General features: G+C 42.9%; 39 protein-coding genes. 15 read left to right on the top strand and 24 right to left on the bottom strand.

Going from position 1 to position 44772, the window contains the following annotated elements; genetic code table 11:
* Positions 1–235: 235 nt before the first annotated feature.
* Positions 236–661 carry a hypothetical protein gene (locus NH399_RS24775; protein ID WP_253044145.1) on the bottom strand — a complete coding sequence of 142 codons (426 nt, stop codon included), beginning with the start codon at positions 659–661 and terminating at the stop codon, positions 236–238.
* A 208-nt stretch (positions 662–869) separates the two neighbouring features.
* On the opposite strand from NH399_RS24775, the gene NH399_RS24770 reads away from it, so the two are divergent.
* On the top strand, positions 870–1307 hold the full coding sequence (locus tag NH399_RS24770; RefSeq protein ID WP_253044143.1) for a TonB-dependent receptor: 438 nt from the start codon (positions 870–872) through the stop codon (positions 1305–1307).
* Positions 1308–1393: 86 nt separating this feature from the next.
* Here the strand turns inward: NH399_RS24770 and NH399_RS24765 are convergent, their stop codons facing one another.
* From NH399_RS24765 to NH399_RS24735, 7 genes are all read right to left on the bottom strand, one after another.
* Complete coding sequence (locus NH399_RS24765; protein ID WP_253044139.1) at positions 1394–1753, bottom strand: hypothetical protein; 360 nt, start codon at positions 1751–1753, stop codon at positions 1394–1396.
* A gap of 428 nt (positions 1754–2181) precedes the next feature.
* Complete coding sequence (locus NH399_RS24760) at positions 2182–2508, bottom strand: hypothetical protein (protein ID WP_253044137.1); 327 nt, start codon at positions 2506–2508, stop codon at positions 2182–2184.
* Positions 2509–2624: 116 nt separating this feature from the next.
* Positions 2625–3137, bottom strand: coding sequence for a hypothetical protein (locus tag NH399_RS24755; protein ID WP_253044135.1), 513 nt, complete (start codon positions 3135–3137; stop codon positions 2625–2627).
* Between the two features lie 252 nt (positions 3138–3389).
* Entirely contained in the window at positions 3390–3830 is a 441-nt protein-coding gene (locus NH399_RS24750) for a hypothetical protein (RefSeq protein ID WP_253044133.1), read from the bottom strand.
* On the bottom strand, positions 3817–4683 hold the full coding sequence (locus NH399_RS24745) for a polymorphic toxin-type HINT domain-containing protein (RefSeq protein ID WP_253044131.1): 867 nt from the start codon (positions 4681–4683) through the stop codon (positions 3817–3819). Before NH399_RS24745 ends, NH399_RS24750 begins: the two co-directional genes overlap by 14 nt.
* 458 nt (positions 4684–5141) lie before the next feature.
* Entirely contained in the window at positions 5142–5927 is a 786-nt protein-coding gene (locus NH399_RS24740) for a hypothetical protein (RefSeq protein ID WP_253044130.1), read from the bottom strand.
* Between the two features lie 175 nt (positions 5928–6102).
* A complete protein-coding gene (locus NH399_RS24735) occupies positions 6103–7413 on the bottom strand; it encodes a S41 family peptidase (RefSeq protein ID WP_253044128.1) in 1311 nt (436 codons plus the stop codon).
* Positions 7414–7917: 504 nt separating this feature from the next.
* Between NH399_RS24735 and NH399_RS24730 the strand changes: the two genes are divergently transcribed.
* Complete coding sequence (locus NH399_RS24730; protein WP_253044127.1) at positions 7918–9540, top strand: CocE/NonD family hydrolase; 1623 nt, start codon at positions 7918–7920, stop codon at positions 9538–9540.
* Between the two features lie 51 nt (positions 9541–9591).
* Here the strand turns inward: NH399_RS24730 and NH399_RS24725 are convergent, their stop codons facing one another.
* The 4 genes from NH399_RS24725 to NH399_RS24710 all read right to left on the bottom strand — a co-directional run bounded on the left by NH399_RS24725 (position 9592) and on the right by NH399_RS24710 (position 13301).
* On the bottom strand, positions 9592–9981 hold the full coding sequence (locus NH399_RS24725) for a hypothetical protein (RefSeq protein WP_253044126.1): 390 nt from the start codon (positions 9979–9981) through the stop codon (positions 9592–9594).
* Positions 9982–10257: 276 nt separating this feature from the next.
* Positions 10258–11532 carry a DSD1 family PLP-dependent enzyme gene (locus NH399_RS24720; RefSeq protein WP_253044124.1) on the bottom strand — a complete coding sequence of 425 codons (1275 nt, stop codon included), beginning with the start codon at positions 11530–11532 and terminating at the stop codon, positions 10258–10260.
* A gap of 18 nt (positions 11533–11550) precedes the next feature.
* Positions 11551–12966 carry a D-arabinono-1,4-lactone oxidase gene (locus NH399_RS24715; RefSeq protein ID WP_253044123.1) on the bottom strand — a complete coding sequence of 472 codons (1416 nt, stop codon included), beginning with the start codon at positions 12964–12966 and terminating at the stop codon, positions 11551–11553.
* 26 nt (positions 12967–12992) lie between these two features.
* A complete protein-coding gene (locus NH399_RS24710; RefSeq protein WP_253044121.1) occupies positions 12993–13301 on the bottom strand; it encodes a cytochrome c5 family protein in 309 nt (102 codons plus the stop codon).
* Positions 13302–13597: 296 nt separating this feature from the next.
* Between NH399_RS24710 and NH399_RS24705 the strand changes: the two genes are divergently transcribed.
* The gene (locus NH399_RS24705; protein ID WP_253044117.1) at positions 13598–13945 is read left to right on the top strand and encodes a YciI family protein; all 348 of its coding nucleotides are present in this window, start codon (positions 13598–13600) and stop codon (positions 13943–13945) included.
* A gap of 26 nt (positions 13946–13971) precedes the next feature.
* Entirely contained in the window at positions 13972–15231 is a 1260-nt protein-coding gene (locus NH399_RS24700) for an RNA polymerase sigma factor (protein WP_253044116.1), read from the top strand.
* A gap of 22 nt (positions 15232–15253) precedes the next feature.
* On the opposite strand, the gene NH399_RS24695 is transcribed toward NH399_RS24700, so the two are convergent.
* From NH399_RS24695 to NH399_RS24680, 4 genes are read right to left on the bottom strand one after another with little or no spacing between them, the layout of a single operon-like run.
* The gene (locus tag NH399_RS24695; protein ID WP_253044115.1) at positions 15254–15904 is read right to left on the bottom strand and encodes a TorF family putative porin; all 651 of its coding nucleotides are present in this window, start codon (positions 15902–15904) and stop codon (positions 15254–15256) included.
* A gap of 38 nt (positions 15905–15942) precedes the next feature.
* Positions 15943–16707: an enoyl-CoA hydratase-related protein gene (locus NH399_RS24690; protein ID WP_253044113.1), complete on the bottom strand. Its 765-nt coding sequence runs from the start codon at positions 16705–16707 to the stop codon at positions 15943–15945.
* A gap of 60 nt (positions 16708–16767) precedes the next feature.
* Entirely contained in the window at positions 16768–18186 is a 1419-nt protein-coding gene (locus NH399_RS24685) for a hypothetical protein (RefSeq protein WP_253044111.1), read from the bottom strand.
* Positions 18186–19925 carry an amino acid adenylation domain-containing protein gene (locus tag NH399_RS24680; protein WP_253044110.1) on the bottom strand — a complete coding sequence of 580 codons (1740 nt, stop codon included), beginning with the start codon at positions 19923–19925 and terminating at the stop codon, positions 18186–18188. Before NH399_RS24680 ends, NH399_RS24685 begins: the two co-directional genes overlap by 1 nt.
* A 646-nt stretch (positions 19926–20571) precedes the next feature.
* On the opposite strand from NH399_RS24680, the gene NH399_RS24675 reads away from it, so the two are divergent.
* Positions 20572–21765 carry a lipopolysaccharide assembly protein LapB gene (locus NH399_RS24675; protein WP_253044109.1) on the top strand — a complete coding sequence of 398 codons (1194 nt, stop codon included), beginning with the start codon at positions 20572–20574 and terminating at the stop codon, positions 21763–21765.
* 56 nt (positions 21766–21821) lie between these two features.
* On the opposite strand, the gene NH399_RS24670 is transcribed toward NH399_RS24675, so the two are convergent.
* Together NH399_RS24670 and NH399_RS24665 are read right to left on the bottom strand one after the other, a co-directional pair.
* The gene (locus NH399_RS24670; protein WP_253044107.1) at positions 21822–23966 is read right to left on the bottom strand and encodes a choice-of-anchor X domain-containing protein; all 2145 of its coding nucleotides are present in this window, start codon (positions 23964–23966) and stop codon (positions 21822–21824) included.
* A 460-nt stretch (positions 23967–24426) separates the two neighbouring features.
* Positions 24427–25146: a DJ-1/PfpI family protein gene (locus tag NH399_RS24665; RefSeq protein ID WP_253044106.1), complete on the bottom strand. Its 720-nt coding sequence runs from the start codon at positions 25144–25146 to the stop codon at positions 24427–24429.
* Positions 25147–25297: 151 nt separating this feature from the next.
* On the opposite strand from NH399_RS24665, the gene NH399_RS24660 reads away from it, so the two are divergent.
* On the top strand, positions 25298–26281 hold the full coding sequence (locus NH399_RS24660; RefSeq protein ID WP_253044104.1) for a GlxA family transcriptional regulator: 984 nt from the start codon (positions 25298–25300) through the stop codon (positions 26279–26281).
* Positions 26282–26313: 32 nt separating this feature from the next.
* Here the strand turns inward: NH399_RS24660 and NH399_RS24655 are convergent, their stop codons facing one another.
* Both NH399_RS24655 and NH399_RS24650 read right to left on the bottom strand, forming a co-directional pair.
* The gene (locus tag NH399_RS24655; RefSeq protein ID WP_253044103.1) at positions 26314–27843 is read right to left on the bottom strand and encodes a M56 family metallopeptidase; all 1530 of its coding nucleotides are present in this window, start codon (positions 27841–27843) and stop codon (positions 26314–26316) included.
* A 1-nt stretch (position 27844) separates the two neighbouring features.
* Complete coding sequence (locus NH399_RS24650) at positions 27845–28237, bottom strand: BlaI/MecI/CopY family transcriptional regulator (RefSeq protein WP_253044101.1); 393 nt, start codon at positions 28235–28237, stop codon at positions 27845–27847.
* 146 nt (positions 28238–28383) lie between these two features.
* Here NH399_RS24650 and NH399_RS24645 point away from each other — a divergent pair, with 146 nt between their 5' ends.
* The 7 genes from NH399_RS24645 (at position 28384) to NH399_RS24615 (ending at position 37909) form a co-directional block, all read left to right on the top strand.
* Positions 28384–29421: a proline racemase family protein gene (locus NH399_RS24645; RefSeq protein ID WP_253044096.1), complete on the top strand. Its 1038-nt coding sequence runs from the start codon at positions 28384–28386 to the stop codon at positions 29419–29421.
* A 10-nt stretch (positions 29422–29431) separates the two neighbouring features.
* On the top strand, positions 29432–30367 hold the full coding sequence (locus NH399_RS24640; protein WP_253044094.1) for an ornithine cyclodeaminase family protein: 936 nt from the start codon (positions 29432–29434) through the stop codon (positions 30365–30367).
* 138 nt (positions 30368–30505) lie between these two features.
* Positions 30506–31057, top strand: a complete 552-nt coding sequence (locus NH399_RS24635; protein WP_253044092.1) for a sigma-70 family RNA polymerase sigma factor — start codon at positions 30506–30508, stop codon at positions 31055–31057.
* 17 nt (positions 31058–31074) lie between these two features.
* A complete protein-coding gene (locus NH399_RS24630) occupies positions 31075–32103 on the top strand; it encodes a FecR family protein (RefSeq protein ID WP_253044091.1) in 1029 nt (342 codons plus the stop codon).
* An 11-nt stretch (positions 32104–32114) separates the two neighbouring features.
* A complete protein-coding gene (locus tag NH399_RS24625) occupies positions 32115–34601 on the top strand; it encodes a TonB-dependent receptor (protein ID WP_253044089.1) in 2487 nt (828 codons plus the stop codon).
* A gap of 11 nt (positions 34602–34612) precedes the next feature.
* A complete protein-coding gene (gene bla / locus NH399_RS24620) occupies positions 34613–35356 on the top strand; it encodes a subclass B1 metallo-beta-lactamase (protein ID WP_253044088.1) in 744 nt (247 codons plus the stop codon).
* 255 nt (positions 35357–35611) lie between these two features.
* A complete protein-coding gene (locus NH399_RS24615; protein WP_253044086.1) occupies positions 35612–37909 on the top strand; it encodes a DUF5916 domain-containing protein in 2298 nt (765 codons plus the stop codon).
* A gap of 25 nt (positions 37910–37934) precedes the next feature.
* Here NH399_RS24615 and NH399_RS24610 read toward each other — a convergent pair whose 3' ends face one another.
* Complete coding sequence (locus NH399_RS24610) at positions 37935–39965, bottom strand: winged helix-turn-helix domain-containing protein (RefSeq protein ID WP_253044084.1); 2031 nt, start codon at positions 39963–39965, stop codon at positions 37935–37937.
* Positions 39966–40397: 432 nt separating this feature from the next.
* Here NH399_RS24610 and NH399_RS24605 point away from each other — a divergent pair, with 432 nt between their 5' ends.
* On the top strand, positions 40398–42701 hold the full coding sequence (locus tag NH399_RS24605) for a hypothetical protein (protein WP_253044083.1): 2304 nt from the start codon (positions 40398–40400) through the stop codon (positions 42699–42701).
* Positions 42702–42982: 281 nt separating this feature from the next.
* Positions 42983–43639 (top strand): hypothetical protein, encoded by a 657-nt coding sequence (locus tag NH399_RS24600; RefSeq protein WP_253044082.1) that lies wholly within the window; start codon positions 42983–42985, stop codon positions 43637–43639.
* Between the two features lie 201 nt (positions 43640–43840).
* Here NH399_RS24600 and NH399_RS24595 read toward each other — a convergent pair whose 3' ends face one another.
* The 3 genes from NH399_RS24595 to NH399_RS26050 form a co-directional block, all read right to left on the bottom strand.
* Positions 43841–44308, bottom strand: coding sequence for a hypothetical protein (locus NH399_RS24595; protein ID WP_253044080.1), 468 nt, complete (start codon positions 44306–44308; stop codon positions 43841–43843).
* Positions 44309–44414: 106 nt separating this feature from the next.
* Positions 44415–44657: a hypothetical protein gene (locus tag NH399_RS24590; protein ID WP_253044079.1), complete on the bottom strand. Its 243-nt coding sequence runs from the start codon at positions 44655–44657 to the stop codon at positions 44415–44417.
* Positions 44658–44684: 27 nt separating this feature from the next.
* Positions 44685–44771 carry a hypothetical protein gene (locus NH399_RS26050; protein WP_371876119.1) on the bottom strand — a complete coding sequence of 29 codons (87 nt, stop codon included), beginning with the start codon at positions 44769–44771 and terminating at the stop codon, positions 44685–44687.
* Position 44772 lies beyond the last annotated feature (1 nt).

Genomic DNA, 44772 nt, shown 5'->3' with positions numbered 1-44772 from the left:
CTTCAAAAAAGTGGACTATGCCGATTAGAAATTGGAAAGCGGCCTTAAATCATTTTATGATTGTTTTTGATGGCCGCTTAGATGAATATATGTGAACTGGCAGATACACAGAATAATTTACAGGGTCTATATCCACGATACTCTCAAAAACCGCCTTCCTAGCGAGGCGGTAAAGATACGTTACTGGTTATAATTTGTCAACTCAAATAGTAGCAAAGAGCAATTAAGTATTAGCTTACTCTTTATGAGTTTCTTCCAACTTGTCCCCAGGTCCTTCTCCCATTAGCTTTTCACAGCTTTTGATTGGTTCCTCTCTCAATACAACAACTTTCCATTGCTTGTTATCATAATTGATGTTGCTGTCATGCTGGGCAGACACGATATAGCGGACACAAGGTTTAGCCTGCATTGCAAATGGATTATAAGTGTAACGCCCTTTTCTATCAGGTTTAGTACTCGTAAGTCTTAGATACCTAAAACCAGGTTCCATTGTTCTCATTTTCATGTTGTCATAGTATAGCTTCCCATCAATACCGGATATAAAAACATCATAGTTTTTGGGATCAGCTCCTTTGCTTCTACTTCCGTCAACTTCTGACCAAGGTTTGTTAGCACATGCCGAAAGTAAAAGCACAGCAGAAGCGGCTGTTAATAATTTCATAAAATTTTTCCTTTCTTAGATAAGATCTACTCATAGCCACTGGCTCATTTAAGAAAAGTAAATCAGTAACTTGCCAGCATATTATAACAGTATATCTTTTATACTTATAATTTTGCTAAATGGTATGGGATTTTACTGTGTAAGAGACTTATAATTCGCTTATTCTTTTCAAGATTATCAAATATACAAAAAATAGGATTATCCAACTATGCTCAACTCGCGACTTAAGCGCACTTTACTAGCAGTATCGTTTTTTAGTGCGATTTCATCAGCACATGCTTCGGGCCCCCATTCTTTGGGTGTAAACTTCGGAAAGATAAAGCTCAGTGAATCCGAAAGCTTCACAGGCTTTGCTTATGAGTACAGAAAGTCCCGACAATGGGGCTATGGCTTAAGCTATGATTCTTATGAATATAGAAATCGTGATGACAGAACAAACACTATTTTTAGCGCAAACTATTACACAAGCCACGGCTTTCAACTCAGCTTCGGTTTAGGCATTGAAAACAGCGATGACGGTAATGATGTATTTCCTCATGTAGGTCTAGGTTATGAGTTTAGAGCAGATAGACTGAGAATCATACCAGCATTTAGAAAAGCCCAAGATGCAGATATTATGGGCATATCTTTGCTTTATTCATTCTAAGAAATTCTCATTAGCTCGTCTCTTTGGCGGGCCTCCATATTTACTTTATCACTGTCAATAAACTTCTCTCGTAAATAGGATTCGCTCTAATGCTTGCTTTCGCTCTTAATAAGAACGCTCGTGGAGAAATACTCCTGAGCCCAATCAACATAACTTAACACATCGTCAAACAACTCTAGATTTTCTTTTCCTTGTAACCATTTCCTTACACTAGAAAAGTTACCGCTCTCGGCTTCATATTCAAAGCACTCATCCTGAGTCACCAACAAGCCTCTCTCTAATCCCCTACCATTTTCTACAAAAGCTACTAGTAATACACTGTCTAAATCTATCCTTTTACTTTTCAAAAGCTTTCGAAGAGAACTCCATGAAGCATTCTCCAAGTCTCTCAACTCAGCTGTAAGCTCCAGCATATCAGCGATACAAGCGTCTCTTTCTCCCATCATATATCTCTCCATCCCTCTTCTTCAAAAGAGGGGGATTCACTACAAACAAACCTTCAGACACTTCGAGTATAACACTTTACTCAATCCGTAAAAAAGTAAGCCGTCAGATACTCGGACTGTAGCACTCTAACTTCATGGATCCGACGATTAACTACACTCAAAGAAAACCTAATTTCTTTTCATAAACAGTGTGTCTGCTATTGCCATCTCGATACTTAGGAGCAATGCAAACGGAAAATCTAAAGTATCAACAAAGTTACAGCTCTGAATATCTTCTACTACAGTCTCCTTTACCCAACGCCATGAAAGGATGTTGACGCAGACTCAGATGGTCTCCACGCCCATCGCTACTCCAATGCACTTCACTTAGAGGAACACTTTTCCCATTTGTAGCAGGCAAAGCCCCCAGACTGACTTGTGCTCTTAGACTAAGCTAGCTCATGTTCTAGCAATTTAAATAGACTATCTTTTTCAAGTAGCGCTTTGACTTTTTCTGACCTCTCGGCTTCATTTACATACAATAAAACAGGGTATTGAGAAAATGACTCTTCAGTCCATTCATTTTCAAAATCATCGTGATTTTTCTGCAAAATGAAGTGCTCTTCACCCACATCTTTGAAACGAAAATATTCTCCGCAATGATATCGGCTTTCATGTGCTTGTAGCTCGATATTAAGTTCTTTATTCAAAAGCTCTTTTGCTACATCCAAATCGGCAGAGTTAAAACCATAAAGGTCATATGCTTTTAGAGTCATTGTTAAAACCCTATAACCTTATGGTCTTACCGCTGCGGCACTAGCGTCGCCATAAATTATAAAGTTCACTGGGCGGCCAGCAAGAGGCTTAAACTCACCTATCATAAACAGGGTGTCTATTGATGCTTCCTTTTTGAAGCCCAATTAAATACTAATTTCGAAAGCGATTGACCTTTGATAAAACAGCGCTCCCACCTGCTTATCAACCGTTCAATATTCTTTACTCGTCCCAAAACACCAATATTGGTCAAGAGCCGGCCTCCTACCATTCGGCTAACAAAGGCCTCTTCTCTGATATTCAATTGTCTTAATATGGGCGGTACGCTCTCTTTAATAACCCCACGCTTTCCTTCTACTTTTACTCTTCCAGCCCAATCAACCAGCTCCGGATAGTCACTCAAAGTAAAAGAGAAAGAATGTCGATGCTTTTGTTCTGCTCGAGTAATAAGTATCAATGGCGGTTCTGTCTTTGCATTTGACTGAACTTTCAGTCGCTGTTGAATAGAAGTATAGTCTGATTCCTCGGGTGTATGGGCAATATTCGCTCTGATAGGGTTTAAGTCAACATAGGCCATACAAGTTAATACAGCGGCTTCATCCAGCAATGCAATTGTTTTAAAACGGCCCACCCAGAAACGACCAGTACACTCATCCGTGCACGGGTCATTTATAATATCCTTTTAATCAATAAGTTTAAGAAGTTCGTCTGGTTAGACTTGTCAATTTGAAAAATGGATGTCCTTTATCTGTTTTATCTGTTATCTGTCCGACAAACTTTTGGTAGCTAAGCTAAATAATTAACAATCTTAACTAATCTAGACTGTTTATGAGAGGTTTAAGCTCACCTCTCATAAACAGGGTGTCTTCAATGCAGTTTAAATTTATTGAGCACTGTATTTACTCTTTATATCCAATTCAGAAATGATAGATGCCTCGTTGAAAAGAACACTTTCCAATTTAACTCTCTCTATTACACTTGCAATATTTTTAGGCAACTCATGTAATAACAAAGGTTCTTGTGGAATACTAGCTACATGATATATTCCGGTATTCACATCTGCATCAAAACTATAAAGCCCTCTCTCAGACACTCTCTTCCAAGTATTATCATGCTCTATGTCAATTTTAGGGTAGACTTTTGAAGCAGTACTAACAGACAAACATAATATTGCTTCAATTGTATCATCATACAAATCGGTATCTTCTAAAAATGGTAGAGGTGCATACCCCAATCCAGCCGTACTAAAAAGCGCGACATACCCCAGTCTATCGGTCGCTAGCCAATCGTACTCATACCCTAGAATATCTTCAAATGTCTTCATAGTTCTCAGGCTTCGCCCCCTCACTTTTGTACCGTGTTTTTGGATCAGGAAAAGCATCTCGTCCATACGAGCCTTCACATGTATTACAAACAGGAACATCTTGTCTAGTTCGAGGCCTAACGGCTCTTGTAAACTGAATATCAGACGGGTGACCTAAAGCTTCGGAACAGCTTAACTCAGCACATCCTCGTCCTCCACCCTTGCTCGCACCAGCAACAACTTTTCCACTTGAAGGAGAGTAAGCTCCAACAACTGCTGCTGGTGGGTGTTTTGACTTCTTTAACTCTGCCGCTAAATTATCTCTAGCTAACTCAGCCTGCTCATGCAATTCCTTGTTACAATTATGCACCAACACATTACGTTTTGTCACATAGTAAGTATGGAAGTCTGCCACTGTGAAGTTATAAGTCACATCTGAACGTTTTTCATCTAGAACGTGAAGCACTCGCATCTCACCATAACCATCGGTTTCAATACGATCACCGATATCAAGTTCAAGAGTTTGCTTCCACCCTTTGCCGACTACATAGAATGGATGATCATCAGTTGCTTCTATCTTTTGGATAAACCCATCTTGGCCAATCAATTTAATTTCATAAATTCCACGACCAGGTTCAACAAATAGTCTTGTAACAGGCTTCCAGTCTTGCTCTCCTGTATCAGTGTTTTTTGCCCATAACTTCTCCCCTAACTCTATATCTTCGATATTCTTATAACCACTTTCGGTCAAAACTTGAGTTCCAGCAACAAAGCAACAAGAGTCAGTTGTATTCTTCTTAATCTGTTTCTCACTAATATTCTCAGAAAGCTCCTTAACTCCTTTTTTGGCGAGCTTAGCTGCACTAGGAATCAAATAGACCTTCAGACACTCCGACTATAGCACTTTACTCTGGTCACATTAAGAGACCCCTTACATCCATTGTCGATATTCTCTTCTGGCTTCAGAGGGTTTAGTTCGACACTATGTAACTGACTTTTATAAGAACAAGGGAGAGCATGAATAACCATTGCCAGAAAAGGACTGGTGGATATCCATTCGCCTAGATTTTATCACTGTGCAACTCGTTGTATCTGTAGAACTTTTCTATGTGGGGAGAATCAAGAATCCAGCAAAAACTATTCCCACCGTAGAGATAGGACTGTATCTAGAACCACAGCCAAAACACTAATGGAGTGACAAAAATATCACCGGGCATTGGCACGCTTTGCTATTAAGAAATGCTACATATTGAGAACAAACTACAGCGAGAAAGGATAAAAAAATGCCGCTGAATCAGCGGCATTTCAAAAGACAAACTGCGTCAGCAATTATTAATCCCAACGATTGAAGATTAAGTGAACGCTTTTGTCTGCATCCGTTACATAAATAAAGTAACCGCCGCCTGTGGTAGTGATGCCACAAATAGAAGGCTTGTTGCGACGATACAAACATTGGGTCTTACCCGCTTCGTGGGCAGACGTCTCATAACGACATTCGTTAGTATCTGTCTCAATGCTCTTTACCAAATCACGAGTGGTGCGTGCTAACACATAACGGAAGTCACCAAAGTTTGTGTAGCTGCTTGCATCCAACATATACGATTGGCTATCAAAAATGTTAGCTAGCAAATCGCTGTAGCATAACTCTGGCTTTGGCAACCACAATGAAGCTTGATCATTAGCGGCTTTAATTCTCGGAAAACGACGATAATCATTATCGTACTCTGTTAAAACAATATTTGTTGAGTCCACATAATCTTTTACTACAACAAACTCACCTGCATCACTTGGAATGATACAAACGTCGCTACCACCAATTTTTTCACAGGTAACCGTTTCGCGGTTCATCGGTTGTGAAAACTGACGACACTCAGAGTTTTCTGGCGCAAATAATTTAGCCATTTGATTAACCGCTTCAACGGCGTAATCACGCTTGTCTTCCATCTCATAGTAGAAGTCAGTGTATAAGTTATAGACTTTCGCATCTTGAGTATTGCTGGCTTTCATATCGTCCAGGCAACGAGAAAGAGAAGGTACAGAGAAGTCGGCTGCAAAAACTGCATTTGATAATCCAAAAACCAATAATGCAACAGCGCTACGTAAAGTTCTTAAGTTCATAGAGTCGATTTCCTTAGAGACTACTTAAAGGGCGGCGGATAATAAACGAACCATAATTGAAAATCTATTGATTACTGCGATTTGGTAAAAATAGACACAAAATAATGCCTTTATATCTCAATAAAGAAATATTTAGAACTTTTTAAACTTTTACAAATCTCATTTAATGATTTCTCTAATGCAGATCTTTCCCTATAAAAGCCTCTCCAGAAAAACGACTTTTCTCTGTCGGTACATATTTATTAACCGCAGTAGAACAAGCACCATTTTCGGCATACTGTAACGCTTCATCAAACACAGGATCACCAGATTGCGCCCAATCCACTCTTATTTGATCGTTGATAGTACAACTTGCATTAATCCCGTTAAAATAATCGCCATTGCCTTGATGATTCACTACCTGAAAATTAATCGCAGACATTACCTGCTCACAATAAGATTGCGGTGACATACCTACTGGTTTTCCGCATGTAGTTTCACCCACTGTCACAACATCAATAAAAGGCGATAATCCATTAATGACTGCTTCACTCGCCGAACAGGTGGCATCCGTTGTTAATACAATTAAACGATCGAGATTTAATTTGTTAGTCTCGTTTAAAAACGCAAAAGTGAAATTAGCGTCAGTGTGTTTATTATTGTACTGCAAGGTTGCATAGTTATTACCAAGGCTATTATCACCACCCGCTAGAGAACTTAATAATTGCGATACACTCAAACGCCCACCACCGTTATAACGCAAATCTAAAATCATCTGTCGAGGATTCGCTGCAGCAAACTGACCAAAAGCCGTTTGTAATTCGGCAGATGAGGGTTCAATGAATCCATGTTGAAAAGATAAATAAGCAACCTGTCCAGCATTGGTATTAAGCAAGCGGCTGTCAAAAACAGTGTTGGTATTGACGGTACCTTTTACCATCTGGCGATCAAGAGTTTCATCGTTGGGCGTAATATAACGAACATCAATTGTGAAGCCATCTTGATCCGGTCCAAACACAGCTTCATTCGACATTTGTTGTGCATTAATATCAGTAACCGAAAAACCATTAATGTGTGTGACTCTATCTCCTCGTTGCAACCCTGCACTTTCAGCTCCACTTCCAGAGAAAACATATCGAACACGAAAATAATCCGTTGACTCATCGCGATCAAAACTCGCTCCATAACCGAAAAAAGTTCCGCTGTTAAAAAAGGCATCATAGTCAGCTTGCGACATCATAAAACTAAAACGATCAGCGGCCACTTTTACGTCCGCTAACATAGCGGCAGGTGACGCATATTGTTGAGCATCAATCCCAGTTGGTAAATCTTGATACCAGTAATACCAATCTTGCAAATAACTAAACCAGACAGCATTTTGATCGGCGACAGAACATTGAGCAAACCCAGAAGCGGGAGGATTAAACCCGCTATTCCCACCGTCATCACTACCACCACAAGCAGCCAGACCGAGTAATAGACCTATTGATGTTATTCTTAACTTCATCGCCAATCCTCAAAAAATCACAACTCAAATATTCATATCATAGAATGAAAACGGAATCATTGTTTTCATGATTAAGGGCCGCAAACTCAACGACAGAACGGTTCTTTAATTTAATGAACGCAAAGTGAATTCTTGCTTAATAAACAAAGAGGGTATAAGGAATAAGTTACCACAGAAGATCGAACATTTGTTTAAAACAATCGATTTAATTTTTCCACCTATTTTATTGCAGCGCATTAAAGCAAACGCCTAAAGACAATATCTCACAACAAAAAACTTAGCCCATCCGTGTTTAAAATCTCAGCCCAACCGGGCGAAATATAAGGCTTTAACTTGTCGCTTTCATTACAATTTTATTTTTGTGCAGTGCACTTTACTAAAAAGTAAATAGTCTCTCTTTTCTTTTTTTAATTTCACTTTACATTTAGCCCAACTGGTTGAAGGTCGTACCAGAAACACAACAAGATTAACAAAGCAGTTCAAGACCTAATAAGGAATGAGCTCATGAAAAACATTGTTCTTTTTAGCTTCACTATTTTATTTTCTATCCTGTGTCAATCAACCGCCAATGCAAATATTTGCTTTGAGATCCCACTGCCCCCCTCAGAGCATTACACCTTTGACGATTCCATCGAAGTGATGTCCTACGATGGCACCAAAATCGCGGCCAACTTATTTGTTCCTAAAGGCGAGGTGCCGCGCGCTGGATTCCCAACCATTATTTTTGCCAACAGCTGGGTACTCGACGAGCACGAATATCTGATTCAAGCCGCTCAGTTTGCCAAGAAAGGCTATCAGGTACTTAGTTATAGTTCCCGTGGCTGGGGTTGTTCTGGCGGTGAAGTGAATGTCGTTGGCGACAAAGACATGGCCGATCTTAGCTCCTTAGTTGACTGGTTAGATGCCTATACCGATGCCGATATGAACAACATAGGTATTAGTGGTATCTCTTATGGCTCAGGTATCAGTTTAATGGGATTGGCGCGCGAGCCACGCATTAAAACAGCTGTCGCTATGAGCACCTGGGGTTCTTTAATTGACTCTTTGTATCAACATGAAACGCCGCGCTTATTCTGGGGATTCTTTTTGGTTTCTTCAGGCTTAATTACAGCAAACATGGACCCCACCATCGCCCAAAACTACAGCAACCTAATTTTTAACAGAAACATAGCATCGACCATTCAGTGGGGAGAAGAACGCTCAGTTAAAAACTATGTGCATTTAATTAACGAAAGAAACGCTCCAGTCTATTTGGCAAATAATTTTGGCGATAACCTCTTCCAGCCAAATAACCTATTGAAGTTTTACTCTCAGTTAACGGGTCCTAAGCGATTAGATTTACGTCAAGGCACTCACGCCAGTGGCGAAGGCTTTGGTCTGGTAGGTCTAGATAACTACACCTGGAACAAAACTCATAAGTGGTTTGATCATTGGTTGAAAGGCGAAGAGAATGGCATCACTCAGGAAGCTCCGGTCAATATGTTGACCGATCTCACTCACCAAACAGACAGCTTCTCTGACTGGCCAATCCCCCAGGCAACCACAAAAACTTACTACATGGAGTCGAGAAGCTGGTTTTCTCACGGTGGTCTTTCACAATCAAAATATAAGCCTTGGTGGACAAAGACCGACACCATTTATAGCGGCCTGGATACTTTTGCAACAACAGGCATTCCTGTCTTATCAGCCCTGTTAGATGCCCATCTAAAAATCCCAGTAAAAACGAAACTGTCTTTAATCAGTCCTGTGAATGGTATCGTTTTTAAGTCATCTGAAGTATCCAGCAAGATGAAATTGCGAGGCATTCCAAAGATAAAAGTGCACGTAAAACCTTCTTCTTCAAAAATGCAGCTTAACGCTTACTTATACGATGTAGCACCCAATGGCACAGGCACCTTGATTACTCATGGTCCTGTTACTTTGCATAACGCCAATGCGGGTAGTACTCAAACCGTAGAGTGGGAACTAGTAGCAACAGCCTATGACATCCCAGCAGGCCACCGCGTTGCTGTAGCCATTGACACTTTTGATATTCTGTACGGTGTCCCCACCATACTTCCTTACAAAGTGGCGTTTAAATTTAACCGCAACGCTCAATCAGAATTACAACTTCCTATCGTTCACTGATCAAAAAAGGGCTCATAATTGAGCCCTTTTTCTCTATCCTTTCTTTACTTTCTAATGATGGATATAAAAATCATCAATCCACGCCATCGCTTCTGCTCGGGTCGAAAAGATTTGATAAACCTCTTCAGGTATACGCATAGTGTACTGATACCATAAGCTGGCAATACCTTTGTCAATTTCATTATCCACGACCACCGCCGAACAATACTTAACACGCTGCGGATTGGCTTTTTTGGCAAAGGCCAGCATGTGCTCATAATCATCCAGATCTAATACCGGGTGAGCTCCTGTATAATCCACTAATAACGACATGCCAAGCTTAAAACGAGAATCAGACATACCTTCAGCAAGACAGCGCAATATATCACTGCCATGCACCTCGCCCGAAAAGCGAACTTCCATAAACTTCTGCTTTTGAAAAAATAGAATCGAATAGTTCATTAAGTACTCATACAGCAACGGCTCGCAGCATTGCACTAAGCCTTAATAAAAAACAATGCTGTCATTCGCAGTCTAGTTAAAATTCAGCCAGCTTTCAATGAAGCTAACCAACTCAATCTAGACCCCAAGGAAAATCCATATCCAAAAGAGCTTGTTATCCTTCTGGCTTCTTCATAAAAAGAATAAGAAAAACCGATACATATACCCGTCGCCTTTCAAGGTGCAGCGGTGTTGGCTACGCCTCGAAATACTTTGGGTATCGATGTGCTGATGGAATTAAGCCTCTTTAAGAATCGACCAATGGCCTTCAATTTTCTCGCCTCGCATTGCGATAAGCTCACCAAACTGCAAAAAAACCGCTTCACTTTGAGTCGGCCGCAAAAATACATGGTCGTCAGCCTTCAGCTCAACGCGATGAGAGCCGTTGATCATTTGTTGATTCGTACTTTTACCAAACAACGCATTCCCCTGGAGCCCCTGTGGTGACTCATAGTGTGCCATCCATTCGCCGCCATAAATAAAAAACGTTTGCTGCTGGTTTGGATCCCACCACTCAAACACATTCGACAAAGCTTCGACAGCGGGTATCTGTGTCGATTTAAGCTTCTTAAGAACCGGGGTAGCAATGTAGGCTGCCGGAGTAAAAGCGCTAAGAGAAGGGATATCGAAGTCACTCGGCTTAACTAAACAAGAACCTGCAGCAATATCGTTAATCACCGACCCTTGCTGATGCATGGCAAGAGTCGGGCTTCCTGCGCCATTTAAACACAATGATTCGATCTTAATATGTGGGAGTTTCTCACGAACATAATCAATAAAACTAGAATAAATTGTTTGCGATTCTTGATACGCCTGCTCTTTAGATTTAATAATCGAAGGAAGTTTAACAACGTGGGGATCATAGCCCATCAAGCCAGCAAAAGATAAATGCTCAGGATGACTCTCTATAATCGCCAGCATTTGCTCAAAAACATCCAGAGAATCAACACCACCTCGATGCAGCCCGACATCAATTTCAATGTTAATACGCATAGAGGTATTTATTGCTTTTGCCAGTTCCAAGTACTGATGCAAACGCTCTGGAGAATCAATCAACCACTGCAATTGAGCAGTAGGATCAAACGCAGCGACTTCAGGCAACTGCTGATAGAAGCGTTCAGCGGCTTTGACAGGCATGGGTTTTCCCATCAACACATCCGCATCAGGAAAAGCAACGGCTACATGAGAGAGAAAAGGCTGATGAAACACCATCAAACGTCGAGTATTCGCTTTCTCCATCACATAAGAAAGCAACTCAGGACTGGGCAGTGATTTAGCAACAATACGATAAGAAACGTCAGGATTAATTGTCTTTTTCAACTGTTCAATGTTCTTATCCAATCGGTCCAAATCAACCAACACAGAAGGCTTATAGGGTCCATTGCTTTTTAACTCATCGTTTAGGCGCGCAAAGTAATCATCGTAACCAGAGCCACTGTCTTTAGGCTTTACCATAAACGCCGCTAAAGATCCGACAGCCAAAGTACCCGCAATAAAATGTCTACGCTTCATACCTGTCTCTCTTCTACGCTAAACTAGACCAAATGCCTGCTTTAAGGATTGATTCAAAAACTTTCCATCTGGATCAAGGTGCTCTCGAACTTTTAAAAAGTCGCCCATACGAGGAAAACGCGCCATGAGCTCCGCATGATTCAATGTATGAATTTTGCCCCAATGAGGACGCCCTTCGTACTTCCAAAAGATGGGCTCGATGATCGCAAAGTATTGCTTGTAATCGCGGTCATGAAAGTTATGGCAGCTGATAGCACAAGAATCCCGTTGAAAGAATGGACTTAACCAAATGTCGTCGGCCTTCACATAACGATATTCAAGAGGAAATATCACATCGATATCATTCTTTTTTATCGCATCCAGAATTTCTCGTAAACATGCAGGACCATGCTCCGCAGGAATCGAATATTCCATCTCATTAAAACGAATATCCCTCAGATTACTGAAGACATCAAAACTACGACCACCACGAACTTCTTTCTCTACAGTTTGTGCGGCTGTATTAATAATAAAGCTGCGCATAAAGGGCAACCAATCGATCACGTTAGAAATCGTCTTAAACGTTTCGTAGGCATCGCCCGTTTCACTGGTGCGTTCTTCGACGGCATCGGCTTCAATTTCATCCAAGGTGATGCCAAGAATATAGTCGGCATGAGGCAAGGCGTACATTTCGAAGTGCCGATGTGAATCTCGTAGCGACTCGGCCTGTTCTAACCCTTCTTCGAGCGGCATCATCCATGAAGTTTCTTGTATATGATAAGACTTGCGCAACTGCATTCGAGCTTGCGTCACGACACCGAGCACCCCAAGGTTGCTGCGCGCCGCATTAAATAATTCACTGTCTTTATCACATTCAATCACCTCACCGGAAGCAGTCACCAAACGCATTCCATTAACCAGGCTCGATAAAGAACCCAGGGTCGCGCCAGTACCATGAGTAGAGGTCGCTAGCGCCCCAGCCAGTGCCTGCGTATCTATATCAGGCATATTCACCATGGCCAGGCCCTGCTCCCATAAGGGCTCACCGATGGTGGATAGACGCGAGCCGCCACCAATATCTGCCTCCATGGTCTCAGGATAAATTTTGTTAACACCGCGCAAACGAGCCGTCGACATTAAAGTTTCATCAGTAGGAACCAGAGCACTAAAGCTATGACCAGATCCAACACATCGAATTCGCTGTTGTGTCTGCTTAACAATATCGATGATCTGTTCTTCGTTTTTGGGCACCAATCGGCTAGCAGGCTGGCATGACTGATTGCCGGACCAATTACTCCACGGCAACACACGTTTCCCATCTTTGCCAACAATGCCCTGTGGTGCTGCAGCGACTTCTTGCTCTCCAGAGCATCCGGCAAGCAAGGCACCTCCAGCACTTAAGCCAGCTAAACGAACCAGTTCCCGTCGATTTATTTTTATTTTATTTAAGTCCACAATTCGGTCTCCCTGTCTGGGTTCACTTACGGTTTCTTTGCCATGTATCGAATCAGATGTTGAAAATCTTCTTCACCACACTCCATGCACATACCTAATGGCGGCATGTTTCCGATCCCTTTGATTGAGTTTTCTACCAGCGTCTTAATGCCCTTTTCTTTAATACGCTGCTGCCATATCTCATGATCAAAAGCTTGCGGTGCACCAGATGCCTTAGTGCTATGACAGGATTGGCAATAGAGCTCGAACAGTTCTTTGGTGTAGTCATCCGCACTATTTGCTGCAATAGAAGAAAGAATAAAAGCAATAGTAATCAATAGGTTATGTTTTTTCATGGTCGATTATCACTTATTATTAGTGGCCTCAAAGCCGCCCCTTATTGGTACGATAGTACCACATAAAAATCAAATTGAAACAGTAGATAATTATGAAGCTGGAATCATAAGACTTGCCGCGCAGATTTCGCCATACTGTTTTTTACTACGGCAAAAAAAACTTTGGGTGTATGTCGAAAAACAGCAAAGCCAAGCGTCTCTACTATGAACATCACTATTTATCATGTTCAATACGGGAGTCAGACAAACATCGGCTCTAACATTGATTCAAAATACAACAAGATGGAGAACATCCTATGCAATATATGTTTTTGATTTATTCTGAAGAAGCAAAAGATCCCATGCCAGGCACTGACGCTTTTAACAAAATGATGGCTGGCTTTGAGCAACTGGGTGCCGAATTAGCTGAAAGCAAACGTTTAATCGCGGGCGAAGCTTTAAATCCAGTAAGTACGGCCAGTACATTACGTATTCGAGATGGCAAAACCGAAGTCACAGATGGTCCCTTTGCCGAAACCAAAGAAGTACTGGGTGGTCTTTATATTCTAGAATGTGAAAACCTTGATGAAGCTCTTGAGATAGCCGCCAAAATTCCCGTTGCGGGCTGGGGTTCTATCGAAGTTCGCCCCGTTATGAAATATTAATTACCGAAGCAGAAGCGCGAGTTGCAATGCAGTCTATTGCCGAATACATTAAACAGCATCGTTCACAAATATTATCGGTACTCGTTAACCACCTTAATAATTGGGAACTTGCAGAAGATGCATTGCAAGAAGCCTGCATCAAAGCTTTGCAAAAATGGCCAACCGATGGTTGGCCTGACTCGCCAAAATCCTGGTTGCTGACCGTCGCTACAAGAAAAGCAATTGATAATCTACGCCACCATAAAACAGGTCAACAAGTCATCCATCAGCTCGAGCCCCTGTTGAGCTATAGTACCGACGAATCCGGCGATGATGAATTTCCTGACGAACGACTCAAGTTGCTTTTCACTTGCTGTCACCCCGCTCTGTCTCAATCTGCACAAGTAGCCCTAACACTTAAAACCATCTGTAGTCTGTCAACCGCCGAGATCGCCAGTGCATATCTAACGCCAGAAGCCACCATGGCACAACGGTTGGTTCGAGCCAAAAAGAAAATTCGCCAGGCAAAGATCCCCTACCAAATCCCAACTCGAGCTCAATGGCTAGAGCGCCTGTCATCAGTGTTAACTGTTATTTACCTTATTTTTAACGAAGGTTATTCTGCCAGTCATGGGGACGAATGGATTAGAGAGAACTTATGCAACGAGGCACTGGATATTGGTTATTTACTATGTCAGCTACTGCCAGAAGAAGCGGAAGCAGAAGGTTTATTAGCCTTAATGCTCTGTCATGATGCGAGAAAAAACGCACGCTCGGATGCCGATCATCCACTCATACCTCTGGAACATCAAAACAGAAGTTTATGGGATAAAGAAAAAATTCATAAAGCAGATGTTTTGTTAAAAAAAGCGCTTAGCAAAAATCGACCCGGTTCCTTTCAAATCCAGGCCGCCATCAGTGCATTGCACTGCCAGGCGAGCAGCTACCAAAAAACCGATTGGCAACAAATCTATTATCTTTATCAAACCTTGCAACAATGGCAGTCCAATCCCGTTATCGAGCTGAACTCACTGGTTGCTTACTCTATGCATCATAATGAAGAACATCATCAACAGTTATGTTTAGAACGGTTAGAGCAGCTCAAACATCAGCATCCTAAGCTTATCGACTACACGCCCTTTCATCTAACTCATGCGCATCTTCTTGAAAAGATAAAAAACTATCCCGCTGCCATTCAAGCGCTAACAAAAGCCCATGGCCTCACCTCCAACACCGCAGAACAGTTTTTTATAGTTCAACAACAAGAGCGTATTAAAAAGGAACTAGAGCATACAGCCAATGACTAACTGCATGCTCACGATATCAAGGTTACCAAACAGTACTGATATTAAACACAACGTGGCTACCCGCGACGTCTCTTAGTGCCTCTTCGTTATCGTTATAAGCAAAGGTTAATCCGATTTGAAAATCATTAAGCTGACTAACGACGCCTACACTGTAATCAGAAAAGTTCATCGCAGAGTTCACATCAGAAGTTAAACGACCAGCATGAAGTAACAGCTGATAGCCATCTGCAATTGGGTAACCGTAATTAAAATCTAAATAATGCTCTTCTAGCTTATTATTTCGGTAGTAGTGTAGCTTATAGTTATCGACAATGGTTCCCACAAACCACTCACCAGACTCTGCCTCGTTGGTTTCAGAAAAATAATGGTGAATATAGCCAGCATCTAAAGCAAATTGATCAAATGCAAAGGTTCTTCCAATAACCGCATCGGTTAACACTTCACCATCATCGCCAGTAATTTGAATATTGGTAAAGTTTACGGCTTTAGCGTAAAAGCCAGAGCCATGATCATAATGCAACCCGGCAATGTTTGATGGATTTTCATCGGTTAATGAAAAGCCTCGCAACAGTCGGTCCGAAACCAGATTCAAACTCAACGAGAAATTATGGTTATCGGCAAAAGTATTCATACAAGGTAAAGCCAACAGTGATGCTAATAATAATTTTTTCATGATATTCTCCAAGTTATTTTATCGTCATTTTTAATGGTTTATTGCCCGGTAAAGTTAGGGGGCCTTTTTTCTGTAAATGCCTGCATGCCCTCTTTTTGATCTTGAGTAGCAAACAGAGAGTGGAAAGTTCTTCGTTCATACAACAAGCCTTCTCGCAAACTTACTTCTAATGCGCGATCCACTTGTTCTCTTGCCATCATCAACGCAGGTTTGCTGAAAGTTGCTATATGATTAGCGACCTCCAGAACCTGCGGGATAAAGTTATTAAGAGCGAAGACTCGCGCAGCCAAACCGATACGCTCAGCTTCTATAGCTTCGATATGTCTTCCCGTTAAAATAATGTCCATGGCTTTAGCCTTTCCTACCAGGCGAGTAAGACGTTGTGTCCCTCCCATCCCAGGCACAACACCTAACTTAATTTCTGGTTGGCCAAACACGGCGTTGTCTGCAGCCAAAATGAAGTCACACATCATTGCCAGCTCGCACCCACCACCAAAAGCATAACCAGAAACGGCGGCAATTTTGGGTGTTCTCAGTGCAGTAAAACTCTCCCAGCCAGCAAAGTAATCGTCATAAAACATGCTCTGAAAGGTTTGGTCCTTCATCTCTTTGATGTCGGCACCCGCTGCAAATACTTTGTCACTTCCAGTAATGACCATGCAGCCGATATCTGGATCACGATCAAAGATGGATAAGGAACTCACCAGCTCATCCATAACATCTGCGTTTAATGCGTTGAGTGCCTCAGGTCGATTTATTCGGGCAATAACAACCCGCCCCAATCGTTCTAATTGGATATTCATAAAAACTCCTGTGGTTTTTCTTAATAGAAAATAAAGTTGAACGTTTTGTTAGATTGTTATTTAAGAATCCCAGATGGCTCCGTAAGCAGGAATGTCTCGACTCTCCATTCCATACACCACTTGCCAGGTGAGCTTTTGATTAGAGATGCAAATAACAGCCTCGGCATCAAATTCCTTCCAGGCTTGATAAGCCAACTTAACCATATCGGGCTTACCTAACGCATCAGTGTCCCAAATCAAGGCATGAGGTTGCACAGATAAGATTTCATCAACCAGTTCATCGCCATAAGTCTTACGTGGATTACGTGTAGCCCACACCAATTTTGACGGCGTATCTTGTGATAACAAATGAGGTAAACAAGGCCCAATACCACTGCCAGTCGCCACCCATACCACTCGTTTAAACAATTTATCGACGTTACCAACACCTGCAGTAGGGATGCCTTTTACCCATAGATGAGAAGGCAGATCATCGATCAGTGATCCGGTCCAGTCTCCGGCTCGAGAAATCGTCAATCGAAATCCATCAACACCCGGCGCAGGTACATTCGCGAATGAATGCCACTCTAATAAAGGACTGCGACTAAGCGCGGTGGAAGAGCCCGCAAAAGGTGTAACGCCATAATCAAACTTTGCCAGTACCGCATGAGAAGAAGGTCGAGTATATTCCACAGGTACTTTGCGTAACCTTAACCAGGGCAAGATAACACTGATGGTTATGATATTAAGTAGCCAGAAATCGGTTGATGCCAACATTTTTGAAACCAAAGGAGTCGTTGGAGACTGCTCAGCTAAATCCACTAACGTGATCGCCCAGAACAAAATCAACGATGTCCATCCCCCCAGACGATGGGTCGCCTCAAAATAATTGTGAAAGCGCGATCGAATGGCAGGCAGAGCCATCACTACTAAGGCACATAACAAAGACATTAAGGTAACAGCGAGCGCATAAATGGTATCTGACACCTGCAGTGTTTGCTGATTACGTCCAAACACCAGAGCACCCAACCATAGTGCAAACCACAAGGTACCTGCCGTTGCGCAACCACTATGAAAGCCGCCAAAGTGATACACTTTTGCTGCAATTCTTCGTAGCGCCAATGGCCAATGCTTAGGAATACTGGTAGCAATTGCGAACAATAAGTTGATGACGTAATGCTGCCGAATAACAATGGCAACAAAAAAGTTAGCAAGCACTAAAGAAGAGAAAGTATCAATCGCTAAAGTTTCTGCTTTAAACCATCCTAACTCTATCGCACCGTAAATTCCGATCCCCATATTCACCATCATCACTAACACAAAAAGGCGGTGATAGTGCATCAATGCAGCGCCTTTCCACACCCGCCGAAAAAAGGACGTTTGTGGTGGCAATTGGCATTGCTTCAATGTCGATACGGGATCCGCATCAGACACTTTTGAGATCAATCTGGATGAGCTGGATTTTTCCAGTTGCTCATCGGCATAAGCTTGAACTTCCATTAACTCACCCTCCCTGCTTTTTGCTTAAGTGCGGAGAAGCTTTGTTGATTGGAGTAACACTCTATAGCGAGGCTAAGCAATGCACGCTTATCAACTTTGCCACGATTAGTGACGGGTAGTTTATCCAGTGTCAGAATCATCGCTGGCTTGCAATAGTAAGGCAGCGCCGACTCAACGGTTTTTTCGGCGATAGAAGTATTAACGGTTTGCGGGCTGACAAACGAGACTAAATGGCGGTCATCCAGCTTTAAGGTCACGGCTTTTTGACAACCCGGAACGGATTCTAAAATGGCAGAAACAGAATCGAGCTCAACACGAAAGCCGCGCACTTTCACTTGATCATCTGTGCGCCCAAAATGTTCCAGTTCACCACTCGATGTCCAGCGTCCCAAGTCTCGCGTGCGAAACATTTTTCGACCGTCGTTAATAAAAGGATCATGACGATAGCGATCTTTATTGAGCATATCGTTATTAAGATAACCGCGAGTGACGCAATCACCGCCAGCCCACATTTCGCCCACATGACCAATCGGGCAAGGCTGCTGTTCTTCATCCAGAATATAAACAGTATTATTCGGTGTGGGCTTACCAATAGTGAGTCGTTCTGCATCAACTTGATGTTTTTGCATGGTGTTAACGATGGTCGTTTCGGTTGGACCACAGGCATTATAAAAATCGCAGAAGGCAGCCCATTCATCGGCCAAAGGTCGAGGGCACGGCTCGCCAGCTACTGCAACGACCGATACATTTTGACAAGCTCGACTATCAAGCTTTGCTAATATCGATGGTGTTGCAACGATGACGTCTGCCTGTTCAGCAGTTTGTTGAATATCTTTTTCTCGAATTAATAAGGTACCGCCGTTGGCCAAACAACCCCAGATTTCCCAAGCGGCCATATCGAAAGCAATATTAAGTATTTGAGCAACTTTAGTACCGGGCTCTATACCAAGCGAACCAGGCTGAGTGAGTAAAATGTTGCAAAGATTTTTGTGGCTAACCTCAACGCCATTGGGCTTACCCGTCGTACCAGAAGTAAACAACACAAAACAAACATCTTCTGCGCTGATATTTTGTGGCGGTTGATAACTCAAAAAGTGACTGGCCTCATGCCCCACCCACTCACGAATAAAGTCATCAATAATGATGCACTTGTGCTCAGATTGTAATGGAATATCTTGCGCGTACTCCGCCAAAGTCAACACAACATTAATTGCAGCACTGTCCATCACGTAGGCAAGTTGCGCTGGTGGAGCAACACCAACATGTTGTGGAACATAACAGGCTCCAACTTTGAGCACCGCCAGCATTCCCACAACCATAGGAATAGAACGTTGAACAAATAACCCAACCCGCATACCGGGAGTCACTCCGTGCTCCACGAGCAGTGCCGCCAGGCTGTTGGCCTGATGCTCCAAGGCTTGATAGCTAATGCTGTCACCCTTGTGCAAAATAGCGGTGGCATGTGGCTGCAACTCCGCCATCGCTTCAAACGCCTGATGAATCCCCGCGTAAGGCAATGATTGCGTCGTTGCTTGTGCATATTGCTCAAACAACACCCGGTCTAACGGAGACAGACTTTCTAACGCAGACTTATCAAGCATCAAATTACTTGATACTTCATCTTTATTTTCAATTTTATCTGATTTAGCAGCTCGCTCTTTAAAAACCTTTCTTACTTTGATCCCTGGGCTTTTAATAACCCGAGATTTTCTCTGTTCTGTTTGTTTATCAAAACTCATTTTTGCGACTCCAAACTTATTCTCTTATTGGTTAGCACCTGTTAGACAGACATCACCATGGACCCAACAGTCGTCATATTTATCGACAAATTTAGAACTAATCCCAAAATCAAGAAAAGCTCCACTTTGTCAAAAAATGCCCTCGCTTGAATTTCTTGTGCTGTTTTTTTCAAGTTAAGGCAATCAAAAATTAAGTTTTTCAGGTCACGAAACACTCACAGTTCAATCACGAATTAGTAACAACAAAAGAAATATCTGAAACTGCGAACTTAGTAAAAACCAACTTCGCAAATTACTTGAATATTCAATCACATTTTAAGTTTTAATATTTCATTTGAAGATAACTAAAATTGGCTGTGTCCTTGCTACAAATCATCCTATTAATTCATTGAGTGCGATCCACAAAATGCCTTGTTAACCCACTGCAACGAAATTCATCCTTAATTCAAGCCAAATCCGATGTTACTCACAGACATTTATCGCTATGATGTATATAGGCCCAAAGTATTTCAAGGTGCAGGTAGGCGGCCAGCAAGCGAATCCCCTGAGCTTAGACAGACTAAGTGATTGGGGTGAGTGCGCGCAGCCAACACCGCTGCACCTCGAAAGGCGACGGGTATAGAGCATGTTGTAAAGAGGCCTTCTTATGTTAGTAAAAGCTCAGACTCTCCATCGCTGGCTCGTTATATGCCTATCGCTATGGGCACTGTCCGCTTGCGTCCAAGCGCCCAAGGCACCCAGTCAGCCAGCAGAAGTTAAACCCGTGGTGCCACGTCCAACGTTAAACCATTATCCTGAGTTCGGCCCACCACAAACCTTTATCACTGCTGACCAGCTGTTTCAGTTATCACAAAAGCATCAAGAGGCTTTTCGTAAAAGCTTTTGGTCTGCTAAAAATGAAAGCCTCCCTAAAAATCGACGTGTTGCTAATTACCTCGATAACGTTGCGCAACATTTTAATTATCACGGAGAAACCTACACCGCGAACGAAGCTTTGGATAAACTCCAAGGCAACTGCTTGTCCTTAGCCATTGTGACCACCGCACTTGCCAAAGTTGCAGGCATTAATGCTAACTATGAACTGGTAAAAACACCTCCGGTCTATCAAAAGAAAGGCGATGTGATCCTCACCTCCAGCCACGTCCGAACTGTTTTGTACGATCCCGACTATCAAGCACCAGAAAACCATTTTATTATTTCGAAACCCTCGGTAGTGATTGACTACTTTCCCTCGGCCAGAACCTACTCTGCAGGTCGTGTAAAACCTCATGAATTTATGGCCATGTATTTTAACAACAAGGCGGCAGGCGCTATTATCGATAAAGATTATGCTCGCGCTTACTGGCTACTCAAACATTCTCTAAACATTTCTCAAGACAACGCTCAGGCCATGAATATGCTGGCTATTGTTTATGGTCGAACAGGTCACCCAGAAGAAGCCGAGGCGATCTATGTGTATGGCATAGAACACTTTAAAAGAAAGCTGGAGTTGCTTAGCAACTATCATGGCTTACTGACGGCTCAAAACCGCACAGCTGAGGCCGACACCATCAAACAAAAAATTCTGGCCATTGGTGAGCCCGACCCTTTTCAGTGGCTGGAGCTAGCACAGGACGCTTATCGAAGAGATCAAATCAGTGATGCTATTCGTTACTACAAAAAAGTGATTGAGCTGGCGCCTTATCTTCATCAAGGTTATGTTGGATTAGCTGTTTCTGAGTTTGAAAGAGGTCAAATAAGAAGAGCAAAAAGTTTAATGAAGCAGGCATTAGAGGTAACTTATGATGCCGAAACGAAAGCCTTGTACAAAGCAAAATTAACGGCTTTGTCACAGTTTTAAAGCAAAGGCTGTTGCTCTTTAATAAAAGAACATCAGCCCTGCTTTATTAACCAATCCTAACGTGCAGCGTTAGCATTCATCGTTGCATTACGTCCTGAATCTTTATATTGAGCAGTGTCTCTCATACCAGTGGTATGACACTGTCCTGTTTTGTGTCCTTTATTATTAGCGCCCGATAGTTGCCCTGACCATTTTTCGGTAGTGCCATCATCTGGATCATCGAGCAAAACATCGGTGACAACATTACAGTAATCATAAGCCCACCAACGATCTTTAAACGACGTCGTATAGTAATCTACTTGCTGACGCGCCCAGCTTGGAATCGTAGCCAACCAGTTAGACGCACCGCTGTATGTTAAGTCCGTGTTCTTGCCACAACCTGCGCCAAAAATAGCACCTAAGGCAGCCAGGTTACCCGCTAATGCAGTGCCTTGATAAGGGGTTCCCACCGACTGAATTAAACGTCCACCGGATGCGTAATCTAAACCCGACCAATAACGAGTGTACAAATGCAACGCCGCCGCGCCACCCTGACTATGTGCAACCACACCAAAGGAAGGATGACTTGCACCAAAATCACGGATCAGTTTGGCAAACGCATCATGGCTACGATTTTTCTTAAGATCTTTAAAGGTAATCGTGTTGCTAAAGTGACTCGTATTCCAAGGCTCGCCACTGGAGCAGTATCCGTGAACTAACATCAGCTTACCCGACGAAGCAGCTTGTTGCGTCATCGAAGTTACTTTTGACATGACTTTCTCACTTCTCACACCCATCAACATTTCGTCGTTAATAACAGCCGCTTTTTGCAAACTACCGTTGGCTGCCAGTTTTGATTGACGAGCACTCAACCAGCCTTTACCGGTTTGCAATGGCAACTGCTTCATCAGTGCAATCGGCGTGTTGTTATGAGTGGTTTGCAAACGAATGTTACGCAACTCGAAAGGTGCATTCAGACCGCTACGATCCAACCAGCGTAAATCAAAACCAAGTTGCGCTTTACCTTCTGCTAATGGCTCAACAACACCACCAACCCAAGCAGCAGCTTGTTTTTGTCCTTGAGCATCAGTGCCCCAAACTTCAGCCGCAGCAAATATTTCGCCAGCGGTTTTATCCATCACAGCAAGATCCAGCTGAATCAAACTGCGATGCAAACTTTCTTGCAATAATGTGGCAGGAGAAGACGTTAATCCATAACTTTGTTTTTCGATAGGATACAGATCCATCGCCGAACGACTGAACGCCATACCATCGTTGCGCACGCCCTGAACTTGAACCTGAGTTGAGTAAGTACCGGTCATAACCGATGGCATTTTCGCCGTGAAGCGTCCATCACCAGCAATCTTATCACCTTGTAACCCTTGGTCATTCATAGCGATGTAAGTCACCTTACCATTAGGGTATTCAACGCGCACTTGTGCTCGCGTAATATTAGCTCCGCCAGGTTGTTGCTTCACCATTTTGCTGCGAACATTATTACTCTTAACACTGTCCACCATGTAAGCCACCATATTCAGGTCGCTATCAAGAGTCGTTACCTTATTATCAAGGTAAGTGTAGAGTTTATAAGAAGGGTCACCTTTTGCGAGCAAGTATCCACGCGGAATAGAAGGCACCATGCTCTGGCCTGGACGCGATTGCTTGCCGCCATTGTTAATCTGACTGCGACGATATTTATCGCCAACAGGGGCTTGTGCAACGGGCTCAGCAACCTGATTAAAATCAACGAGCCAACGACCAGCAGAAGCCTCGGGGCGCTGATACTGTTTGCCCGCGAACTGTTGATCACCCACTTCAAACTGTTTTACTGCCATCCTTGAGCCTTGTTTCATTGACTCACTCATCACCGTTTTGCCCTGCGGTGACTTAAATGACAACTGCCAATGTTGCGCATCTGGGCTTAAAAACAAAATAGGATTAGCTTGGTTGGAATCAATAATAAGTTCTTGAGTCCAAGCCGATTGACCGTTTGTAGTTTTCGCAGAATGCTGTGCCCGCTCGCCCACTGGCAACATCACAGAATGACTGAACACACCACTTTCGGCAGCCGTTTTTAATGACTGATGGTGAATCGACTCTGGTGCTACTGACAGTTGCTTAGCTTCACTCGCGACAACAGGGTTGCTGATACCAAATTGCATGCAAATGGCTGTGCCTACCCACAGACATTGCTTATTCATCTTTATATTTTTTATATTCATTGTTCCAGGGGCTCCATAATATGTAAACGAAGCGTTCCCTTAGACCTACAACTCAGCCGCGTTCCTTGTTCTACCCGGCTATTAACACTGGTCTGAGCTGTAAGATTAACGATAAAGTCTCAATAGGCCTCACACTCAAGTTGAGATTCCACCTAAATCAAATGCCTATGGTAAAAAATCCACCTCGCAAAACCTGAATAAACACTTAATAAAAAAGGGATTTAGTGGGTATCACATCAAAATAAAACAATTGTTTTAAACATACGAAATATTCACACTTGTTTTAAACGTGATGCATCGCAATATTTAATTAATATCAACAATCAAATTAAGGAAAATATATGCATTAAATATGGAAAAATAAGGAGGTAAAAGCAGCTTCAGCTAGTCCTCAATTATGAAGCATTAGCACTTCCATAAAAGAAGACTAGATCCACCCAACAAACTCTATTACGGCTTTTTACACTCCCACTTTTTGTCGGATATCAGTCAACGTCTTTTGCCACAAAATTTTGGGAACTGACACCATATTTCTTGGGTTCCTGGCTGCTTCCAACATCTCTTCTTTAGCAATACGATATACCACCTCAGACGCTTTATCTGGGTGACCAGAATTAACAGGAGGTGTGGGATCATATTCGATCAAAAGCTGAATAATTTCTGCTCTTTCCTGGCCATACAATTCCTTTACAACAAATAAAGAAAGATCAATTCCTGCTGACACGCCTGCACCCGTAATGATTTTTCCAGATTGAACAATTCGTTCGGTCTTTCTTGGTTTTGCACCAAACTTAGTTAAAAAGTTTTGTGCAATCCAGTGAGTCGTGGCAGGACACTCTTCTAGTATTCCTGCTGCCCCCAAAATCAAAGCACCAGAACAAACAGACAAAGTTAGCTGAGTTGTTTTGTGAACTTGCCTTAACCAGGCAGTTAACTGTTTATCGGCCATGGCCGTCGTTGTATCAGCAGAAGACCCAGGCACTAAAACAATGTCTGGACTAAGTGTTTCATCGTAAGTATGGGTAGCGCCCATAACTAATACGCCGCTGTCAGCGACGACAGGCTCTACTCTACCACTCACAAACCGAATGTCTGCTTCGTGTATATGATGAAGCACTTCGTAAGGACCAATCGCATCGAGCGCGGTTACCCCTTGATACAAAACGATGGCAATTTGCATGAATTATTCCTGTTTCTATGTCTTTTTAATCAATGGGCAATATCCATACTTATAAGGTCCAATCACCCGCCATATAGGATATTGAATTTGAGTCAAATGGCTTGCTCGGTATAATCCTACCAATGAACCAAATGACCGATATGCCAACAATATGTCTCAAACTGCCACATCAAAAAAAGTCTATTTCTTGCTGTATGACGAAGTACAACTGTTAGATATTTCAGGTCCGGCCGAAGTCTTGGCTCAAGCTAATCAGATTGTTGGTCGTTCGGTTTATGATATTAAGTATGTTGGCAGCAGCTCATCTAATAAGGTGAAATCCAGCGCAGGGCTGCCACTTGTGGTGGAGCCATTACCGCCCGTTACTCATGCCATTGATATAATCATTGTTCCAGGTGCAGAACACGAAGCACTGAGTCAGATCCGATCCAATGAAGAAGTCATGATATGGCTTGATCAAGCAGCAAAACATGCAAAAACAAGAGCCTCAGTTTGTACAGGTGCATTCTTACTCGGGCAACTAGGGTATCTAGATAATCATTTATCAACGACACATTGGAAAGGAACCCAACATCTGCAACGAGAGTTCCCTAACACCAAAGTGCAACAAGATACTCTATACACTCATGATCATAACCTTTGGACTTCGGCAGGCGTGATGTGCGGTGTCGACATGACGTTGGCTATGGTCAATCAGGACCTTGGGGCCAAAACTGCATTAGAGATCGCTCGATCTCTTGTGGTGTCTTTGTTTCGTGAAGGCGGTCAGTCTCAATTTTCTGGCGCGATGGAATTGCAATCGAAAGCTCATCAAAACGACATTATCAACTTAATAGCCTGGCTCGAAGCTAAGCTTCAACAAACGGTCACCGTTGAGCAAATGGCAGAATATCTTAATACTTCTGTTCGAACCCTTCATCGTCGATGCATCAAGGCACTAGATATGACGCCCGCACAAGTTCTCAATGAGTTGCGTCTAGATAGAGCAAGGGAGCTTTTGCATCAGCCTAATATCCCGGTTAAGTCCATTGCTTATGAGTGTGGCTACAGTTCGCAGGAAGCATTGTCCTCTGCTTTTAAAAAGCGCTTTGGTGTTGCTCCAAAGCGCTATAGAGAACGATTCAGTCTTTCATAATATTTTGTGCAAGTTCAGCAAAAATGACTCTATTAATTTTTACTGGCGACCATTGACATACTGATACCCGAGAACACACCTTCCGCACTCTCTTCACCAATTTCGATCATGCCTGCCTTGCCAAAATCAACAATCATTCTTGGTGTTGCAATGATGTTTTCTTTGCCATCTTTTTGAGTTGCGACTACCGTATCTAATAGTACTCGTTCCTCACCTTCGATTACTACGATCTGCGGCTTCACTTGCACCTGATAAGGGGCTTTCTCTATCACTGTCCACTCATTAGTATTGGCATCGGCAGACAAGTCCGTCGGTGATTTTTTATCAATGGATACAGATATTTTTACCTTCAAAGGAACACTGGCCGAATTGGTGCGAAAGTCTGGTTGCTTTCTTAACATAAGACCAATTTCGGTGCCATCAAATACCGCAAGCATGCGCTCAGTCACAGCTTGCTCCTGACTCGTGATAGTTACCAGCGTTTTGTTAAAACGATCTTCGGAAACATCAAGAGTAACGGGTAACTCTTTAGCAAGAGCAAACAGTTCTTCGAGTTGCTCCTCAGCTCCTGAGAATTCAGTTCCTATCTCGCGACGATTTTCACTCTCACCCGTTTTAGTAATTGTATTAAAGATAAGTCGAGTTACCTTTGAAGAAATTTGAGCCGTAGTATCTTGTGCGCTCACTGTAATCACAGATATTGACAGAATAGCACTGATGGCCATAGCTAAAATATGTTTCAACGTCATACGAAATTCCTCATTTAATTGTTGTATTCGATAAAGATTAAACTTTTTCCTTAAGAAAAACGGTGTAGCAAACTTAGGAGCCTCCCGTTGAGCATGATGAACAACAAGCAACTGTGCTAGATGATGTTGATAGTTTTCATCTTTATGCTGACAAGACTCATCACAACTCAATTCGATCAGCTCACATGTTTGCCGATAAAACCAATAAATCACAGGGTTCCACCAGAACAGATATCGAACCATGACGGTGTACAACTGAATAAAATTATCTTTCTGTTTAATATGAGTGAGCTCATGCAACACAATTGCTTGCGATGCAGGCTGTTTTAGCAAAGACTCACCAATCCATATTTCTGGCTTAAAATAACCACGCACAAATGCATTAGAGTAATCAGCCACGACTAAAACGGGCACTGATAAAAGATCATTATCAGCAAACTCTTCGGACTTACCTTTTACACGTGAGGACAGCTGCTTCATCACAATCTGATGGCGACCAAAATGACGCAGTAACAACACACATCCAACAGCCAACGAAGCAATAACAACCCAGTGAAACTCCCATCCCAAAGATTGATCCGTTTGTGCGACTGCCGACGACACAGAAACAAAAGACTCCCAAACGACAATGCCCTGCCCATTAGCAAAAGAAGCATCGACAGGAAGAGATACCAGGTGCCAGGGAACCAGCCACGAGCTAATCCCGATCAGTATCACTCGTAAACGAAAACGAGCGGGCGCATTGTGCAAGAAAGATAAAGCAAGGATCACTAACAGTGATATCAGACTATTAATCAGTAAGTATTCCAACATATTAGTCTCCTAACTGTTGCTTTTTCTTCTGTATCAGGCTTTCAAGATAAGCAATGTCATCTTTATCCAACGTTTCATCTTCTAGCAAATGGCTGAACAAAGGCCGAGATTGCCCGCCAAACACTCGTTGTAAAAATCGCTTCACCAAAGGTTTCGAAAATTTGGTTTGTGCTAACACGGGCTGATAAAAAATCGTGCGCCCCTGTTGACGACTTCGAGCAATGGCTCCTTTTTCTTCTAACCGATCAATAATGGTTTTTACGGTGGAGTAAGTGACTTTACGTTCGGATGCAATCTGCTTATGCAACTCGGGCGCAGAGGCTTCCTGATGTTGCCAGAGCAACTGCATCACTTCCATTTCAAAGTCAGATAGTTTAATTTCTAGGTCAGTCATGTTTATCTCTACATCTGTAGATATCAATATCGACAATTGTAGAGATAGAGAGAAAAATGTCAAGAACAAACATCAAAAGCCAAATTGAATACAATATACAATTATTATAAGATACGTCATATAACGCTAATCGTGAACGAAATAAAATGATGGATAGAAACAAGTTAATAGAGCATCCTTTTCCCAAACAGGGAGTTCGTATAAAAACGTTGGAATATCACACTGGAGGCGAACCATTGAGAATCATTGTCGATGGTTTTCCAGAACTCGCAGGCAAAACCATTCTGGAGAAGCGTAATGATTGCCGAGAGCGCTTTGATCATCTGCGCACCGCCTTGATGTTTGAACCTCGTGGCCACGCTGATATGTATGGCTGCCTGATAGTTGAGCCCGAGCGAGCAGACAGTCATTTCGGTGTATTGTTTCTCCACAATGAAGGTTATAGCAGCATGTGCGGGCACGCTGTTATCGCAGTAACCAAAGCCATGGTAGAGTCTGGTGCCATTCCCATGACCTCTCCAATGACCGAAGTGCGCATCGATTCTCCAGCGGGTCAGATCCGCGCATTTGCCCATAGCGATAATGACTCAGTCACCAGTGTGCATTTTGAAAATGTTCCTTCTTTTGTTTATGGGCACTATCAAATAGCCAATATTATGGCCGAGCCCATTCCCGTCACCATCGCTTATGGTGGCGCTTTTTATGCCTACGTCAACGCCTCTGCCGTTGACCTCACATTGCGTCCAGACAATCACGAACGCATCATCAGCCTGGGGCGCAAGATCAAGCAAGAAGTGCAGCGCACTCTTACCATCGAGCATCCTTTTGAGTCTGATCTCAGCTTTATTTATGGAACCATTTTTGTGGAGCCAACCGACAACGAAACTCACAGCCGCAATGCTTGTGTGTTTGCCGATGGCGAACTGGATCGTAGTCCAACAGGAACCGGTGTCAGTGGTCGAGCTGCAATTCATTATCTCGAAAATGATATTGAGCTTGAGCAGCCGGTTGTTATTGAAAGCCTGTTAGGCAGTCGCTTTACCGTCACAGCGCTTAAAGAAACGACTTTTGGCCCCCATCAGGCCATCATCCCTCGAGTCGAAGGGAACGCTCACTTCATTGGTAAAAATGAATTTGTTGTTAACTCAGACGATCCACTCAGTCACGGATTTATCCTTCGATAGGAATCATACAGTGAAGATTTATTCAGCAAATGATGTGCATCAGGCGCTCAACTTTGATCAATTGATTAATGCATTGGACAGCGGCTTTGCTCAAGACTATTCAATGCCACAGCGGCAGGTTTATTCATTAACCGCTCAAAATCACGATGCGTTTGCGGTTTTGCCAGCCTGGAATAATGAAGTTATTGGAGTAAAAGCCTTTACCTACTTTCCAGAAAATCCAACGCCGGAATATCAATCACTGTATTCAAAAATCATGCTATTTGATCGCCAGCATGGAACCCCGCTCGCTCTGGTGGATGGCAGCAGTGTTACCTATTGGCGAACGGCAGCGGTATCGGCACTGGCCAGTCGTTATCTTTCTCGATCTGATGCTCGTCGCTTATTAATATGTGGAAGTGGTAACTTATCACCCTATATGGTGGAAGCACACGCCAGCGTTCGCCCTATCGACGAGGTTATCTGGTGGGGACGCGACCGAACCAAGGTTCAAGCAAAGATAGAGCACTGCGCCAGCAAGATGCCACATATCCAATTCCATCATTGCGACAACTTGACCGAACAATCCGCACATGCCGATATCATTTGTGGAGCAACAGGCTCACTAACGCCTGTCATTCTGGGAGATTGGGTAACCTCAGGAACTCATATCGACTTGATTGGCAACCACTCACCGACTGGGCGTGAATGTGACAGTGATTTGATTGTAAAGTCAGAGGTTTATCTAGATAGCTGGTTGAACGTTTTGAATGAAGCCGGTGAAATTCTTATTCCAATCTCTGAAGGTGCTTTTACCAAAGAGCAAATCAAAGGGGAGTTAAGCGAGCTTTGCAAAGGCGCAATTACTGGCCGCCAAAATACCCAGGCCATTACCTTATTTAAATCGGTCGGCACCGCACTTAGCGATCTGATTGGCGCACATCTGGTTACCAAAAATCTCAAATAATAAAGCTCTCTGTTCAAGCTTTGTTCTCTTTATCTGCTCAATGAGGAGCAATTGTGAAGGACAAAGCTATACCCTTGATTCAAAAGAATAAGCTGTTTATTCTAAAGCATGTAATCCGTAACTAATCAGGGGCATTCAGTGCACGAAGCACTTACACAGGCCTTCCATCAATTTCAGAGCGAACTACTTGGCTTTATACGCAAACGTCTACCCGACTCGTCTCAGGCAGAAGACTTGTTGCACGAGCTTTTTCTGCGCCTCGAGAGATACCCATCCGATAAAGTCATAAAAGCGCCCAGAGCGTATCTGTACCGAGCGGCTAATAATCTGATCGTCGACGAGCTGCGCAAGAAAAAAAGCTACGATCAACGCTTTGTCGCTGCCGAGCAAGAAGAAGCCCCGGTTCATATCAGTCCAGAAGACATTAATCACCACCAACAACGGCTGAAATTATTAGACAAGGCAATCAATGAGTTACCCGAAAAATGTCAAAAAGCCTTTCGTTGGCATCGCATCGAGCAACTGGACAAAAAAATCATTGCAGAACGTCTGGAAGTGTCTGTAAACATGGTCGAAAAACACCTGCGCAATGCCGTAAAACACTGCCAACAGCGACTCAGCGAGGCCGAAGAGACAACTTTTTCTGATTCGCATTCCTCAAAATCCTCGCAGCAACGTCATCATCAGTAACAGGAGCCATCACCGCTATGACAAACCAAGAGACCTCCATACAGATGATCAGAGACACCGCGTCTGACTGGTTGGTGCGTATGGAAACCGGAGAACTGAATGAACAAGAAGAGTCGGCCTTCGTAGACTGGTTGACGGCTGACGAGCGCCATCAAGATATTTTTGCCGAGATGGAACAAACCTGGTTAGACGCCGCCTCTTTACCTACCGAGCAACCTTCAGACAATATCGAAGCAGACGTGATCGCCATGCCTGCCCAAGCCAGTAACGCGACATCGAGCCGAAATGCCGACATCATCGAGCAACAGACCACCACTCAATCTCAACGCCCTTGGTGGGCCTGGGCCGTTGCAGCAAGCTTAATGTTTGGACTCATTTCGGCTCCGGGATTATGGTTGAGTATTAACGCTGACTATCAAACTGCGACGGGCGAATGGCAAACAGTCACCCTGGCTGATAACAGCGTTATTGAGCTCAATACGGACAGTGCGATTCAGGTAAGCTACAGTGATAACCAACGTCACATCACACTGCTTCGAGGCGAAGCCTATTTTGATGTCGCCAAAGATCCAGCACGCCCTTTTATTGTCACAGCAGGTGATGTTAACGCTCAGGCTCTGGGAACAGAGTTTGCGGTTCAGTTAACGAATGATGAGCAAACCATTGTCACCGTAACCGAGCACGAAGTGGGAGTAAGTTCGACGGATTCTGCGTCAGAAAAACCAATGGCTATTGTAACCGAAGGCGAGCAAATTGCTTATCAAGACACTTTTAGTACCATTCAAAAAGTTAATCACACTCAGGCAACAGCCTGGCGCACTCAAAGACTGGTATTCAACGATCAAAGTTTGCAATCCGTCATCACTGAATTGAATCGTTATCATCGAGGTCACATTACCCTATACGGTGATCATTTAAAGACTCAAAAGGTAAACGGTGTATTCAATGTAAAAGATCCAGTAGCAACGCTCAAAAAGCTGGAACAAAGCTTACCAATAACGGTAACCCAAATGACGCCCTATTTGATTGTTGTTAGTTCCAAATAGGAAGCCAATCATTGCGCCGTTTATTATCTTCCTTGATTCAGTTCGGATTTGGCTTAGCTTTGCTGGCAAGCTTTAGTGCCACCGCCCAAAACCCTCCCCGCTATCAATTCTCAATTGATGAGCAGCCTTTGCACAAAGCCATTTTAGAGTTCGCAGTCACACTCAACCTGGAGGTGGTGTTTCTTTCTGAGTTAACCGAAGGACAAACCAGTCAATCGCTAACGGGAGAGTTTACTCTCAAAGAAGCATTAGATATTTTATTTGCGCAAACGGATCTGCAGGCTAATATCACCACCGAATATTCCATCGTGATTCGTCGCCGCCCGGTTACGAAGCCTAAACTTAAGCCCGTAAAGATTTATGTACCCGAAAAAACTTCTCAGGTGACTGAAGCACCAGATGACAGAGTGGTTCGAGTTGTAGGAAAATTAATATCCCCCTACCGATTACACGCTACGCTTTCGAGCACTAAAACTCAGCGAGATTTTTTAGAAACGCCGCAGATGGTCAATGCCCTGTCGGATAGACTCAAACAAGACACTGCCTCGCGCGATTACTCAGAGTTAAGTCAATACGCCTCATCGGTCACGTTTTTGGAGCGCAACGCAGGGGTTACCAATGAATTGAGGTTAAGAGGTTTTTCGTACCCGGCATTAAAAATAGATGGTGTATCCGCTCACGGCTATACCTCTCCTCCTGATTTGGCTTTTGTTGATAATCTCGAAGTCGCCAAAGGCCCAAGTTCTGTTTTGTATGGACGTATGGAGCCTGGAGGCTTAATCAACTTATTGCTAAAACGACCTGGTGAAAGTCGCTCTTCCATACGGTTAAGCAGTGCCGAAGATGGATTTCAACGACTCGAGTTAAACGGTGACTTTTCTATTACTGAAGATTGGGATCTTCGCGCCATCAGTTTTGTTCAAAAAGATGGAGAGCGAGAGAACTTCACATTGAATGACGCCGAAGGATTTTATCTAAATACTCGTTACGAATGGCATGATGGCGCCTCCTGGAATCTACGCTATCGCTATGAAGAACAAAATGCCGCTCAGCACTTTGGCTCTATATCCAGTCAAGTGGAGCGAGAGGTAGAGTTGGTTTCTACCCCCAACGGTATCGCTCTTATCACACCTATAGACAACGATTTCTTAACCACCTTGGCGCTCAAAAAAAACAACGGGCATATCAGTCTGGAAGATTGGCTCATTGGTGATTGGGCATTACAAGCTCACTTGCAATTCGAACGTTATGAATCCAATAGCGAAACGCTTTTTCCTTTTATTGCCAACTTTGAATTTGAATACGAAGGCATTACCTACAACCGAAGTAATATTACTGATGCTCAATTAAACGACGCCGACTTTCTTGAAGCCATGAACGAAGCCTTCGCTGCTTTTGATCCAGATATTCAAACCATCGATTTTGAGTCATTGATTTTACCCAATACGTCAGAGTTCTTAAGCAGTGAAGTGATCTTGGTGAATAAAACACAAATTTGGGGGCATTCACTGGAACAATTATATGGCCTCAACTTGAGTCGCTCTCAACCGGGCCAATTAGTATGGCAAACTCACGATAACCGAGGTTCATTTAATGCAGGCATTAATGAGCAGGTGGTGATCAATAATCCTGACGTGCCCATCGATTTTACCGAAGACAATATCGCTTTGTTTGCTCAATGGGTATTAAGTTGGGGAGACAATGCCACCTGGTTTATCGGTGCACGGCAAGATGATTTTCGCATAGAGTCACAGCCTCCGTTTCAGGCCGATCAACGAAGTTATTCAGAACTGTCTTATCGCCTGGGTTGGGTTTATCGTTTAAATGCCAGCAGCAGTGTCTACGCAAACTACAGTGAATCTTTTACACCTCAATTTGAATTGATAGAAAGTAACAATGGCGATCAAGTGACGATTCGTTTGCCTTCACCCTCTTATCAATGGGAACTCGGGCTCAAACAGCTGTGGCTGGATGAACGCCTGCAAAGTAGCTGTGCACTGTTTGAAATCAAAAAAGAAAACATTATTTCTTTGATTAACGCTCAAAGAAACAAAGGTATCGAATGTGATCTGGCTGGAGAGCTAGCCGAAGACTGGCAAATCATACTTTCTGGCACCTATTTAAGAGCCGAAATCACCGAGAGCCATGCATCAGAAATACGCAGCAAAACACCGCGTATGACGCCCGAAAAAACCCTCCAACTGTGGCTGAACTACAAGCAACAGCTCTCAGATAGTAATCACCTGTTCTGGGGACTGGGATATCGTTATGTTGACGAACGCTTTGCCGATGACGAAAACCATTTTCTTTTCGAACCCTACCATCGTATGGATGCCAGTTTGCGGCTACAGGTTAACCGACGCTGGGAACTTGGCGTTCACATAAAAAATTTATGGAACCAAAGCTACGTAGACGGAGTCTTTAATAACTTCCCCTTCTGGGTGAATGAAGGTCAAAAACGCACACTGGAAGTCACCGCTCAGTACCAATTTGATTAGAGGAAATTAACGTGCAGCGAGTCACTCAAGGATTACTGCTTTTGATAAGCATCAGCTTATGCAATTCAGTATTCGCCAAACAGTCCCAAAAAGTAGAAATAAATAAACTGACCGACGGTGTCTGGGTACATGTGTCAGAACACACATTAAGCAATGGTAAAACTTATCCTTCTAATGGCCTGATCATCCAAGATGGCAAAACGCTCACTCTGGTGGATACTCCCTGGGATGCTCCGAAAACCCAGATTTTAATGAAACAAATACAGCAACAAATCAATCTGCCCATCACTAAGGCAGTCGTCACGCATTTTCACTATGACCGAACGGGTGGAGCCGATGTATTGAAAACGGCAGGTATCCCAGTTTATGGGCACCCACTCACAAAACCCCTGGCGCTCAAAGAAAACAATCCAACTCCCGATCATTTGCTACAAAAACTGGGCACCATCAATACCAAAGTGACTTTAGGCAATATGCAGCTGATGTACCCCGGTGCCGCTCACGCTGAAGACAACATTGTCGTATGGTTACCCGAACACAAAATACTCTATGGAGGATGTGCCGTACGCGCAGCCGAAGCCAAGACAATGGGTAACACTGCCGATGGAAATCTGGTTTCCTGGCAACATGCCATGGACCATCTGATGCAAGCGTTTGCAGATATTAAAGTCGTTGTACCAGGCCATGGTAACAGCGGCACTAAGAAGCTCATCACTCATACTCAGCAGCTGTTAAAAACCCGCCTTTCGAAATAACTTCAATAGCTCTAGGCCACTCAGCTTCGACACCGAGTGGCCTAGAGCGTCAACTCAACGACTATTTTTTGCCCACCTCTCTTTTAAATTCCATTTTTGAAGAGTTTTCAAACAGCCTTTGTAATCCATTGATCTTATTGAGCTTTTATTTCTTTCAGCTGTTGGTCCATCCTCTGTCACAACTTGGTCACCTCTTTTTATGAGTTATTTGCGAGCATTTGCAGCTACAAAATATCCGCTTTAAGAGAATCCAATATGTTAGTTAAAACCATCGATAGTGTTAAAAACTGTCTAACCTTAATAAGGAATAGACTGTTTGTTTTTACGGTATTTGCGACCGCTGCTCTTCCTGGTCACACCATGATAGTTGATGGAAAATTAGACGAGGCCGAGTGGCAAAACGCCCAAGTGTTTACTGAGTTTGTGCAGAGTTTTCCTAACACAGGTCAGTCTCCAAAAATGGCAACAAAAACCCTTTTGCTCACTCGTAAAGAGGGCATTTATGTGGCCTTTGTCAATCAACAACCTTTTGCAGCTCGTTCACGACGCTACAGCGGTCATGACCAATACACCAGTGCAGACTTTAATATGGTGTTTATTGATTTTAACGGTGATGGCAATACCGCCTACGAATTTGTAGCCACTCTTGGTGGCGGCACCATGGATGGTACTTACAGCCGCGGCAACAACAGCAACCGAGATTGGGATGGCCCTTGGACATCCGCCGTCTCAGAAGACGAAAATAACTGGTACAGCGAATTTTTTATTCCATGGTCTATTGCAACTTATAAATCACAATCTGCCGAAGCCAACAACCAACGTAATATTCGGGTGTACTTTCAACGCAATAATGTCTTTGCCAGCGAAGCCTATTCTTTTCCAGATACCAATCGCGGTCGTCCTAATTTCACTTACGAATACGCGCCCGTCAGCATCGATTTTCAGAGTGCTCAATCTATTTCGGCCAATGGATACTTAGCCACCGAACATGACCGAACAAAAAGCAGCCAGCAATGGGATGCAGGTCTGGATTTTATCTGGAAGCCAAATGCAGCCCAACAATTTATAGCCACCATCAATCCAGACTTTGGCCAGGTAGAAAGTGATGAACTCATTGTTAATTTTTCTACGATAGAAACATTACGAACCGACAAGCGCCCTTTCTTTACCGAAAACCAAAGCTTGTTTGATATTAGAGGGCCAGAAAATTTGCGCCTGTTTAATACTCGACGTATCGGCGGACTTTCTGACGGTGGCAGTGGTCAAATCCATGATGTGGATCTGGCGCTAAAGTCTCTAACAGCCTTTGAGTTTACTGACTTGGGAATCTTCTTTGCCCAAGAAGATGATCTACCGGATTCAGAAGGCAAAACCTTTTTAAGTGCTCGTTGGTTGCATTCTAAAGACCAGACAAACTTCGGTCAGTTAATTAACTGGGTAAATAACCCTACTCTTGACCGCGAAGCCATCACAACTAACTTTGACATTAATCATACCTTCTCACCACAAACTAAATTGTTTGCTAATATCATTGGCTCTAAAATTAGTCAGCCTAACAATAGCCAGACAGACGCAACGAGCAACAACACAGGGCTTGGTGCAACCATTAGTGCGAGTTATCGTCCTCAACGCACCTTCGAGAATCTATTTGAGCTGAGCTACTTTGACGAAAACCTTGAACTCAATGACCTGGGATACCTTGCCAGAAATAACCTATGGCTCACTCGCCTGACTTCCAAATACAACGACTACCGATTCACACCACAAAGCCTACTGCGCCGACTTTACTATCAAGGCAAATTGACTTACTCCAACAATACGCAAGGAGAAACTCTGCCCTGGAGTGCAGAGTTTACAAGTGCGCTTCAATTAAAATCCAAAGACTTCTTTTTAGTCTCACTTAATTATCAAAACGAAGGCACTGATGATTTAATTAGTCGCGGGCATGGTAGTGTTCAATTGCCTTCCCGCAAAAAGATCCGATTGCGCTATGCTTCGCCGTCTCCAGCAGATTTTTCTTACTCTGTTGATGCCTATTACTATCAAGAAGGAGTCAGTGAGTATGCAAAAAAATGGATCTTTGATAGTAAGATTTACTTTTCCGACACCTTTCGCTTAGATGCAACTTATACTTATATTGACAGTGACGATTGGCTATTGGGCAATAGCGATGGAGAACTCAATCAATATCATCGACGTTTTAACAAGTTAAATACAAAATGGGTTGCCAAGATCAATCAGCATTCTGATATCGCTGCAACCTTTCAATGGTATGGTTTAAAGAGCAAAGGCCAGCAAACATTTGCAGTCGGAGCATCTGGAGAGTTGCAAGCGACTAACGCTGCTCCAGACAACTTCATTCATAGCCAGTCGGCTCTTCAGCTGCGTTATCGATACCGTTTTGCACCACTCTCAGATTTCTATCTGGTCTACCTACGTAATCGATTTATCAGTGAACAGGATTTATCATTATCCTTTAGTGATCTCTTTCATTCTACAGAACCCAATCCTGATGAAGACCGACTAGTGGCCAAAATACGATATCAATTTTAAGTAAAAGATCAGTGGCTCAATGGTTTTATTGAGCCACTAATTCGATCAAGTTGGATTCATCACTCGATACAACCGTCACAATGACTTTATCAATCCCTAATGGCTCAAAGGCTCCAATTCGAGTACCAGAATAAAGTATTTTACGATGTCCATTGCGATAACTGACCAACCTCTCAGTTTGAGAGCTCTTGATTCGTTCAACAACAAACAAACTCTCCTCCTTCATAGCCCAATGTCGTAGCTCGGAGTCTTCTGGAGCCTGATAAAAAACTTCGCTTAAAGGTTCCCCATCTTTATAGGGCTGAACTTTGTTGTCGCCAACTAAAGAATAGTACCAGAGCTCTGAGCGCTTATCATAATAAGCAAGAGACACCCCGTTTTTTAACAGTGAAGTTTCCTTACTAGACAATTTAAATTGATAGAGAAAAGTCTGCTGCTCTTTACGATAAATGTAAGTAATACGGTCTTTATCGAGCCACTGTATATATCGAGGTTGTTGATGCTCTAAAGCAAGAACCTTAGCAGAACCAGACGCAATTGAGTAAATATGAACTTGTTGATTGGCTCGAACCAATAGTTGCTCATTATCTGGCGACCAACGAATGTCATAGATATAAAATGATTCGTCAAACTGACTCAGCTGAGTCAAGCGCCCATCTTCATTATCTTTTAACCAGATCTGAGCTTTACCGCTGCGCTTGGAAGCAAAAGCCAACGTCTTGCCATCGTGGGACAATACCGCGTTGTAATCAGGGTAAGACGAGTTGATCATATAGCGTTGATTGTTGCCATTTATTTCTACTATATCCCTGTCGACAATCTGACTGGTCATAGCGAAGCTTTGAGTGTTACCGACTCTAACCACTTCATTTAAATAACTCATGCCTGACGCTGTTAAGGTGCTCTGCTCGCCAGTAAGATAATGACGAATGATTTTATGAGAAGGATGCTGACCAATATGGACGAAAGAGTCGCCTTGATGATGCCAGTCAAACTGTCTTACATTTGATGAAACAGGTAAGTCAGCAATCCTGCTAAGGTCATCCATATTAACAACACGAATAAAATGTTTCGCTTTATCATCACTCAACAAAAAAGCGCCTAACTTTCCTTGTCGCTCCGGTATGAAGTACAGCAGATTGAAACCTTCTGTAGGCACCTCAACAACTTTTGATTGTTTGGTTTTGATATCAAAATAAAAGAGCCTGACTTGATGATCTGCACTGTGACCAATCCAATAAACTCCAGTACCTTGAGGCGCCCAAACGGGGTTCGCTTGAATATCAACAGAACACTCAAATAAGGGCTCTACTAAAGGCTGAGTTTCAAACAACAAAGTAACAAGCTTCACCCAGCAACTATTGTCAGTACCTTCACTATAAACCACCGCAGATTCGGTAGGAGACCACTGTGGCTTTGCATTTGAATCTTTAAGAGGAACTAGAGCCATTGGTCCACTCTGTTGTCGCTCTGACAAAAATAGCCAGGGTTGTTGCTGTTTATGCCCTACATAAACAAAGTGTTTTCCATCCACCGAGAAGCTGGGATGGTACTCCTGTCCAGTTTCACTGGTGAGTGGACGGGTATCATAAAGTGTTTCTTTTGACTCTGTGTTATCAGCACTCCACCAGAAACTACCCAAAATAAGAATGCTTAAAAACACAGCAATCAACATTGGGCTTTTCGACGTTGCCTTTGGCTCATTTTGCGCGGAAGCTTCTTTGGAATCTTCTTCACGAATATCTTCAACCTTAGCAACCAGCCGATAGCCACGTTTGGGTACGGTCTTAATATAGATAGGATCTCGGTAGTCATCGTCCAGCGCTTTGCGTAAGCGTGTTACCGCTCGGCTAATGGTATTATCTTCAATCACCTGCTCAGGCCAAACTTCATCAGCCAACTGCTCTCGACTCACCACATCGTTCTGGTGACTCACCAAAAGCGACAACAAGCTCATCAGTTGCGGCTCTAACTGCAGTGTTTCTCCTGACTCAACTCGAACAAGTTCGCAGCGAGACGGATAAACGCACCATTGATTAATTCGATAAGGACCCATAGATTTCTAAGGTAATGACCAACTCGGTCTATTCTAGATGGAATGGGGTTATAGTATCGTGATTTACTCAACCTGAAAACCTCCAGCCAATATCAGGTGGGTGAATCCCCTCTGTGAGTGTCACTATGATAATATGCTCTATCGAGCTCTTCTGGCAAAGGCCTAATAGTGGTTGCAATGAGAGCTATAACACAACACGAATAGTCCAGACTAACGAATAGAAGTGAGTCAAAGAGTTGGAAAATGATCTCTATGAACCTCATATTAGCGAAGCTCGAGACTTAATAAAATTTAGAGAATCCATGCAAGATATCTAGCCCTAAACTATGTGAGCCAAGTCTCATCCGTTAGCTATTTTCGTCAACTTTATTCCTCAGCTCCACCATAGCTCCGTCTTCACTATCATACGGCCTTTCTTTAGGAGCTATTTGCATGAAATCAATGTGTCGACTTTATTGTATCTCAATATTATTAACCACTTCTTTGATGGCGGGATGTGGAGGAGCATCAGAAGACAATCAAACAGCCACTCCCCCTCCTCCCCCAGACAATGGAAATCCAGGTAATGGTGGAAACAACGATAGCCTATTTAAAAATCCGATTATCTACGTACAACAAAAGAAAAGCATTGCAGGTGAGTTTCAAATTAATGATATTCATGGCAATTTTTTGGGTGACAACCCACCCGCTGATCAACCCATAGGCGGTAATCTGTTCCGACTGGACCCAGGTTCCAATCAGCCCGTCAACCTGACTCAAAAAACCAATGCTGCCGTAAGAAACCCAGAAGTTTCCTGGGATGGCCGCAAAGTTATTTTTTCGATGAAGCTTGGCGAATATGGCTTATGGCAAATCTACGAGATAAACGTCGATGGCAGCGGTCTAAAACGTATCACTCATACCACTCACAATGAGACAGAACCCGCTTATTTACCGGATGGTCGTATCGTATTTGCCTCCGACCGAGGCAAGGTTTTAGATCCCTACGAACAACACCCTGTCGGTTATCTCTACATTATGAACGCCGATGGTTCTCAGCCTTTTATGATGACCTCCGATCCCGGTGGTGATATGACACCAACCATCAGCGAATCAGGGAAAATACTTTTTACTCGTTGGAGTGCAACCATTCGTTTTCCAGATCTGGTTCAAGCGGATACCGAAGATCCTTTTGATCCTTTAGATATCAGCCGTTTTTTATTATGGGAAACCAAACCTAACGGTTACAGTGATGCTCACCCTATATTTGGAGCTCATTTTCCGCCCGACTTTAAAGGAGGTTTTGTACAAGCAAGACCATTATACGATGGTACAGGACGTATTGTATCGACGATGGCGACAGCAGAAACCTGGGGCGCGGGCGCCGTTGTTATTATCGACCCCAAAGCTGATGGCCTGACAGCCAAGCCACAATTTATCACACCACAAGTTGCTTACAGTTTCGAAGATCCTATCCCTGATGGTGAAGGCCGTTACCGAGATCCTTATCCAATGAAAGACTCTGGTTTTATCGTGAGCTTTGCACTAGGCCAGGTATTAAATCTGTGTTGCGACGATGAAAGCAGACCCGAAGTACCCGACTTTGGTTTATACAAACTCTCAAATGATGGCAAGCGTACTTTAATCTTTAACAACACAGAATGGTGGGAGTTAGAGCCCGTTGAAGTAGTTGCTCGAACTAAACCACCCGTACTCAATGACACTGCTCGTACTGATGTGAGCTGGGGCATTCTGAATACCAAAGATGTTCGCCTGCGCGAAAGAAACGGCAACGATCCTCAGTCAGAACAAAATGAAAATCAAGCCGCTTTCGTCAATATCTATAAAGCGGTGCCCTCTCACTACACCTTCGCAGCCTTTCCAGGCTACCGACAGGTTTATCCAGCGTTAATAGGTCGAGCCCCCGTTGCAAGCGATGGTTCTTTTGCAGCTAAGGTTCCAGCGAATGTTCCGTTACTTTGGGAAACTGTCGACAATCAGGGGAATGTCATTATTCGTGAACGTTTTTGGAATGCCGTCAAACCAGGAGAAGTTCAAACCTGCAGTGGTTGTCATTCTCCTCATGATAAATCAGAAGGAAATATTTCCAACCTTGCCCTGAATCAACCAACCGATCTTACACAAGTTGATTTGTCTTCTTTAATTCCAGGTTCCAACGATCATGCAAACGCTTGTCAATTTGAGTGGCATACTGAACAACCACGTCGAATTATTCGTGCGACAGGAATTTCTGACAACAAACTCGAATGTCATGATGGTGACCCCGCTTGCGATCACGATGCAGAATCGGGCTTTTGCAGCTTTCAAATCGGTGGATGTATCAACGTCAACGACCCTCGCCAGTATCTTAAGCAAACCACTCAATGCAACAGTCACAATATTCATTCGCTTGAATTGTTGCAAACTCAAACAGGCTCGGTGTCACTATCTGACTTTAGCAACAAACTATCACAGCTTGGCACTCATGTGTTTGTTAATGGTACTCAAACAGCAACAGGAAGTGCACAAACTGGTTTCGCTTGTTCAAACAAAGCAACGATCAAGTTACCAATCAATACCACCGAAACTCTTACAGTGATTACAACCAATGATCAATCCATTAATACTCGCAGTGAGTTAACCTTGCAGTGTAAGCCCGTTGCTCAAGCACCGACTTGTGAAAGAGAGTGGTGTTTCCCGACACCAAGAGTGGGTAATGAAACGCCAGTGCCCGATGATAATCCGGTCAGCTTTTAAGCGTTAATATAGAAGTGAGCCTCCCGTTTTATAACTAAGGCTCACTTGCACTTATTTATAGACACTGACTAAAAGTCTGCCATGGACTAGAGAAGAATGACTGTTTAAATAGGAAGTCACTGACAGAGCGATTCCACCCAACAGAAACACTCAAGTTGAGATTCATATAAACTATAGATAATTCTTCTTTTTATTTCTTCCTCCATATTCTCTCCTAATTTGCTACTTAATCTACCCTCCATCAAAAACATATAACAAACCAATAATTAACAGGAAAAAATATGACTTTTAAAAATTTGATGATGAGTACTTTAGTTAGCATATTGTTTGCTTCACAACCATTACTAGCATCTAACACAACGGTTGAAAGTGTGGATGACATTCTGGAAAGCATGGAAAGTCTGAAAGGTGATGACGACTTTACCAATGAGCTTATCTTTGTTAAACATATGTTCGATGATGCCAACCATAAGTTCCACAAGAACGATGGCGAAGTTAGAGATATTGCAAGACAGATGATGGTTAACACTTCACTTGTCACCATAGAAAAAATGCGTGAAGCCGTTAACATGCAGCTGTCAGGTGCTGTTGTAATGCCAATCACCGAGCAGGGTTTTATTTTGCTATCGGGATTGATCGATACAAGTATTAAACGACTGCAAGAAGATTTTCAACAGAGTGGTTTTGACCTGAAAAACCTACAGGCTTTATATCAACTGGCGACAGCTAAAAGCGTAGTCACCAAAACTCAGTTCTTTATGAACTACGACCAAAATGTAACTCTAAACTTTATGGCCTTTATGAACTGGTTAGTAGACAACAACGTCGCCTATGATCTGACTGTGTTTAAAAATGGCATGGCTGGTGAATTAATCGAAGAAGTAGGTGAAGATTACATTGAGTACTTATTAGGTGCTAATTATGTGATGTCTAATTAAACATTAAAGAAAGATAGAGAAAACCCTCGACCTTTTGGCCGAGGGTGTCAGAGCTTAGTACTCGACAAGTGAAACCAATAACAAGCTCATCTTTTTGATAAATATCAATAGAACTCGTCCAAGCTATAATGACCAAATAAAATGATGGTTTTCAGAAACTGTTTTATTCCCTTATAAATATCCTATACCATCTCTATTTTCTCAATCTCCGCTTTTTAGGTGCTCAGCTAATTTTGCCTGAAAATCATCTAAAAGAGACTCTACAAATGGTGGAAGCATCTCTATCACCTCACTTATATTTTGATGGACTAGCTCTTTTTCGTAAAATTGATCCCAACCAATATAACTACTTGACCAACCAATCTCCCCCTCTACAATCCAATTGTTATTAGATCTCCTTATCAAAAGGGAAACCCCCATTCCATCCTGTTCATCAGGCCCTTTTAAGTTTAAATCAGCATCTAATGCAATATTCAGTGTTACACCATCCTGAGCATAGTCATTCTCTGTTTCAGTTGACTCCTCGGAATAAGATGGATTTACACTCACAACAACTGATTTTACTTCAGACTGTTTTTGCACATTAATTTGGGCTCTACGAAAGGAAGCACGAACCACTCCCAACGCTCTTAAAAAAAATGATACGAGTTGATTGCAATCTTTATCCATAACTAACCTATTTAGCTTTCTTTTTTTTGGGAAATTTACCATGGCCTACAGTAGCGACTCCAGCTAAGTATCGCTCAACAATAGCGGGTATAGAAAACAGCCGAACCTATCGATGAATGACCTCTTGATCATCCCAATCAACAAAACCTTCATCATTTAGGCGTACAACAAGATGATAATGACTCGATATAACAGCATAAGCAGCTATTTCAATTGAGAACACTTTCTGCAGCTCAGGCAAGCCTGCCGAATTCCCATTGCTTTCAGTGTCTATAGCGTATCCTCCCACATAAAATAGCACGTTTGACACAATGGGAAATACAGTAGTAATACGAAATGTAGTGGTCAAGTATTTTCGTACCTACATTGAAAGACCTTATGCTGCTTCAGCATCTACGGGCGTTAAATATTGGTTATAACTATGTCCACGTTCATGGTTGTAATGATGAATATATTGAGCAATA

The sequence above is a fragment of the Pleionea sp. CnH1-48 genome, assembly GCF_024124665.1.
Lineage (GTDB): Bacteria > Pseudomonadota > Gammaproteobacteria > Enterobacterales > Kangiellaceae > JAMXSB01.
Note: the sequence above shows the minus strand (reverse complement) of the source record. Positions and strands in the feature narration are given on the sequence as shown.

Coding starts and splice junctions, on each gene's coding strand:
- NH399_RS24600 (WP_253044082.1), top strand. CDS start 42,983: ATGACTTTTAAAAATTTGATGATGAGTACTTTAGTTAGCATATTGTTT.
- NH399_RS24710 (WP_253044121.1), bottom strand. CDS start 13,301: ATGAAAAAACATAACCTATTGATTACTATTGCTTTTATTCTTTCTTCT.
- NH399_RS24775 (WP_253044145.1), bottom strand. CDS start 661: ATGAAATTATTAACAGCCGCTTCTGCTGTGCTTTTACTTTCGGCATGT.
- NH399_RS24765 (WP_253044139.1), bottom strand. CDS start 1,753: ATGATGGGAGAAAGAGACGCTTGTATCGCTGATATGCTGGAGCTTACA.
- NH399_RS24650 (WP_253044101.1), bottom strand. CDS start 28,237: ATGACTGACCTAGAAATTAAACTATCTGACTTTGAAATGGAAGTGATG.
- NH399_RS24645 (WP_253044096.1), top strand. CDS start 28,384: ATGATGGATAGAAACAAGTTAATAGAGCATCCTTTTCCCAAACAGGGA.
- NH399_RS24605 (WP_253044083.1), top strand. CDS start 40,398: ATGAAATCAATGTGTCGACTTTATTGTATCTCAATATTATTAACCACT.
- NH399_RS24615 (WP_253044086.1), top strand. CDS start 35,612: ATGTTAGTTAAAACCATCGATAGTGTTAAAAACTGTCTAACCTTAATA.
- NH399_RS24595 (WP_253044080.1), bottom strand. CDS start 44,308: ATGGATAAAGATTGCAATCAACTCGTATCATTTTTTTTAAGAGCGTTG.
- NH399_RS24740 (WP_253044130.1), bottom strand. CDS start 5,927: ATGAACTTAAGAACTTTACGTAGCGCTGTTGCATTATTGGTTTTTGGA.
- NH399_RS24760 (WP_253044137.1), bottom strand. CDS start 2,508: ATGACTCTAAAAGCATATGACCTTTATGGTTTTAACTCTGCCGATTTG.
- NH399_RS24660 (WP_253044104.1), top strand. CDS start 25,298: ATGTCTCAAACTGCCACATCAAAAAAAGTCTATTTCTTGCTGTATGAC.
- NH399_RS24735 (WP_253044128.1), bottom strand. CDS start 7,413: ATGAAGTTAAGAATAACATCAATAGGTCTATTACTCGGTCTGGCTGCT.
- NH399_RS24655 (WP_253044103.1), bottom strand. CDS start 27,843: ATGTTGGAATACTTACTGATTAATAGTCTGATATCACTGTTAGTGATC.
- NH399_RS24685 (WP_253044111.1), bottom strand. CDS start 18,186: ATGGAAGTTCAAGCTTATGCCGATGAGCAACTGGAAAAATCCAGCTCA.
- NH399_RS24695 (WP_253044115.1), bottom strand. CDS start 15,904: ATGAAAAAATTATTATTAGCATCACTGTTGGCTTTACCTTGTATGAAT.
- NH399_RS24610 (WP_253044084.1), bottom strand. CDS start 39,965: ATGGGTCCTTATCGAATTAATCAATGGTGCGTTTATCCGTCTCGCTGC.
- NH399_RS24665 (WP_253044106.1), bottom strand. CDS start 25,146: ATGCAAATTGCCATCGTTTTGTATCAAGGGGTAACCGCGCTCGATGCG.
- NH399_RS24675 (WP_253044109.1), top strand. CDS start 20,572: ATGTTAGTAAAAGCTCAGACTCTCCATCGCTGGCTCGTTATATGCCTA.
- NH399_RS24770 (WP_253044143.1), top strand. CDS start 870: ATGCTCAACTCGCGACTTAAGCGCACTTTACTAGCAGTATCGTTTTTT.
- NH399_RS24670 (WP_253044107.1), bottom strand. CDS start 23,966: ATGAATATAAAAAATATAAAGATGAATAAGCAATGTCTGTGGGTAGGC.
- NH399_RS24730 (WP_253044127.1), top strand. CDS start 7,918: ATGAAAAACATTGTTCTTTTTAGCTTCACTATTTTATTTTCTATCCTG.
- NH399_RS24725 (WP_253044126.1), bottom strand. CDS start 9,981: ATGAACTATTCGATTCTATTTTTTCAAAAGCAGAAGTTTATGGAAGTT.
- NH399_RS24720 (WP_253044124.1), bottom strand. CDS start 11,532: ATGAAGCGTAGACATTTTATTGCGGGTACTTTGGCTGTCGGATCTTTA.
- NH399_RS24750 (WP_253044133.1), bottom strand. CDS start 3,830: ATGAAGACATTTGAAGATATTCTAGGGTATGAGTACGATTGGCTAGCG.
- NH399_RS24690 (WP_253044113.1), bottom strand. CDS start 16,707: ATGAATATCCAATTAGAACGATTGGGGCGGGTTGTTATTGCCCGAATA.
- NH399_RS24680 (WP_253044110.1), bottom strand. CDS start 19,925: ATGAGTTTTGATAAACAAACAGAACAGAGAAAATCTCGGGTTATTAAA.
- NH399_RS24705 (WP_253044117.1), top strand. CDS start 13,598: ATGCAATATATGTTTTTGATTTATTCTGAAGAAGCAAAAGATCCCATG.
- NH399_RS24700 (WP_253044116.1), top strand. CDS start 13,972: ATGCAGTCTATTGCCGAATACATTAAACAGCATCGTTCACAAATATTA.
- NH399_RS24630 (WP_253044091.1), top strand. CDS start 31,075: ATGACAAACCAAGAGACCTCCATACAGATGATCAGAGACACCGCGTCT.